This is a genomic window from Pseudomonas sp. 05L36 (assembly GCF_056398125.1).
In genome coordinates, this window is the sequence record NZ_JBFTOU010000009.1 from 57,672 (window position 1) to 115,342 (window position 57,671).

Annotated in this window: 39 protein-coding genes, 1 other RNA gene and 1 pseudogene (1 of these 41 only partly in view); 17 read left to right on the plus strand and 24 right to left on the minus strand. The window is 60.4% G+C overall.

Annotated elements, in window-relative coordinates; translation table 11 throughout:
• Both AC1DKH_RS12330 and dnaX read right to left on the minus strand, forming a co-directional pair.
• Positions 1–326 carry the 5' portion of a YbaB/EbfC family nucleoid-associated protein gene (locus AC1DKH_RS12330; protein WP_007971455.1) on the minus strand. Its footprint begins 13 nt before the window's first position, so only the first 326 of its 339 coding nucleotides appear in the window; the start codon lies at positions 324–326; its stop codon lies off the left edge, out of view.
• 67 nt (positions 327–393) lie between these two features.
• Positions 394–2,475, minus strand: coding sequence for a DNA polymerase III subunit gamma/tau (dnaX, locus tag AC1DKH_RS12335; RefSeq protein WP_477753687.1), 2,082 nt, complete (start codon positions 2,473–2,475; stop codon positions 394–396).
• Positions 2,476–2,598: 123 nt separating this feature from the next.
• On the opposite strand from dnaX, the gene AC1DKH_RS12340 reads away from it, so the two are divergent.
• Positions 2,599–3,396, plus strand: a complete 798-nt coding sequence (locus AC1DKH_RS12340; protein ID WP_477798295.1) for a substrate-binding periplasmic protein — start codon at positions 2,599–2,601, stop codon at positions 3,394–3,396.
• Between the two features lie 60 nt (positions 3,397–3,456).
• On the opposite strand, the gene ffs is transcribed toward AC1DKH_RS12340, so the two are convergent.
• The 6 genes from ffs to AC1DKH_RS12370 form a co-directional block, all read right to left on the minus strand.
• An RNA gene (ffs, locus tag AC1DKH_RS12345) (signal recognition particle sRNA small type) lies at positions 3,457–3,553 on the minus strand.
• 201 nt (positions 3,554–3,754) lie between these two features.
• Positions 3,755–4,918 (minus strand): zinc-binding metallopeptidase family protein, encoded by a 1,164-nt coding sequence (locus tag AC1DKH_RS12350; protein ID WP_477798296.1) that lies wholly within the window; start codon positions 4,916–4,918, stop codon positions 3,755–3,757.
• 158 nt (positions 4,919–5,076) lie between these two features.
• Positions 5,077–7,434 carry an NAD-dependent DNA ligase LigA gene (ligA, locus tag AC1DKH_RS12355; RefSeq protein WP_477798297.1) on the minus strand — a complete coding sequence of 786 codons (2,358 nt, stop codon included), beginning with the start codon at positions 7,432–7,434 and terminating at the stop codon, positions 5,077–5,079.
• Positions 7,435–7,601: 167 nt separating this feature from the next.
• Complete coding sequence (gene zipA, locus AC1DKH_RS12360) at positions 7,602–8,462, minus strand: cell division protein ZipA (protein WP_477760194.1); 861 nt, start codon at positions 8,460–8,462, stop codon at positions 7,602–7,604.
• A 258-nt stretch (positions 8,463–8,720) separates the two neighbouring features.
• Positions 8,721–12,209 (minus strand): chromosome segregation protein SMC, encoded by a 3,489-nt coding sequence (smc, locus tag AC1DKH_RS12365; RefSeq protein ID WP_477798298.1) that lies wholly within the window; start codon positions 12,207–12,209, stop codon positions 8,721–8,723.
• 2 nt (positions 12,210–12,211) lie between these two features.
• Positions 12,212–12,871: a GntR family transcriptional regulator gene (locus AC1DKH_RS12370; RefSeq protein ID WP_477762381.1), complete on the minus strand. Its 660-nt coding sequence runs from the start codon at positions 12,869–12,871 to the stop codon at positions 12,212–12,214.
• A 267-nt stretch (positions 12,872–13,138) separates the two neighbouring features.
• Here AC1DKH_RS12370 and xdhA point away from each other — a divergent pair, with 267 nt between their 5' ends.
• From xdhA to guaD, 4 genes are all read left to right on the plus strand, one after another.
• Positions 13,139–14,593 carry a xanthine dehydrogenase small subunit gene (gene xdhA, locus AC1DKH_RS12375; protein WP_477798299.1) on the plus strand — a complete coding sequence of 485 codons (1,455 nt, stop codon included), beginning with the start codon at positions 13,139–13,141 and terminating at the stop codon, positions 14,591–14,593.
• Complete coding sequence (xdhB, locus tag AC1DKH_RS12380) at positions 14,586–16,985, plus strand: xanthine dehydrogenase molybdopterin binding subunit (RefSeq protein WP_477798300.1); 2,400 nt, start codon at positions 14,586–14,588, stop codon at positions 16,983–16,985. The genes xdhA and xdhB overlap by 8 nt, the downstream gene beginning before the upstream one ends.
• Positions 16,986–17,120: 135 nt before the next feature.
• Entirely contained in the window at positions 17,121–17,963 is an 843-nt protein-coding gene (gene xdhC / locus AC1DKH_RS12385) for a xanthine dehydrogenase accessory protein XdhC (protein ID WP_477755851.1), read from the plus strand.
• An 8-nt stretch (positions 17,964–17,971) separates the two neighbouring features.
• Positions 17,972–19,276: a guanine deaminase gene (guaD, locus tag AC1DKH_RS12390; protein ID WP_477798301.1), complete on the plus strand. Its 1,305-nt coding sequence runs from the start codon at positions 17,972–17,974 to the stop codon at positions 19,274–19,276.
• A gap of 179 nt (positions 19,277–19,455) precedes the next feature.
• Here guaD and AC1DKH_RS12395 read toward each other — a convergent pair whose 3' ends face one another.
• Positions 19,456–20,220, minus strand: a complete 765-nt coding sequence (locus AC1DKH_RS12395) for a GntR family transcriptional regulator (protein WP_477752618.1) — start codon at positions 20,218–20,220, stop codon at positions 19,456–19,458.
• Between the two features lie 325 nt (positions 20,221–20,545).
• On the opposite strand from AC1DKH_RS12395, the gene AC1DKH_RS12400 reads away from it, so the two are divergent.
• Positions 20,546–21,739 (plus strand): benzoate/H(+) symporter BenE family transporter, encoded by a 1,194-nt coding sequence (locus AC1DKH_RS12400; protein ID WP_477798302.1) that lies wholly within the window; start codon positions 20,546–20,548, stop codon positions 21,737–21,739.
• Positions 21,740–21,898: 159 nt separating this feature from the next.
• On the opposite strand, the gene AC1DKH_RS12405 is transcribed toward AC1DKH_RS12400, so the two are convergent.
• Positions 21,899–22,243, minus strand: coding sequence for a YggL family protein (locus AC1DKH_RS12405; RefSeq protein WP_007971486.1), 345 nt, complete (start codon positions 22,241–22,243; stop codon positions 21,899–21,901).
• Between the two features lie 234 nt (positions 22,244–22,477).
• On the opposite strand from AC1DKH_RS12405, the gene dacB reads away from it, so the two are divergent.
• Positions 22,478–23,938 carry a D-alanyl-D-alanine carboxypeptidase/D-alanyl-D-alanine endopeptidase gene (gene dacB / locus AC1DKH_RS12410; RefSeq protein WP_477752616.1) on the plus strand — a complete coding sequence of 487 codons (1,461 nt, stop codon included), beginning with the start codon at positions 22,478–22,480 and terminating at the stop codon, positions 23,936–23,938.
• Between the two features lie 136 nt (positions 23,939–24,074).
• On the opposite strand, the gene AC1DKH_RS12415 is transcribed toward dacB, so the two are convergent.
• Complete coding sequence (locus AC1DKH_RS12415) at positions 24,075–26,474, minus strand: sensor domain-containing diguanylate cyclase (protein WP_477798303.1); 2,400 nt, start codon at positions 26,472–26,474, stop codon at positions 24,075–24,077.
• 228 nt (positions 26,475–26,702) lie between these two features.
• The gene (rlmKL, locus tag AC1DKH_RS12420; RefSeq protein ID WP_477798304.1) at positions 26,703–28,973 is read right to left on the minus strand and encodes a bifunctional 23S rRNA (guanine(2069)-N(7))-methyltransferase RlmK/23S rRNA (guanine(2445)-N(2))-methyltransferase RlmL; all 2,271 of its coding nucleotides are present in this window, start codon (positions 28,971–28,973) and stop codon (positions 26,703–26,705) included.
• 529 nt (positions 28,974–29,502) lie between these two features.
• Here rlmKL and rmf point away from each other — a divergent pair.
• Positions 29,503–29,718: a ribosome modulation factor gene (gene rmf, locus AC1DKH_RS12425; protein ID WP_150745412.1), complete on the plus strand. Its 216-nt coding sequence runs from the start codon at positions 29,503–29,505 to the stop codon at positions 29,716–29,718.
• 234 nt (positions 29,719–29,952) lie between these two features.
• Here rmf and AC1DKH_RS12430 read toward each other — a convergent pair whose 3' ends face one another.
• Positions 29,953–30,972, minus strand: a complete 1,020-nt coding sequence (locus AC1DKH_RS12430) for a quinone-dependent dihydroorotate dehydrogenase (protein WP_477752612.1) — start codon at positions 30,970–30,972, stop codon at positions 29,953–29,955.
• A 228-nt stretch (positions 30,973–31,200) separates the two neighbouring features.
• Between AC1DKH_RS12430 and AC1DKH_RS12435 the strand changes: the two genes are divergently transcribed.
• The 8 genes from AC1DKH_RS12435 (at position 31,201) to cobA (ending at position 42,911) form a co-directional block, all read left to right on the plus strand.
• On the plus strand, positions 31,201–32,412 hold the full coding sequence (locus AC1DKH_RS12435; protein WP_477752611.1) for a CmpA/NrtA family ABC transporter substrate-binding protein: 1,212 nt from the start codon (positions 31,201–31,203) through the stop codon (positions 32,410–32,412).
• A 15-nt stretch (positions 32,413–32,427) separates the two neighbouring features.
• Positions 32,428–33,003 carry an ANTAR domain-containing response regulator gene (locus AC1DKH_RS12440; protein WP_477798305.1) on the plus strand — a complete coding sequence of 192 codons (576 nt, stop codon included), beginning with the start codon at positions 32,428–32,430 and terminating at the stop codon, positions 33,001–33,003.
• Between the two features lie 333 nt (positions 33,004–33,336).
• Positions 33,337–34,548, plus strand: a complete 1,212-nt coding sequence (locus AC1DKH_RS12445; protein ID WP_477752610.1) for a nitrate/nitrite transporter — start codon at positions 33,337–33,339, stop codon at positions 34,546–34,548.
• Between the two features lie 7 nt (positions 34,549–34,555).
• Complete coding sequence (locus AC1DKH_RS12450) at positions 34,556–36,226, plus strand: bifunctional protein-serine/threonine kinase/phosphatase (RefSeq protein ID WP_477752609.1); 1,671 nt, start codon at positions 34,556–34,558, stop codon at positions 36,224–36,226.
• 404 nt (positions 36,227–36,630) lie between these two features.
• Positions 36,631–39,084, plus strand: coding sequence for a nitrite reductase large subunit NirB (gene nirB, locus AC1DKH_RS12455; protein WP_477752608.1), 2,454 nt, complete (start codon positions 36,631–36,633; stop codon positions 39,082–39,084).
• Positions 39,081–39,398 carry a nitrite reductase small subunit NirD gene (gene nirD / locus AC1DKH_RS12460; RefSeq protein WP_046042889.1) on the plus strand — a complete coding sequence of 106 codons (318 nt, stop codon included), beginning with the start codon at positions 39,081–39,083 and terminating at the stop codon, positions 39,396–39,398. The genes nirB and nirD overlap by 4 nt, the downstream gene beginning before the upstream one ends.
• Positions 39,398–42,115 (plus strand): nitrate reductase, encoded by a 2,718-nt coding sequence (locus tag AC1DKH_RS12465; RefSeq protein WP_477798306.1) that lies wholly within the window; start codon positions 39,398–39,400, stop codon positions 42,113–42,115. The genes nirD and AC1DKH_RS12465 overlap by 1 nt, the downstream gene beginning before the upstream one ends.
• 10 nt (positions 42,116–42,125) lie before the next feature.
• Positions 42,126–42,911, plus strand: coding sequence for a uroporphyrinogen-III C-methyltransferase (cobA, locus tag AC1DKH_RS12470; RefSeq protein WP_477762391.1), 786 nt, complete (start codon positions 42,126–42,128; stop codon positions 42,909–42,911).
• A gap of 75 nt (positions 42,912–42,986) precedes the next feature.
• Here cobA and AC1DKH_RS12475 read toward each other — a convergent pair whose 3' ends face one another.
• The 8 genes from AC1DKH_RS12475 to ppsA all read right to left on the minus strand — a co-directional run bounded on the left by AC1DKH_RS12475 (position 42,987) and on the right by ppsA (position 51,196).
• A complete protein-coding gene (locus AC1DKH_RS12475; protein WP_477752605.1) occupies positions 42,987–44,033 on the minus strand; it encodes an OmpA family protein in 1,047 nt (348 codons plus the stop codon).
• A gap of 107 nt (positions 44,034–44,140) precedes the next feature.
• Positions 44,141–44,731: an RNA polymerase sigma factor SigX gene (sigX, locus tag AC1DKH_RS12480; RefSeq protein ID WP_081501652.1), complete on the minus strand. Its 591-nt coding sequence runs from the start codon at positions 44,729–44,731 to the stop codon at positions 44,141–44,143.
• Positions 44,732–44,821: 90 nt separating this feature from the next.
• On the minus strand, positions 44,822–45,646 hold the full coding sequence (locus tag AC1DKH_RS12485; RefSeq protein WP_223544160.1) for a mechanosensitive ion channel family protein: 825 nt from the start codon (positions 45,644–45,646) through the stop codon (positions 44,822–44,824).
• Positions 45,647–45,648: 2 nt separating this feature from the next.
• Positions 45,649–45,897, minus strand: coding sequence for a hypothetical protein (locus tag AC1DKH_RS12490; RefSeq protein WP_007996720.1), 249 nt, complete (start codon positions 45,895–45,897; stop codon positions 45,649–45,651).
• 62 nt (positions 45,898–45,959) lie between these two features.
• The gene (locus tag AC1DKH_RS12495) at positions 45,960–46,955 is read right to left on the minus strand and encodes a zinc transporter ZntB (RefSeq protein WP_477798307.1); all 996 of its coding nucleotides are present in this window, start codon (positions 46,953–46,955) and stop codon (positions 45,960–45,962) included.
• Between the two features lie 27 nt (positions 46,956–46,982).
• Entirely contained in the window at positions 46,983–47,471 is a 489-nt protein-coding gene (gene rraA, locus AC1DKH_RS12500; RefSeq protein WP_477752622.1) for a ribonuclease E activity regulator RraA, read from the minus strand.
• 140 nt (positions 47,472–47,611) lie between these two features.
• Entirely contained in the window at positions 47,612–48,601 is a 990-nt protein-coding gene (locus AC1DKH_RS12505; protein ID WP_477798308.1) for an alpha/beta fold hydrolase, read from the minus strand.
• A 219-nt stretch (positions 48,602–48,820) separates the two neighbouring features.
• On the minus strand, positions 48,821–51,196 hold the full coding sequence (gene ppsA / locus AC1DKH_RS12510; protein ID WP_477798309.1) for a phosphoenolpyruvate synthase: 2,376 nt from the start codon (positions 51,194–51,196) through the stop codon (positions 48,821–48,823).
• A 174-nt stretch (positions 51,197–51,370) separates the two neighbouring features.
• Between ppsA and ppsR the strand changes: the two genes are divergently transcribed.
• A complete protein-coding gene (gene ppsR / locus AC1DKH_RS12515) occupies positions 51,371–52,189 on the plus strand; it encodes a posphoenolpyruvate synthetase regulatory kinase/phosphorylase PpsR (RefSeq protein ID WP_477752599.1) in 819 nt (272 codons plus the stop codon).
• Between the two features lie 41 nt (positions 52,190–52,230).
• Here ppsR and prpD read toward each other — a convergent pair.
• The 3 genes and pseudogenes from prpD to acnD all read right to left on the minus strand — a co-directional run.
• Positions 52,231–53,532 (minus strand): annotated as a pseudogene (prpD, locus tag AC1DKH_RS12520) (2-methylcitrate dehydratase); the annotation flags it as partial.
• A 116-nt stretch (positions 53,533–53,648) separates the two neighbouring features.
• Positions 53,649–54,839: a 2-methylaconitate cis-trans isomerase PrpF gene (gene prpF / locus AC1DKH_RS12525; protein WP_477798310.1), complete on the minus strand. Its 1,191-nt coding sequence runs from the start codon at positions 54,837–54,839 to the stop codon at positions 53,649–53,651.
• Between the two features lie 66 nt (positions 54,840–54,905).
• Complete coding sequence (gene acnD / locus AC1DKH_RS12530) at positions 54,906–57,500, minus strand: Fe/S-dependent 2-methylisocitrate dehydratase AcnD (protein WP_477798311.1); 2,595 nt, start codon at positions 57,498–57,500, stop codon at positions 54,906–54,908.
• Positions 57,501–57,671 lie beyond the last annotated feature (171 nt).

Below are 57,671 nucleotides of genomic sequence, written 5' to 3' on the forward strand. Positions count from 1 at the left end.
TTCATGCCCGGTGGCAGTTGCATGCCGGCAGTCATGCTGCCCATTTTGTCCTGGCTGTTGGCTTCGATCTTGCGCACGGCATCGTTGACCGCGGATGCGATGACCGCTTCCAGCATTTCCTTGTCGTCTTCGCTCATGCCTTCAACCAGGCTTGGATCGATGGTCACGCTCTTGACGTCATGACGACCGGTCATCACCACGGTGACCATATCGCCACCGGCCTTACCGGTGACTTCGGCGTTGGCCAGTTCTTCCTGCATCTTGGCCATTTTTTCCTGCATCTGCTGCGCCTGCTTCATCAGGCCGGCCATGCCACCTTTCATCATGGTAATCACCTCAAAAGTACTTGGATTAAAACAGCGCCCGGCCCATGCGGCCGGGCGCCTTCAGTTATTAGCCCTGAGTGACCAAGGCGTCGACAGGTTCAATAGTATCGTTACGGACGACCGCACCGAACTGCTGCATCATTTGCTGGATGAACGGATCACCGTGGATCGATTCCTCTGCCTCGCGCTGACGGTTGGCGCGGCGGCGCGAAGCCGCTTGTGCCGGGGTTTCCTGCTCGGGCTTGATCAGCTCGATGCTCAGGGTCAGCGTGCGCTGGTGATACTGGTTAAGCGCATCGTTCAAGCGCCGCTGCTGAGTGGCGTTGAACAAGGCACTGTGGGCCGGGTCCAGGTGCATCAGCCAATTGTCGCCATCCACCGCGATCAGCGTGCAGTTGGCGGCGATGCTGCCGGTCATGCCGGAGATCGGCAATTTCGGAAACAGCTGCAGCCATTGCAGGGCCAGACCGGTGGCCGGCATTGCCGCGGGCTCAGGCTCGGGCTCCGGAGCCGGGTCGGCGGCATGCTCGCTGGCCAGCTCGTCGAGGTAACTGTAGGCCGAATCCATGTCCGGCTCGATGTAATCCTCGTCCAGCGGCGGCTCGTCATCCAGGTCCATGCCTGGCGTCGCGGCATCGACGTCGGCCACCGAAGGTTCCGGGATCGGCGCGGCGGCCCACTCCGGGGCGTCCGGCACCACGCTGTCCGGCGCCGGCAACGGCATCGGCGGTAATTCGGGTTGTTCGCTGGCGGTTTCCAGCACCGGCTCCACCGCCGGCTGCTGAACGGGCACGGGCTCGACCGGGTCGTTCCACGGCAGGTCGACAACTTCTTCGACCACGACCGCTTCAACCATAGGCACAGGCGCAGGTTCTGGCACAACGACCGGCGCTACCGGTTCCGGTGCAGGCGCTGGAGCCGCCACTGACGCAGCCGCTATCGGTGCAACGGCCGCAGCAACTACCGGCGCAACTACCGGCGCGGCAGCCACTGAGTTTGCGGAATCAACTGTGGCCTGGCTGATCCCCACTGGCTTTAGCGGTTGCCTCGGGGCATCCGCGGTGTCTGCGGGCCGGAACGCCAGCATCCGCAGCAGCACCATTTCAAAACCGCCCCGGGGATCCGGCGCCAGCGGCAGGTCGCGGCGGCCGATCAGGCCCATCTGGTAGTAGAACTGCACGTCTTCAGCCGGCAACGCCTGGGCCAGCGCCAGCACGCGATCACGGTCGCCGTGACCGTTATCGACGCCTTCCGGCAAGGCCTGGGCGATGGCAACGCGGTGCAGCACATTGAGAATTTCCGAAAGCACGCCGTTCCAGTCCGGGCCTTGCTCGGCCAGGTGGCGGACAGCTTCGAGCAACGCCTTGGCATCACCTTCGATCAGCGCATGCAGGACGTCGTAGACCTGCCCGTGATCGAGGGTCCCGAGCATCGCCCGCACGTCGGCGGCCATGACCTTGCCCTCACCGAAGGCAATCGCCTGGTCGGTCAGGCTCATGGCATCACGCATCGACCCATCGGCGGCGCGGCCCAGCAGCCACAGCGCATCGTCTTCGAACGGCACGTTCTCGACACCCAGCACGTGGGTCAAGTGCTCGACCACGCGTTCCGGCGTCATGTTCTTCAGGGAGAACTGCAGGCACCGCGACAGAATCGTTGCAGGAAGTTTCTGCGGGTCGGTGGTGGCCAGGATGAACTTGACGTAGGGTGGTGGCTCCTCGAGGGTTTTGAGCAGCGCGTTAAAGGAATGACTGGAGAGCATGTGCACTTCGTCGATCAGGTAGACCTTGAAGCGCCCACGGCTCGGGGCGTACTGCACGTTGTCGAGCAACTCGCGGGTGTCTTCGACCTTGGTACGGCTCGCGGCGTCGATCTCGATCAGGTCGACAAAGCGGCCTTCATCGATCTCGCGGCACACCGAGCATTCGCCACAGGGGGTCGAAGTGATACCTGTTTCGCAGTTAAGGCATTTGGCAATGATCCGCGCGATGGTGGTCTTGCCGACCCCCCGGGTACCGGTAAACAGGTACGCGTGGTGCAGGCGCTGGCTGTCCAAGGCATTGATCAGAGCCTTGAGCACATGGGTCTGGCCGACCATTTCGCGGAACGAGCGCGGACGCCATTTACGTGCAAGAACCTGATAACTCATCGAAAACCGTCGCAGCGAAGGAAGCAGAAGCGGCTAATGCTAGCGGAGCAAGGCACAAATTGCATCCGGTGCGCTCGTGTATTGTGGCTAAGCTGCACATCGGGGACATTTAACGGAGTGTTTATGCGGCTGGCCTTGGGGGCATTGCTGTTGATCAGCCTGGACGGCATGGCCGCGCAAACGCCGCTACGCTTCGTGATATCCGACAGCTGGACCATGCCCATGGTGCAACTTGAACAGGACAAACCGACCCAGGGCATCCTGTATGACATGATGCTCAGCCTCGCGACCCAGGTCGGCGTACCGGCCGAATTCCATGTATTGCCCCGCGGGCGGGTGCAAAGCGCCATGGAGCAAGGCGAGATCGATGTCCGCTGTTATGCCGCGCAATCATGGCTGCCTCATCAGTCCGGCGACTACCTCTGGAGCATCCCGCTCTTCACCCAGCCCGACCTGTTGATCACACAGAATGCGCGCCCCACCGCTGTGAACCCGGCGGATTTACCAGATCAGTCCATCGGCACCGTGCTGGCCTACAGCTACCCGACCCTGCAACCGCTGTTCGACACCGATCAGCTGCATCGCGACGACGCACGCAATCAGGAACTGGTGCTGGAAAAACTCCTCGCCGGCCGCAACCGCTATGCCGTCAGCAATCAATGGAGCCTTGACTGGTTCAATCAGCGCCTGCTGCCGGACCAACAACTGCACAGCGTGGCAGTACTGCAGGAGCAGAATCTCGGCTGCTACGTGCGCAACGACCCGCAAGTGCCGGTGCAGCGCATTTTACGCACCCTGGTGCGGATGAAGATGTCCGGGGAGATCGATGCGATAGTTCGACTGTATATCGGTGGCGAGCCTGCAGCTGTCGATAAATCGGAAACGACAAAAAACCGCCCCGGACAAGATCCTGGCAGCTAGCAAAAGTCTTTTTTCAGATAAATAACGCGAGAGAACACTCGCGTGGCGTTAAGGTGGTAACCCTACCAGCCACACCCCGGCACACAATGTCACCGCTGCGGCTGCTCCCTTCCAGGCCTGACCGGGTTCACGGCTGATCGTTGCGGGGGGACCGATAGGGTCACCATAACGACGCTCACCTGTCGGCGAGCCGCGCCATTGTACCTATCTGAGACGAAGTTACAACCGTTCGGGGATATTAAAAAACATGAGCTGCTTCAAGGACATGCGCTGGCCTTAAAAGATCGCAGCCTGCGGCAGCTCCTACATGGATCGGCGTACACCTGTAGGAACTGCCGCAGGCTGCGATCTTTTGATCCTATTGCGCCAACACCTCATCCGCCCGGCCGCCCTCCTGCTGAATCACCAGATGAATAAAGTGCAGCTTGGCAATGACGGCGGGCGGCAGGACAAACGGGTAGAAATCCGGCTGCCCCATGCTGCGCGATAGCTCGTTGAGCATGCCGGCCAGTTCGATCCACGCATTGACGAACGACAGAAATGCCGCGCCATCGGGATGCTGCGGATCATAGAGGGTATCCAACGGAAACGGCTGATAGTCGAAGTCCATGTCCCGGGCGCTCATGCCCAAGCCCAGCGCGGTGTCCACCGCATCCATCATGTGCAGGTAATGCGCCCAGGTTTCGGCCCAGTCTTCCCACGGGTGCATGGTGGCGTAGGCGCTGACGTAGTGCTGCTGCCAGTCAAGCGGCGCGCTCTGCTGATAATGTCGCTCAAGGGCTTCGGCATAGCTGGCGCGCTCATCGCCGAACAATCCGCGAAAAGACTCAAGCCACTGGCTATTGGCGATCAATCGACCCCAGTAGTAATGCCCGACTTCATGACGAAAATGCCCGAGCAAGGTGCGATAGGGTTCGTGCATTTGCACCCGCACCTGCTCGCGGTGCGCGTCGTCGGCTTCCTTGATATCGAGGGTGACCAGGCCGTTGGCGTGTCCGGTGGTCGGCGGTTTGCCTTCGAGGTCCACGCCGATGAAATCGAAGGCGAGGCCCGTGTCTTCATCGACGGTTTTGGGAATCACCTGCAACCCCAGGCCGAGCAGTTGCGCGACCAGACGCCGCTTGGCGGTTTCCACCTTGCGCCAGCGCTCGTGGTTGTCGGCTATCGACAGATCAGGAATGGTGCGATTGAGGCTGCAGGCAATGCACAAGACGTCATGGTCATTGGCTGGCAGCAACCAATTGCAGGCTGCCGGGGAGTCGAGGTTGGCGCAGCGTCGAAACAGGCCCGCCTCGGGATCGACATCAAGCTGCCAGGTGTCCGTTTGTACACCCGGTTGCAGCGCAGACAGGCGACTCTGCTCCGGCTGATAACCCAACGCCGCCGAACAGGCCAGGCACTGGCTGTTGCGAAAGAACAGCGACTGCCCGCAACGACAGGACCAGACCTTGCTGTTGCGCGAATTTTCGGCCATGAACGGCGCGGCGATGCGCGAGCTGAGCTGCTCGAAGAAAGGGTACATGGTGATCTCTCCCTGGGGCTTGCAGAGACTAGATCACTCCCGAGAGATGATCGTTCCCATGCTTTTTGTTGGAAAAATCAAAAGATCGCAGCCTGCGGCAGCTCCTACAGAGAAATGCGCTCTCCTGTAGGAGCTGCCGCAGGCTGCGATCTTGGGCGTCAAACCTGAATACCGTGACCTTTCAAGAATGCCACAAACGCCTCTTCATCCAGCACCTTCAGCCCCAACTCATTAGCCTTGGCCAACTTCGACCCGGCGCCAGGACCTGCGACCACGCAATGGGTCTTGGCCGACACCGAGCCCGCTACCTTGGCGCCCAGGCTTTCAAGTTTGTCCTTGGCCACATCGCGACTCATCAGCTCAAGCGAACCGGTCAGCACCCAGGTCTGACCGGCCAGCGGCAAGCCTTCGACGACCTTCTTCTCGCTCTGCCAGTGCATGCCGAAATCGGCCAGTTGCTTCTCGGCCGCTTCGGCCAATTGGCGATTTTCTTCGACCGCAAAAAACTCGCGTACCGAATTGGCCTGCTTCTCCGGCAGAGCCTGGCGCATATCCAGCCAATCTGCACCGATCACCGCCTGCAGCGAGCCGAATTTGTCCGCCAGTTTCTGCGCCCCGCCCGGCCCTACCGACGGAATATGCAGCTTGTCGAGGAAACCGCCCAGCGTGGTGCTCGCCGAAAACCCGGCGCCCAACTCGCCCTGATCCTGAATCTGCAAACCGTGCTTGAGCAGTTCAGCGATCACCTGCTGGTTATGCGCGTCCTCGAAGAAGCTGTGGATCTCGTACGCGACTTCCAGCCCGACATCCGGCAAGTACGTCAGCACCTGCGGCAAGGCCTGTTGCACCCGCTCCAGCGAACCCAGGGAGCGGGCCAGAACCTTGGCCGTCTCTTCGCCGACATCGGGAATCCCGAGGGCGTAGATGAACCGCGCCAGGCCGGGTTTCTTGCTGTCTTCGATGGCGCCGAGCAGGTTCTTGCTCGACAGTTCGGCAAAGCCTTCCAGGTCTACGATCTGCTCAAAGGTCAGGGCGTACAGATCGGCCGGCGAGCTCACCAGGCCTTCGTCGACCAGTTGCTCGACGCTCTTCTCACCCAGGCCTTCGATGTCCATGGCGCGACGGGAAACGAAGTGAATGATGGCCTGCTTGAGTTGCGCGCCACAGGCCAGACGACCGACGCAGCGATACACCGCGCCTTCGCTGACCGTCTCGCGGCCCTTGCTGCGTTTGATCAGTTGCGTGCGCTCGACATGGGAACCGCACACCGGGCACTGCTCGGGAATCTGCACCGACCGGGCGTTTTCCGGACGGCGTTCCATGACCACTTGCACCACTTGCGGAATCACGTCACCGGCACGGCGGATGATCACTGTGTCGCCGATCATCAGGCCCAGGCGTGCCACTTCATCCATGTTATGCAGTGTGGCGTTGGCCACCGTGACACCGGCGACCTTGACCGGTTTCAGTCGCGCCACCGGCGTCACCGCCCCGGTGCGACCGACCTGGAATTCCACATCGAGCAGTTCGGTGAGTTCTTCCATCGCCGGGAATTTGTGGGCGATGGCCCAACGCGGCTCACGGGCGCGAAAGCCCAGTTCACGCTGGGAAGCAATGCTGTTGACCTTGAACACCACGCCGTCGATTTCATACGGCAGCGCGCTGCGACGCTCACCGATGTCGCGGTAGTAATCCAGGCACTCGGCGATGCCGTGCGCCAATTTCAGCTCATGACTGATCGGCATGCCCCAGGCCTTGAGTTGCTGCAGATTGCCGATGTGCGTATCGGCAATGTCCGCCGACACCTGGCCAATACCGTAGCAGCAGAATTCCAATGGGCGATTGGCGGTGATCTTCGAATCCAGCTGGCGCAAACTGCCCGCCGCTGCGTTGCGCGGGTTGGCGAAGGTCTTGCCGTCGACTTCCAGTTGCGTGGCGTTGAGCCGTTCGAAACCGGCCTTGGACATGAACACTTCGCCGCGCACTTCCAGGGTCGCCGGCCAACCGGTGCCGTGCAGCTTGAGCGGGATATTGCGCACGGTGCGCACGTTGACGCTGATGTCTTCGCCAGTGGTGCCATCGCCGCGGGTGGCGCCGCGCACCAGTACGCCGTCCTGATACAGCAGGCTGACGGCCAGGCCATCGAGCTTGGGTTCGCAACTGTACTCGACTGTCGCGCCGCCACCGAACAGGTCGCCCGCTGGCAAATCCAGGCCCTCGGTCACGCGGCGATCGAACTCGCGCATGTCGGTTTCTTCGAAGGCGTTGCCGAGGCTGAGCATCGGCACTTCATGACGCACCTGGGTAAACGCCGACAGCGCCGCGCTGCCCACTCGCTGGGTTGGCGAATCGCTGGTGATCAGTTCGGGATTGGCCGCTTCCAGCGCCTTGAGCTCGTTGAACAAGCGGTCGTATTCGGCGTCCGGAATGCTCGGCTCGTCGAGCACGTGGTAGCGATAATTGTGCTGATCCAGCTCAGCGCGCAGCTCTAAAATACGGTTCTTGGCGGCGGTCATGGGTGTTCTCTCATAAAGCAAAAGAGCAGCCGAGGCTGCTCCTATTTAATCTAATCAGGTTCAAGAGATCGCAGCCTCGTTTCACTCGACAGCTCCTACACAGCTCCTACGGCAAATCGCAATCCTGTAGGAGCTGTCGAGTGAAACGAGGCTGCGATCTGTTGCTTTTATCGTTTCTGGGTCAGGGCACGGCGCTCGAATTCGACGATGCGCTGACGGTAGTGTTCGATCGTCTGGGCGGTCAGTACGCTGCGCTGGTCGTCCTTCAGTTCGCCGTTGAGCTCCTGGGACAATTTGCGCGCCGCTGCCACCATCACATCGAAGGCTTGCTTCGGATGACGCGGGCCTGGCAGCCCCAGGAAGAAGCTCACCGCCGGGGTGCTGAAGTGGTCGATGTCGTCCAGGTCGAATACGCCCGGTTTGACCGCATTAGCCATGGAAAACAGCACCTCGCCGTTGCCCGCCATGCTTTCGTGACGATGGAAAATATCCATCTCGCCGAAACGCAGGCCACTCTCCAGAATGTTCTGCAACAGCGCCGGGCCCTTGAAGCCGGCAGCGTCGCGGCAGATCACGCTGATCACCAGCACTTCTTCAGCTTGCGGTTGTTCTTTGCCGTTGACCGAAGGCGAAGCCTTGGTGTCATCCGGGAAGTCGTCATCACGGCTGCTGAAGCCCGGGCCGCCGTCCAGATCCAGGCTGAGGTTCATGTCGCCCTGGGAAGGCTCGCTGTGGCCACGCTTGCCGCGCTTGGAGCCCGACTCGCGAGGCTCGCGGGCCGGCATGCTCACCGACGGCAGATCCTGCTCGTCCAGTTGCGGCTCTTTATGCGTGTCCAGCACGCGCGGCGGGCCCAGCAGCTCGGCGCTGGCGCTGCTGTCCTCGTCCGGCAGATTGGACAGACTTCGATCAAGACGGAACTTCAGTTTTCCCTTGCCGCCGCGCATACGGCGCCAGCCATCGAAAAGAATACCGGCAATGACAATAATGCCGATGACGATCAGCCACTCGCGCAGACCGATTTCCATGTAATCCCGTGCCTCTATGAAAAATGCTGAAAAATAAGGGGTTTACAACCTGCAAACCGCTTTAAAACGTGGCGCCAACTCTATGTTCTGACAGGCGTTTTGCCCACGTATACGAAAAATTGACATTAAACTAGCACGACCAAAGGCAACTTTACACCGTCTGCCACGTTGGCTAGCGCGAATATGTCGATTGGCCAGCAAGTCGAAGCCAGCAAAAGAGTCCTACAAACCGTAAACACCCTTTCCTGAAACCCCGACTCAGGCATCCACCATTGCCATCGCCTCCTCGACATCCACGGCCACCAGACGTGAACAACCGGGTTCGTGCATCGTCACACCCATCAGTTGTTCGGCCATTTCCATGGCGATCTTGTTGTGGGTGATGTAGATGAACTGCACTGTCTGTGACATCTCTTTTACCAACCGCGCGTAGCGTCCAACGTTAGCGTCATCCAGTGGCGCGTCAACCTCATCGAGCATGCAGAACGGCGCCGGGTTCAATTTGAAGATCGCAAAAACCAGGGCCAATGCGGTCAGGGCTTTTTCGCCGCCGGAGAGCAAATGGATGGTGCTGTTCTTCTTTCCTGGCGGCTGCGCCATGATTGTTACCCCTGTATCGAGTAGATCTTCGCCCGTCAGTTCCAAATACGCGCGGCCTCCACCGAAAACTTTTGGGAAAAGCGCCTGTAAACCGCCATTGATCTGATCAAAGGTATCCTTGAAACGGTTACGGGTTTCCTTGTCGATCTTGCGAATCACGTTCTCAAGGGTATCGAGCGCTTCCACCAGATCGTCGTTCTGGGCATCCAGATAACGTTTACGCTCCGATTGTTGCTGGTACTCATCGATGGCCGCCAGGTTGATCGCGCCCAGACGCTGGATCCTCGCAGCGATGCGCTCGAGTTCTTCCTCGGCATCCTTCTCGCTGGCCTCGGCAGTCAAAGTCGCGAGTACGCCGTGGAGATCGTAGCCGTCTTCCAGCAATTGGTCCTGCAAGGTCTTGCGGCGCACGCTCAGGGCTTGCCATTCCATGCGCTGGGTTTCGAGCTGACTGCGAATCAACTGGGATTGTTGTTCGGCCTGGCTGCGGCGTTTCTCGGCGTCGCGCAGTTCGCGGTCGGCGTCTTCGAGGGCGATCTGCGCGGTCTTGAGTTCTTCGTCGACGGTCATGCGTTTGTCGAGCAACTCCTCGAGTTTCAGGCGCAGTTCTTCCAGTGGCGCTTCGCCCTCCTCCAGATTGAGGCTCAGTTGCTCGCGTTTTTCGGTCAGCCGCTCGGACTGCATCTCCAGACGCTCCAGCGCCTGGCGCGTGGAATCGTGCTGGGCCTTGAGCGAGCCCAGACGCACCGCCAACTGATGGGCGTGATCCTTGTGCTGCCGGGCTTCCTGGCGCACCCGGTCCAGGCGTTCGCGCAGGCTGTCGCGCTGGGCCAGCAGCAACTCACGCTGCTCGGTGTCCAGCGCCATGCTGTCGAGGGCTTCCTGCAATTGCAGGCGCGCTTCACCGATGTTCTCGTGCTCCAGGGCCCGCTGCTCGTCCAGCTCGGTGAGCTCTTCGTCGAGGCGGGTACGCCGCAGGGTCAACTGTTCGGCCTTGGCCTTGCCGGCGGAAAGCTGAGCCTTCAATTCACCTTGCTGACGGGCTTCGTCCTGCAGCAAACGGCGCAAATGTTCGCGACCGTTTTCCTGCTGACGCTGCTGCGCCCTGAGATTTTGCAGTTGGGTTTCCAAGGTTTCGACCGCGGCTTCGCGCTCCTCACGCTCAAGACCCAATTGCTGGATTTCCTGACCGCGAGCGAGCACGCCGCTTTCGGCTTCACTGGCCCGACGCACCCGCAGAAAATGCCGACCGACCCAGTAACCGTCACGGCTGATCAGGCTCTGCCCGGCGGCCAGTTGACCGCGCAAGGCCAAGGCCTGTTCGAGGCTGTCGACCGGCTTGACCTGCCCCAGCCACGGCGACAGATCGATCTGCGCCTCGACCTTGTCCAGCAAGCTGCCCGGAACTCGCATGCCATCGCTGGCCGGGCTGAGCAAACGCAAATCGCCTTGGGCGAACCCGGACAGATCGAAATCGTTGAAATCGTCCACCAGCACCGCTTGCAGGTCGGCACCAAGCACGGTTTCCACCGCCAGCTCCCAACCGGCTTCAACTTTCAGGCCCTCGGCCAGGCGCGGGCGATCGGCCAGATGTTGGTCGCGAAGCCATTCGGCGGTGCCGGTGCCCGGATCGAGCGCGGCTTGCTGCAAGGCTTCGAGTGAAGCCAGTCGACCGTTGAGCCGCTGCAAATCGCCCTGGGCCTGCTGTTGCGCCGTCAGAGCCAGCTGCAGCTCCTGACGCAATTGTTCAAGCTTTTCGACCTGAGCTTCTTCGCTGGTCTGCAAATCCTCAAGGGTCGCTTCGGATTCGGCGAGCTGCTCGCTGAGTTCCATGATCGCCGCGTCTTCCGGGTCCGCCGAGAGCAAGGCGCGCTCTTCGCCAAGACGCTTCTGGCGATCGGCCAGGCGCTCCAGGCTGGTTTCCAGCTGCTGGATCCGCGACTGCTGCACTTCGGCCTGACGACGCGGCTCGGCGGCGGTGAGATTGAACGTATCCCACTGCTCCTGCCAGCCATGCATGGTGGTCTCGGATTCTTCCAGCGCGGCAGCGGCCTCTTCGGCGGCGGCACTGGTGACTTCCTGCTCCGGGGTGAGCATGTCCAGCTCTTCGCCGAGGGTCAGCAGCAGCGTGCGGTCGTGGCCCAAGTGCGATTCGGTTTCCAGGCGCGCGCGTTCGGCCTCTTTCAGGTCATCCTGCAACTGGCGCAAACGCTGCTGACCGTGCTGGATGCTCTGCTCGACCCGGGCAATGTCGCCGCCGACCGAGTAGAAGCGCCCCTGCACCAGGTTGAAGCGTTCCGACAGGTCATGGTGCCCGTCACGCAGGCGCTCGATGCTTGCGTCGGCATTGCGCTGTTCGGCCACCAGGGCTTCGAAAGAAACTTCCTGGGTGCCGATGATCGCTTCACGCTGGCCGACCTGATCGTTCAGCGCCTGCCAGCGCAGGGCCGATAATTGGGCCTTGAGCTGACGTTCCTCGCCCTTGTATTCCTGATACTTCTTCGCCGCCTCGGCCTGGCGGTGCAAGCGTTCGAGTTGACGCTCAAGCTCTTCGCGCAGGTCGGTCAGGCGCTCCAGGTTTTCGTGGGTGCGGCGAATGCGGTTTTCCGTCTCGCGCCGGCGCTCCTTGTACTTGGAGATGCCCGCGGCTTCTTCGATGAAGTTGCGCAGGTCTTCGGGCTTGGACTCGATCAGCTTGGAGATCATCCCCTGCTCGATGATCGAGTAGCTGCGCGGGCCAAGACCGGTGCCGAGGAAGATATCGGTGATGTCACGGCGCCGGCATTTGGTGCCGTTGAGGTAATAGGTGGTCTGGCTGTCGCGGGTCACTTTGCGACGAATGGAAATTTCCGCATAGGCGGCGTACTCACCGAGCAATGTGCCGTCGGAGTTATCGAACACCAGTTCGATGCTCGCCTGGCTCACCGGTTTGCGGCTGGTCGAGCCGTTGAAGATGACGTCGGTCATCGACTCGCCGCGCAGGTTCTTCGCCGAACTCTCGCCCATCACCCAGCGCACGGCGTCGATGATGTTCGATTTGCCGCAGCCATTGGGCCCGACCACCGCCGCCATGTTACTGGGGAAGTTCACCGTGGTCGGGTCGACGAAGGACTTGAACCCCGCCAGTTTGATGCACTTGAGCCGCACGCTCAGGCGTCCGTCAGGGCAGAAACCACCAGATCGCAACTGCGCTGGGCGTAAGCCGTCAGCACTTCGCGGATCTGCGGAAAGTCACGGGCCAGCACGGCAGCGAGCAAGCGTTCGAACAGCTCGAGGAATTCGCTCATCGACGCTTTGCGCTGGTCCAGCGCGAGGAAATACGCACGGCTCATGGCCGGCTGCAGATTCTCGACTGTCTCCTGCAAGTACGGGTTGTTGGCGAACGGATACGCGGCGCGCATCACATTGAAGCTGTCGTCGACGAAGGTGCGGATGTCCTGACGCTCGTAGCTGGCAGTCAGGCGCTGCTGGATCTGCACGAACGGCGCCATGTCGGCCTGGATTTTCCAGCCACTGGCCACCGAGTTACCGAGCAGGATGTAGAGCTCGCTCATCAATGTGCACAGGCTCTGCACCTTGTGCGGCGTGAGTTCGGTAACGTGGGCGCCACGTCGCGGCAGGATCGCGATCAGGTGCCGACGTTCGAGGATCAGCAAGGCCTCGCGAACCGAACCACGGCTGACGTTGAGGGCAAGCGTGACCTTCTGTTCCTGGATGCGCTCCCCGGGCTTCATTTCGCCGCGAATGATACGTTCGGCGAGGTGGTGAGCGATTTGCTCGGCGAGGCTGTCCGGCGCCTTGAACGTCATGGTTGTCCTTCAAACTCTTCGATCTGTACAAGCGGCGCAGTGTAGCGCAATTGCTGCATCAGGGCGGAGTGCCCGCCCGGTGGTTTTTGGCACGATTCAAGCCAAAAAGCAGGCTATCGAACCAACGACAATAATTAAGGAACAGGTGGTTAATCGACAAATTGCAGTTTCCTGACCCTTAAGTCAGAAAATCATTGACCGAAAAGTCAGACCTGCTAAATTCAGTTCCTATCGGTTAACAACAATAATGAGTCTGCGAGGCCTTCCGTGATCCAGTTTTTACTAAACCAGGAACTCCGTAGCGAGCACGCCCTGGACCCGAACCTGACCGTGCTCAATTATCTGCGCGACCATGTGGGCAAACCCGGCACCAAAGAAGGCTGCGCCAGCGGTGACTGCGGCGCCTGCACCGTAGTAGTCGGCGAATTGCAGACGGATGACGACGGCCGCGAACACATTCGCTATCGCAGCCTCAACTCGTGCCTGACGTTCGTTTCGTCCCTGCACGGCAAACAGCTCATCAGCGTTGAAGACCTCAAGCACAAAGGTGAACTGCACAGCGTGCAGAAAGCCATGGTCGAGTGCCACGGCTCGCAATGCGGCTTCTGCACCCCAGGCTTCGTGATGTCGCTGTTTGCCCTGCAAAAGAACAGCGATGCGCCGGATCATGCCAAGGCCCACGAAGCACTGGCCGGCAATCTGTGCCGCTGCACCGGCTACCGGCCGATCCTGGAAGCCGCCGAGCAGTCCTGCTGCGGCAAGCAGCCGGACCAGTTCGACATCCGTGAGGCCGACACCATCGCACGCCTGAAAGCCATTGCCCCGACCGATATCGGCGAACTCAACAGCGGCGACAAACGCTGCCTGGTGCCGCTGACCGTGGCCGACCTGGCCGACCTCTACGACGCTTATCCACAGGCCCGCCTGCTGGCCGGCGGTACCGACCTGGCGCTGGAAGTCACGCAGTTCCACCGCACCCTGCCGGTGATGATCTACGTTGGCAACGTCGCCGAGATGAAGCGCATCGAACGTTTTGACGATCGCCTGGAAATCGGCGCCGCCACCGCCCTTTCCGATTGCTACGAGGCCTTGAACGCCGAGTACCCGGACTTCGGTGAATTGCTGCACCGCTTCGCGTCGTTGCAGATTCGCAACCAGGGCACCCTGGGCGGCAACATCGGCAACGCTTCGCCGATTGGTGACTCGCCGCCCCTGCTGATCGCCCTCGGCGCGCAAATCGTGCTGTGCAAAGGCGAAACCCGCCGCACCCTGGCGCTGGAAGATTACTTCATCGATTACCGCGTCACTGCGCGTCAGGAAAGCGAGTTCATCGAGAAGATCATCGTGCCGCGTGCCAGCGCCGAAAAACTGTTCCGTGCCTACAAGATCTCCAAGCGTCTGGACGATGACATTTCGGCGGTGTGCGCCGCCTTCAACATTCGCCTGGAAAACGGCGTGGTGGCCGAAGCCCGCGTCGCCTTTGGCGGCATGGCGGCTATCCCGAAACGCGCCGCCGCCTGCGAAGCCGCGCTGCTCGGTGCGCCATTCAACAACGCTACAGTTGAACGCGCCTGCGCCGCCCTGGGCGAAGATTTCACGCCGCTCTCGGACTTCCGCGCCAGCAAGGAATATCGCCTGCTCAGCGCGCAGAACCTGCTGCGCAAATACTTCATCGAACTGCAAACACCGCACATCGAGACTCGGGTGACCGCTTATGTCTAATCATCACGCCGTAGAGAAGACCCAAGCCGAATTGGCTGAACTGTTCGCCAAGGACCTGACCACCGGTGTCGGCCGCAGCGTCAAGCACGACAGCGCCGCCAAGCATGTGGCCGGTGAAGCGCAGTACATCGACGATCGCCTGGAGTTTCCGAACCAGTTGCACGTTTATGCGCGCATGTCGGACCGCGCCCACGCCCGGATCATCAGTATCGACACCGCCCCCTGCTACGCCTTCGAAGGCGTGCGCATCGCCATCACCCACGAAGACGTGCCAGGCCTGAAGGACATCGGTCCGTTGCTGCCGGGCGATCCTCTGCTGGCCATCGACACCGTGCAATTCGTCGGTCAACCGGTGATCGCCGTGGCAGCGAAAGACCTGGAAACCGCGCGCAAGGCGGCCATGGCCGCGATCATCGAATACGAAGACCTGGAACCTGTGCTGGACGTGGTCGAAGCCCTGCGCAAACGCCACTTCGTACTCGACAGCCATACCCACAAACGCGGCGATTCAGCCACGGCGCTGGCCACCGCCGAGCACCGCATCCAGGGCACCTTGCACATCGGCGGCCAGGAACACTTCTACCTGGAAACCCAGATCTCTTCGGTGATGCCCACCGAAGACGGTGGCATGATCGTCTACTGCTCCACGCAAAACCCCACCGAAGTGCAGAAACTGGTGGCCGAAGTGCTGGACGTGTCGATGAACAAGATCGTCGTCGACATGCGCCGCATGGGTGGTGGTTTCGGCGGCAAGGAAACCCAGGCGGCGAGCCCGGCGTGCCTGTGCGCGGTGATTGCTCACCTCACCGGCCAGCCGACCAAGATGCGCCTGCCGCGGGTCGAAGACATGCTGATGACCGGCAAGCGTCACCCGTTCTATGTCGAGTACGACGTCGGCTTCGACAGCACCGGTCGCCTGCACGGCATCAACCTGGAACTGGCCGGCAACTGCGGTTGCTCGCCTGACCTGTCGGCGTCGATCGTCGACCGGGCGATGTTCCACTCGGACAACTCGTATTACCTGGGCGATGCGACCATCAACGGTCACCGTTGCAAGACCAACACCGCGTCGAACACCGCCTACCGTGGCTTCGGCGGCCCGCAAGGCATGGTCGCCATCGAAGAAGTGATGGACGCCATCGCCCGGCACCTGGCCCTTGATCCGTTGGCAGTGCGCAAGGCCAACTACTACGGCAAGACCGAGCGCAACGTCACCCATTACTACCAGACCGTCGAGCACAACATGCTCGAAGAGATGACCGCGGAACTGGAAGAAAGCAGCCAGTACGCCGAGCGTCGCGAGGCGATCCGTCGCTACAACGCCAACAGCCCGATCCTGAAAAAAGGCCTGGCGCTGACCCCGGTGAAATTCGGCATTTCCTTCACCGCCAGCTTCCTCAACCAGGCCGGTGCCCTGGTGCACGTCTACACCGACGGCAGCATCCACCTCAACCATGGCGGCACCGAAATGGGCCAGGGCCTGAACACCAAGGTCGCGCAGGTCGTGGCCGAAGTGTTCCAGGTGGAAATGGACCGCGTACAGATCACCGCGACCAACACCGACAAGGTGCCGAACACCTCGCCGACCGCCGCTTCCAGTGGTGCCGACCTGAACGGCAAGGCTGCACAGAACGCTGCCGAAACCATCAAGCAACGCCTGGTGGAATTCGCGGCTCGCCAGTACAAGGTCAGCGAAGAAGACGTGGAATTCCACAACGGCCACGTGCGGGTTCGCGATCATATCCTGACCTTCGAAGCGCTGATCCAGCAGGCGTACTTCGCCCAGGTGTCGCTGTCGAGCACCGGCTTCTACAAGACCCCGAAAATCTACTACGACCGCAGCCAGGCGCGCGGCCGTCCGTTCTACTACTTCGCCTTTGGCGCGGCGTGCTGCGAAGTGCTGGTCGATACCTTGACCGGCGAATACAAGATGCTGCGCACCGATATCCTCCACGACGTCGGCGCCTCGCTGAACCCGGCCATCGACATCGGTCAGGTCGAGGGCGGTTTCATCCAGGGCATGGGCTGGCTGACCATGGAAGAGCTGGTGTGGAACAACAAGGGCAAGCTGATGACCAACGGCCCGGCCAGCTACAAGATCCCGGCCGTGGCGGACATGCCGCTGGACCTGCGCGTCAAGCTGGTGGAAAACCGCAAGAACCCGGAAGACACAGTGTTCCATTCCAAGGCCGTGGGCGAGCCGCCGTTCATGCTCGGCATTGCCTCCTGGTGTGCGATCAAGGACGCCGTGGCGAGCCTGGGCGATTACAAGCATCAACCGAAAATCGACGCACCGGCGACTCCGGAGCGGGTGTTGTGGGGTTGTGAGCAGATGCGCCAGCTGAAGGCAGCGAAGGCTGTCGAAGCCCAGACCGAGTTGGCTTCGCTCTAAGACCGAGGTGCGGCTATCGCGAGCAAGCTCGCTCCCACAGGGTTATGTGCTGACTGTTGGACCTGTACAAATCCAATGTGGGAGCGAGCTTGCTCGCGATGGCGGACTAACAGACACACAGATGTCGAGGTGAACATGTACAACTGGATCGACGCCCTCGCCGACCTGCAAAACCGGGGTGAGCCCTGCGTGCTGGTGACCATCATCGAAGAGCTCGGCTCGACGCCGCGCAACGCTGGCTCGAAGATGGTCATCAGCGCGAACCAGAGCTTCGACACCATCGGTGGCGGGCACTTGGAATACAAGGCCATGAAGATCGCCCGCGAGATGCTCGCCAGTGGCAAGCAGGACACGCATCTGGAGCGCTTCAGCCTCGGTGCCAGTCTCGGCCAGTGCTGCGGTGGTGCAACCGTTTTGCTGTTCGAACCGATGGGGCAGGTTCAAGCGCAGATCGCCGTGTTCGGTGCCGGCCACGTCGGCCGCGCCCTGGTGCCGCTGCTGGCCAGCCTGCCTTGCCGGGTGCGCTGGATCGACTCGCGGGAGGAGGAATTCCCCGAGCATATCCCCCACGGTGTGCGCAAGATCGTCAGCGAAGAACCGGTGGATGAAATCGATGACCTGCCCGCCGGCAGCTACTGCATCGTGATGACCCACAACCATCAACTCGACCTCGAACTGACCGCTGCGATCCTCAAGCGCAACGACTTCGCCTACTTCGGCCTGATCGGTTCGAAGACCAAACGGGTGAAGTTCGAACATCGCCTGCGCGACCGCGGTTTCGACAACAGCGTCGTGCAACGCATGCGCTGCCCGATGGGCATCGGCGAAGTCAAAGGCAAGTTGCCTGTGGAAATCGCCATCTCCATCGCCGGTGAAATCATCGCCACCTATAACGCGAACTTCGGGCAGCACACCGCCAGCGCCGGATCGATTGCCAAACTGCTGCCTGCGTCACGCCGCAGCCAAGCCTCCAATTGAGAATCCCCATGCCACTGACTCGCAAAGCTTACCGCGCCGCCATCCTGCACAGCATCGCCGACCCCGCCATCGTTGGTATCGAAGCCTCCTACGAGTATTTCGAAGACGGCTTGCTGGTTGTGGATAACGGGCAGATCAGCGCCCTCGGCCACGCCAGCGAATTGCTGCCGACCCTGCCGGCTGACGTCGAAATCACCCACTATCAGGACGCACTGATCACTCCCGGCTTCATCGACACCCATATCCACCTGCCGCAAACCGGCATGGTCGGCGCCTACGGCGAGCAATTGCTGGACTGGCTCAACACCTACACCTTCCCGTGCGAAAGCCGGTTCGCCAACAAGGCCCATGCCGATGAAGTCGCGGACATTTTCATCAAGGAACTGCTGCGCAACGGCACCACCACTGCGCTGGTATTCGGAAGCGTGCACCCGCAATCGGTGAACTCGTTCTTCGAAGCCGCCGAGCAACTGGACCTGCGGATGATCGCCGGCAAGGTGATGATGGACCGCAACGCCCCGGACTACCTGACCGACACCGCCGAATCCAGCTACGTCGAAAGCAAGGCGCTGATCGAGCGCTGGCACGGCAAGGGTCGCCTGCACTATGCAGTGACGCCACGCTTCGCACCGACCAGCACCCCGGAACAGCTGACCCTGGCCGGCCAGTTGCTGACCGAGTACCCGGATCTGTACATGCAGACCCACATCAGCGAAAACCTCAAGGAAATCGAGTGGGTCAAGGCGCTGTTCCCGGAGCGCAAGGGTTACCTGGACGTCTACGACCACTACCGGTTGCTCGGCGAACGCTCGGTGTTCGCCCACGGCGTGCACCTGTGCGATGACGAATGCGCGCGACTGGCGGAGACCGGTTCGGCCATCTCGTTCTGCCCGACCTCGAACTTCTTCCTCGGCAGCGGCCTGTTCAACCTGCCGATGGCCGAGAAGCACAACCTCAATGTCGGCATCGGCACCGATGTCGGCGGCGGCACCAGTTTCTCGCTGCTGCAAACCCTCAACGAAGCCTACAAGGTCATGCAACTGCAAGGTGCACGCCTGAGTCCGTTCAAGTCGCTGTACCTGGCCACCCTCGGCGGCGCTCGTGCGCTGCGCCTGGAAGACAAGATCGGCAACCTGCAACCGGGCACCGACGCCGACTTCCTGGTGCTGGACTACAACGCCACACCGCTGCTGGGCTATCGCCTGAAGCAGGCCAATAACATCGCCGAGACGTTGTTTGTGTTGATGACTCTGGGGGATGACCGGACTGTTCAGCAGACCTATGCGGCGGGGAACCTGGTGCATCAGCGCTAAGTTCTTTCCGGGCATAAAAAATCCCCCGCAATCGTCAGATTCCGGGGGATTTTTTTGATCCTCTGTAGGAGCGAGCTTGCTCGCGAAGAACGCAAGAGCGCCGCAGTAATTCAGGCACCCCGTGTTATCGTTCACGACCATCGTCGGAACGCCGCCCGGAGCAAGCTCGCTCCTACAGATCAGATTTTCGCGGTCGACCGCCCAGGCTTCTTGGTCTGCAGCAAATGCGAGAACACCGCATGCAGATCATCCGAAGCACTTTCTTCGTCGAGGTTGAGCTTGCTGTCGATGTGATCCATGTGATGCATCATCAGGTTCACCGCCAGTTCAGCGTCGCGCTTTTCGATGGCGTCGATCAGCTGGGTGTGCTCGTCGTAGGAGCAGTGAGAACGGTTGCCGCTTTCGTACTGGGCGATGATCAGCGACGTCTGGGACACCAGGCTGCGCTGGAAACTGATCAGCGGCGCGTTTTTCGCCGCTTCTGCCAGTTTCAGGTGGAATTCGCCCGACAGGCGGATGCCGGCACCACGGTCGCCACGGGAAAAGCTGTCGCGTTCGTCATTGACCATCTGGCGCAATTCGGCAATCTGCTCGGCGGTGGCGTGTTGCACCGCCAGCTCAGTGATCGCGCGCTCGACCAGACGCCGGGCCATGAACACCTGGCGCGCCTCCTCGACACTCGGACTGGCGACCACAGCGCCGCGATTCGGACGCAGCAGCACCACGCCTTCATGGGCCAGGCGCGACAAAGCGCGGCGAATGATGGTGCGGCTGACCCCGAAAATTTCCCCCAGCGCTTCTTCGCTCAACTTGGTGCCGGGCGCCAGGCGCTGTTCGAGGATGGCCTCGAAGATATGCGCGTAGACAATATCGTCCTGGGTACCGCTACGGCCGGCTTTGCCTGCTCGCGGTTGTTTCTTTAGGGGTTGCAACTGTTCGTTCATGGGCACTCGAGTCGGAAGAACTGCGGCGAATTGACGGTGACTGTATTACGGCACGGTGGGTCGCTGGCAAGTATCGCGTAAATAACATAGCGATTGTACACAATGGACGGTGGCAACACGACTGTACGGCTGAAAGTCGCCTCGGCTGTATCGCAACGTCTGGTTACTTTTGAGTTTAGGCTTTAACGCAGAATCCGCAGCCTGAACACGATCCCTGTAGGCGCTGCCGAAGGCTGCGATCTTTTGATCTTGAAAAATCAAAAGATCGCAGCCTTCGGCAGCGCCTACAGGGAATATCTTCATTAGTAGAAGGAACACCACCGTCATGAACGACGCCACGCACGCGCAGCTCCGCCCTTTGGCCGACACCTCGCCCTCGGCCATCGTCGCTGGCTTCATCGCCATGATGACCGGTTACACCAGCTCCCTGGTGCTGATGTTCCAGGCCGGGCAAGCCGCGGGGCTAAGCAGCGGGCAGATTTCTTCGTGGATCTGGGCCATCTCGATCGGCATGGCGGTGTGCTCGATTGGCCTGTCCCTGCGCTATCGCACGCCGATCACCATTGCCTGGTCGACCCCCGGCGCCGCGCTGCTGATCACCAGCCTGGGCGGCGTGAGCTACGGCGAAGCCATCGGGGCCTACATCACCTGCGCGGTGCTGGTGACAATTTGCGGGCTGACCGGCAGCTTCGAACGGCTGATGAAAAAGATTCCCGCATCCCTGGCCGCCGCCCTGCTGGCGGGGATCCTGTTCAAGATCGGCAGCGAGATTTTCGTCGCAGCGCAACACCGCACCGCCCTGGTACTGGGGATGTTTGTCACTTATCTGGTGGTCAAGCGCCTGTCGCCACGCTATGCGGTGTTGGCCGCATTGCTGATCGGCACGGCATTGTCGGGCTTCATGGGGCTGCTGGACTTCAGCGGTTTCCACCTGGAAGTGGCCACGCCGGTCTGGACCACGCCGCACTTCTCCCTGGCCGCGACCATCAGCATCGGCATCCCGCTGTTTGTCGTCGCCATGACCTCACAAAACATGCCCGGCATCGCCGTATTGCGCGCCGATGGTTACACGGTGCCCGCTTCGCCGCTGATCACCACCACCGGCATCGCCAGTTTGCTGCTGGCACCGTTCGGTTCCCACGGGATCAATCTGGCGGCGATCAGCGCGGCGATCTGCACCGGACCGCACGCCCATGAGGATCGCCACAAACGCTACACCGCAGCAGTCTGGTGCGGGGTTTTCTACGGGATCGCCGGGGTGTTCGGCGCGACGCTCGCAGCATTGTTTGCCGCGCTGCCCAAGGAACTGGTGCTGTCGATTGCGGCGCTGGCGCTGTTCGGCTCGATCATCAACGGCTTGAGCATCGCCATGAGCGAAGTGAAGGAACGTGAAGCAGCGCTGATCACCTTCATGGTCACGGCATCGGGGCTGACGCTGTTTTCCATCGGTTCGGCGTTCTGGGGGATTGTCGCGGGGGTTTTGACGTTGGTTATTCTGAATTGGCGCAAGGCCCTGTAGGAGCGAGCTTGCTCCGGGCGGCGTTCCGACGATGAACCTGAGAGCACTGCGGGGTGTCAGGTTTCCAGCGTTATCGTTGACGACCTTCGCGAGCAAGCTCGTTCCTACAAAAAAAAGCAAAAAAAACGGCGACCCTTGGGTCGCCGTTTTTTTAGAACATCAAGCTACCGGATTGATCGGCTTTTCCGGGTACCAGACGTCCAGCAGCGGGCTGACTTCAACGCTGGTCAGCTCGGTGCGGCCTTTGAGCCAGGCTTCAACGGCTGCGCGCTGTTCAGCGCTGACCGAGCCACGCTTCTGCAGGCAAACCAGACCGTAGTCGTCGCCGCCAACATAACCCAGACCGTTGGCTTCCATGGCTTCTTTGAGGAACGCATCGAGGAAAGCATCAATGGCTTCATCAGCCAAATCTTCTTTGAAATCCAGGTTCAGTTCGAAACCCAGCTCTTGAAATTCATCGACGCACAGTTTTTTGCGCAGACGCTGGGAACGGTTAGTCGCCATTGGAACAATCCTCTTAAGTAATAACGGGCGGCACTTTAGCAGTTTAAGCCGCCGATTGCCTGACTCTCTGGGCCACCACGCCTACCGTCGGTAAAAAAATAGCCGATCCAAATGCCCACGCACGGCCCAAGTGGTGACACCTTGGGGCATAATGCCGACACTTTCATGACCATTGAGGGAATTTATCTCCATGCCCTCACCTTATTTCCCCTCGGCTGTAGGGTTTTATTTCAGATGATCAAATCTTTGCGTCCATTGCTGTTGGCCGGTTTTCTTCTCCCACTGGCCCTCTCCGTTTCCGCCGCTCCAATCAATACCGCGTTGTCGCCCAACGTTGAAAAAGCCCTGAAAGCCAGCAAGTTGCAGGACAACGCCCTGTCGCTGGTGATGATCCCGCTCACCGGTCCCGGCACCCCGACGGTGTTCAATGCCGACGTGTCGGTCAACCCGGCGTCGACCATGAAACTGGTCACCACCTACGCGGCCCTGGAAATGCTCGGCCCGAACCACCAGTGGAAAACCGAGTTCTACACCGACGGCACCTTGAGTGGCGGCATTCTCAACGGCAACCTCTACCTCAAGGGTGGAGGCGATCCGAAGTTGAACATGGAAAAACTCTGGCTGCTGATGCGCGACCTGCGTGCCAACGGCGTGACCCAGGTCACCGGCGACCTGGTGCTGGATAAAACCTTCTTCGTACAACCGCAACTGCCGGAGTTCAATGACGACGGTAACGACGAGAACAAGCCGTTCCTGGTCAAACCTGACTCGCTGCTGGTCAACCTCAAGGCGCTGCGCTTTGTCGCACGCAATGATTCGGGCAAGGTGCTGGTCTCGGTTGAACCGCCGATTGCAACCATCCGCATCGACAATCAGGTCAAGGCCCTCAATTCCAAGCAATGCACTGGTGGCGTGCGTTACAACCCGGTGGCACAGACCGATGGCAGCGTGACCGTGACGGTCGGTGGCCAACTGGGTGAAGGCTGCAGCTCGCAGACCTACCTGTCGCTGCTCGACCACGCGACCTACACCGCTGGCGCCGTCCGCGCAATCTGGAAGGAACTGGGTGGCAGTATCCAGGGCAAGGATGTGCTGGCGCCTACACCGAAAGACGCCAAGGTCCTGGCCCGGGCGTTCTCGCCGGACCTGGCGGAAATCATCCGCGACATCAACAAGTACAGTAACAACACCATGGCCCAGCAGTTGTTCCTGAGCCTCGGTCAACGCTTCCGTACCGATGCCGATGGTGACGACGCCAAGGCCGCCCAGCGTGTCGTGCGTCAGTGGCTGGCGAAAAAGGGCATCACCGCGCCGCACCTGGTGATGGAGAACGGCTCCGGCCTGTCCCGTGCCGAGCGCGTCAGCGCCCGGGAAATGGCCTCGATGCTCGAAGCTGCGTGGCACAGCCCGTATGCCGCCGAGTACATCAGTTCGATGCCGATTGCCGGCACCGACGGCACCATGCGCAAACGCCTGAAGACCACTGCCATGCGCGGTGAAGCCCACGTCAAGACCGGCACCCTGAACACTGTGCGGGCGATTGCCGGTTTCAGTCGCGACGTCAACGGCAACACCTGGGCGGTGGTGGCGATCCTCAACGACAAGGCCCCGTTCGGCGCCTCTTCGGTGCTCGATCAGGTGCTGCTGGACCTGTACCGCCAACCGAAAATGCCGCAGACGGCTTCGGTGTTGTAACCGGACCTAAAGAACACAGTAGATCCACTGTGGGAGCGAGCTTGCTCGCGATGGCGGAGTGTCAGTCACATTAATACTGACTGGACTGTCGCTATCGCGAGCAAGCTCGCTCCCACAGGGGAAGTGGACAGCCCGGTTAATTCATCTCCTCCTCAACCCGATCCCTTCCCGCCTGCTTCGCCGCATACACCCCCGAATCCGCGCGCAACAGCAAGGCATCGGCGCCCTCCCCGACCCGCCAACTGGCAATCCCGAAACTGGCGGTGACCGTACCGACACCTTCAATGGGTGAACCGCGCAACCCTTGCCACAATTGCAGGGCCAACACGTAGGCATGTTCGCCGCTGATATCCGGGCACAGCACCATGAACTCCTCACCGCCCAGGCGGCAGAACACATCGGTGCGACGCAGCCGGTGACCGATCCGCTCGCACACTGCCTGCAGCACCCGATCACCGATGGCATGGCCATGCAGGTCATTGATGCGCTTGAAATGGTCGATATCGAGCATGATCACCGACAGATCCCCACCGCCGCGCTCCACCCGGGTCATTTCGGTGGTCAAGCGCTCCTGGAAATAGCGCCGGTTGTGGATACCGGTCAGCGAATCGGTGACCGACAACGCGCGCAACTCTTCCTCCACCCGCTTCATATCGGAAATGTCCGAGACGTAGCCGTGCCACAGCACGCCGCCACCGGGCAGCTCCTCCGGCGTGGCCTCGCCACGCACCCAACGCAGACCCCGTTGCGGCAATTGCACGCGGTATTCCTCGCGCCACGGGCTGAGGGTGTCGGCCGAGGCGCGAATCGAGGCGCGGACCCGGGTGGTGTCCTGGGGGTGAATCCGGGTGAAAATCGCCTCGGCATTTTGCAGCAGCACGTCAGGTTCCAGCTCGTAGATCTCGCGAATGCCGTCGCTGGCGTAGATCACGCTGAATCGCCCGTCGAACTCCATCTTGAACTGGTAGATGCCACCGGGCACGTGGGCGCTGAGTTTCTTCAACAACAGGTCCCGCGCCGCGAGTGCCTCGTGGACCCGTTTGCGTTCGGTGATGTCGATGCACACCGCCAGGTGCCCGACCCACAGGCCTTGTTCGTCGAGCACTGGCGTGGCGAGCATATTGACCATCAAATGGCTGCCATCGCCGCGCACCAGCGTCCACTCTCGCGCCTCGTGGTTGCCCTCCACCTCGCCTTCGACCAGCATCGCGTGGCAGGTTGGAACCGGCTTGCCATAGCGTGCGCTCAACTCCGCCGAACGAGCGACCAGTTCCCGGGGCAGGTGCAGGTTCTCCAGGGTCATGTGCCCCACCACCTCGGCGCTGGTATAGCCGAGCATCTGCTCGGCACCGGCGTTGAAGGTGCTAATGACGCCACGCAGGTCGGTGGCGATGATCGCAACCTGGGTAGCGGCATCCAGCACGCCACGCAACTGACCATGGGTACGACGCAGCTCCTGTTCTCGATCCCGCAGCTCCCGGGTGCGTTGCTCGACCAGTTTCAGCGCCCGTTGCCGCTGACTGACCAGCACATACAGCAAGGCACTGAGCAACACGCTGAGCAAACCACCCAACACCACCAGACTGGTCACGGAGGAATGGTTGGCCTGCAAGAACGCGTCGCTGGGCTGGATATCGACTTGATAGTCATGGTCGGCCATGCGCAACAGGCGTGTGGCGGACAACTCGCTGACAGCCGGCGGGTTGGCCGACTCGAACAGCACCTCGTGCTGCTCGTCGGTCGACAAATCGAGGATGCGCACCGAGAGATAGTCACGGCTCGCTTCCGGCAGTCCGTCCGCCAGCAACTGGCGCATGCTGATCACTGCCATGACATAACCGTAGGGTTTCGTGGCTTTGTGTTCCTGACTGTTATGTTGCGTGACCGGCGCGACCAGCAGCACGCCTCGCGCATAAGCCGGCTCGATACTCACCAGTTGCATCGGTTGCGACACCGCCATGCCACCACGCTGATCGGCCCGATCGAGCGTGGCACGCCGCAACGGCTGGGCCAGCAAGTCGTAACCGAGGGGAGAACCGAGTCTGCTTTGCGTCTGGCTATACAGGACCGCTACGTACTCATCTCGCTCGCCGGCCAGTTGCAATTGGCCGTCAGCGTTGAGTTCTCTCAGAGTGAAGCTGCTCAAGCCTTCGTCACGCACTCGCCCCTCAAACGCCGACCGCTCGTCACGAGTGATCCGTTCGGCATAGGAATAAGCCTGGGTTCGCAGGAGCAAAGGTTGGGTGTAGCCGTCGAACTCCGCTCGGGACACCGAATCGGAATTGGCGAAAAACCGGCGCAGGCCGTCGAGGCGCTGCTCCTGATCTTCGAAACGCTCTTCGATACGGCTGTAACGTTCACTGGCCAGCAGTTGGAAACGTTGCCGCAATTGATGGTGAAACAGATTAAGTGTCGACCACGCCAGCAACCCGGTGAGCACCCCGCCGACCAGCAATACCAGCAGCGCGACCAACCAGGCCGACGCATCTTCGCTGATAAAACCCAGGATCTTGGGGCGCACGGCGTGCAACGACATAGAACACAACTCAAAACGCCAGGTGCGGGAAAGCCCTTTGGCCTTGAGTTGAGTTATAGCTATTAGCCACTAATTTGACCAGCACTGATGGGATCCTGTAGGAGCAGCCGGTCGACGCTCGAGTGCTCGCGATGGTAGCAAGAGTACCGCGTGACTCCAGAAGGCACGCGGTATCGTTATCGACCATCGCGAGCAGAGCTCGCTCCTACAGTGAATCAACACAGCTATTTAGCGAGCCATGATTTTCCAGGCGCGATGGATCTTGGCGTTGCGGGAAAAATCCGGATCGATGGTCTGGGCAGTGATTTCCTCGACCGCATAACGCTCGCCGAGATTGGCTTCCAGTTCGAACTTGCGGAAGTTGTTGGAGAAGTACAACACGCCGCCGGGCGCCAGTCGCGCCATGGCCAGGTCGATCAGTTGCACCTGGTCGCGCTGCACGTCGAAGACACCTTCCATGCGTTTGGAGTTGGAGAACGTCGGCGGATCGATGAAGATCAGGTCGTACTCGTCACGACTGGCTTCGAGCCACGCCATCACATCGCCCTGCTCCAGGCGGTTCTTGTCGGAAAAACCGTTCAGCGACAGGTTGCGCCGCGCCCAGTCCAGATAGGTTTTCGACAGGTCGACACTGGTGGTGCTGCGCGCGCCGCCCTTGGCCGCATGCACACTGGCCGTCGCGGTGTAGCAGAACAGATTGAGGAAGCGTTTGCCCGCCGCCTCTTTCTGGATACGCATGCGCATCGGCCGATGGTCGAGGAACAGACCGGTGTCGAGGTAGTCGGTGAGGTTCACCAGCAGCTTCACGCCGCCCTCATTGACCTCGACGAACTTGCCCTGCGCCGCCTGGCGCTCGTACTGCCTGGTGCCGCTCTGACGCTCGCGGCGTTTTACCACCACGCGGCTCTTGTCGATGTTCAACGCCTGCGGGATGGCTGCCAGGGCATCGAACATGCGCCCCGAGGCCTTTTCCGGATCGATGGATTTCGGCGCGGCGTACTCCTGGACGTGGACCCAATCCTGATACAGGTCGATGGCCATGGAGTATTCCGGCATGTCGGCATCGTACACGCGGTAGCAGTCGATGCCTTCACGCTTGACCCACTTGCCCAGGGTCTTGAGGTTCTTTTGCAGGCGGTTGGCGAACATCTGCCCGCCTTCGCTCAGGCGCGGCTGCTCGACCACCGGAGCCGGTGTCGGCGTCGGTTTGATCGGGTTGCCGTTTTTGTTGAACTTGCGTTCTTGCGGTTCGTTCGGCGCCTGATCGTAAGCAGCTTGCTCACGCTCGACCTGGCGCTGTTCCGGAGTACGACGCTCGCCGGTGACGAACTGATCCGGCAGCACCTTGATCAGCAGCAACTTGCACGGCAAGGCGCCGTTCCAGAACGAATACTGCTTGTGGCTGCGGATCCCCATGCGCTTGCCCAGGTCCGGCGCACCGGTGAACACCGCCGCCTCCCAGTTCAGGCAGGCCTGACGCAGGCGCTCGCCGAGGTTCTGGTAGAGGTAGAGCAGGCTCGCCTCGTCACCCAGACGCTCGCCGTATGGAGGGTTGCAGATCACCAGGCCTTTCTGGTTCTGGTCCGGGCGCGGCTCGAAAGTCGCGACCTCACCCTGGTAGATTTTGATCCACTCGCTCAGGCCGGCACGCTCGACGTTGTTACGACCCGGTTGGATCAGCCGTGGATCGGCTTCATAGCCGCGAATCCACAATGGTGTTTTGGCCAGGCCGGCCGCTGCACGTTCGGAAGCTTCTTCGTGCAGTTTTTTCCACAGCGCCGGGACGTGACCGAGCCAGGCGGTGAAGCCCCACTGCTCGCGACGCAGGTTCGGCGCGATGTCGGCGGCGATCATCGCCGCTTCCACCAGGAAGGTACCGACACCGCACATCGGGTCGGCCAGCGCGCCGCCTTCGGCCGCGATACGTGGCCAGCCGGAACGGATCAGGATGGCGGCCGCGAGGTTTTCCTTCAGCGGTGCCGCGCCTTGCTGCAGGCGATAGCCGCGCTGGTGCAGGCTGTGGCCGGACAGGTCAAGGGACAGAATGGCTTCGCCACGGTCCAGGCGCAGGTGAATGCGCAGGTCCGGGTTGAGCTTGTCGATGGACGGACGGTCGCCTTGCGGAGTACGCAGCTTGTCGACGATGGCGTCCTTGACCTTCAGCGCACCGAAGTGAGTGTTGTCGATGCCCGAGCCATGACCGCTGAATTCGACGGCCAGGGTGCCGTCATTGAGCATGTGGTCTTGCCACTCGATGTCCAGCACGCCGTGGTACAGGTCTTCGGCGTCCTTCATCGGAAAACGCTTGAGCACCAGCAGCACGCGGTTGGCCAGGCGCGACCACAGGCACAGGCGATAAGCGGTTTCCATGGTGGCCATGCCGCGCACGGCAGAGGTGTGCTCCCGCGCTTCCTCAAGGCCAAGCCCGACGGCTTCCTCGATGAGCAGGCCTTCAAGGCCTTTTGGGCAAGTGAGGAAGAGTTCGAAACGATCGGACATGGGAATTCCAGAACCTTTAGCTGAGTGACCGGGCAACGCATTGCCGGTCCGGTTTTCAATCAGGCGCTTTTCTCGAAGAGCGCCCGCGTGGCACGAAGGTGTGCCGTTCCACCCCTGCTGCCCGGGTTAAATGAGCTTAGATGCAAGGACAGATAAAAAAGTTGATGCAACAAAATGTCATAAGTCGACCCTTCGTCGAATAGTGCTTCCCGGCAACGGGAGCCATTCTCACTAAAGGATTAAGCCCATCATCCAGCGCAGGGCCGATCATACCGGGGTTTGGCCAATAAATACGCTACAAACGCTCTGTTACTTATGGCGTTAGCACATGAACAGTTACGTCCTTATGACAAAACGATCATTCCCTCGATGTGACGCATTGGTTAGAACTCAATACAGGTTGGCGCTGCAATGACGCCAACACCTTGGCTCGTCACGCCGGCAACGAGCCCCCAACGGCAGAGTTTTCTGCCAGACCTCAATTGAGGTCGACGCGATAAATACAGTCAACAAGTGAGGGCAACACCCTATGAGAAGACTTAAGCGTGATCCGTTGGAAAGAGCATTTTTGCGCGGATATCAATATGGCGTTGGTGGTAAATCCCGTGAGCTTTGCCCCTTTACTCTACCGTCGGTACGTCAAGCCTGGATCAACGGCTGGCGAGAAGGACGCGGCGACAACTGGGACGGTATGACCGGCACTGCGGGAATCCACAAACTCAACGAACTTCACGCCGTCGGCTAATTACAGGGCACAACACTCCGACACGACAATCTGATTTTGTACCGAGTTAACCATGCGCGTCCCATCCGGACGGCGGGCTCCGGCCCAAGGGCTCCTTTAAAGGAGCCCTTTTTTATGCCCGGTACAAACCCAATTCCCTGTAGGAGCTGCCGAAGGCTGCGATCTTTTGATTTTGATTTTGATTTTTTAAGATCAAAAGATCGCAGCCTTCGGCAGCTCCTACGGGGACCGGGTTTATCTCAGGGCCGCGATTGCGTCTACCGACTCACGAATCAGCGCAGGGCCTTTGTAGATGAAGCCCGAGTAGATCTGCACCAGGCTCGCGCCTGCGGTGATTTTTTCTGCGGCGTGCTTGCCTTCGGTAATGCCGCCGGCAGCGATGATCGGCAGCCGACCACCCAGTTCCGATGCCAGCACTGTCACGGTGTGGGTGCTCTTGTCGCGAACCGGTGCGCCGGACAAACCACCGCCTTCGTCACCATGCTCCAAGCCTTCGACGCCTACGCGGCTCAGGGTGGTGTTAGTCGCAATCACGGCATCCATTCCGGTTTCGATCAGCGCTTGCGCAACCTGTGCGGTTTCTTCGTCGCTCATGTCCGGCGCGATCTTGATCGCCAGCGGTACATGTTTGCCATGACGCAATGCCAGTTCCGCGCGGCGCTCGGCCAGATCGGCCAGCAACTGCTTGAGCGAGTCGCCGAATTGCAGGCTGCGCAGGCCCGGCGTGTTCGGCGAACTGACGTTGACCGTCACATAGCTGGCGTGGGCGTAAACCTTGTCCAGGCAGATCAGGTAGTCGTCCACGGCACGCTCGACCGGCGTATCGAAGTTCTTGCCAATGTTGATGCCCAGCACGCCCTTGTACTTGGCCGCTGCCACGCGAGCCAGCAAGTGATCGACGCCGAGGTTGTTGAAACCCATGCGATTGATGATCGCCTCGGCTTCCGGCAAACGGAACAGGCGTGGCTTCGGGTTGCCCGGCTGCGGACGCGGCGTGATGGTGCCGATTTCGACAAAACCGAAACCCAGTTGGGCGAAACCATCGATGGCCGCACCGTTCTTGTCCAGACCGGCGGCCAGTCCCACCGGATTCGGGAAGTCCAGGCCCATGACATTCACCGGCATCTTCGCCGGGGCCTTGCACAGCAAGCCGTTGAGCCCAAGACGCCCGCCCGCGCCGATCAGGTCCAGGGACAGATCGTGGGAGGTTTCCGGGGAGAGTTTGAACAACAGCTGACGGGCCAGGGTGTACATGGGCGGATTTGACTCGATTGGCGGCGAATTGAGGCGGCGATTATAGCCGGGCAACGGGGTGGCAAGCGAGGCGCGTAATCAAATCAACAGATAATGGCATATGCCTTGCACCACTCTGGGCACCAGCACCCATGCCAACGACCGAATGTGTGCAAAGACAATGGCGTCGTCCCCGGCCTGCTCACGCAAGAACTCGGGACGACGTTTTTTTTGCAAGGTGAACACGCGATGAACGAAACGTCAGCCGACCCTCTGGCCTGGGTCAATGGCAGCGATGCCCCGGAAAAAACCGAAATCAATCTCGGCTTCATGGCCCTGAGCGACTGCGCCTCGGTGGTGGTCGCCGCCACCCAGGGCTTCGCCCAACCCCACGGCTTGACCCTGAACCTCAAGCGTCAGTCGTCCTGGGCCAACCTGCGGGACAAACTGGTCAGCGGTGAACTCGATGCCGCCCACAGCCTCTACGGTCTGATTTATGCCGTACACCTGGGCATCGGTGGCGTGGCCGCGACCGACATGGCTGTGTTGATGGGCCTGAATCAGAACGGCCAGAGCATCAACCTGTCCCGCGGCTTGCAGGCGCTTGGAGTGACCAGTCCTGAAGCACTGGATCGGCACGTGCACCAAACTCGCTCAAAACTCACCTTCGCCCAGACGTTTCCAACCGGCACCCACGCCATGTGGTTGTATTACTGGCTCGCCAGCCAGGGCATTCACCCATTGCAGGATGTCGACAGCGTGGTGGTGCCGCCACCGCAAATGGTCGCGCACCTGCGAGCCGGGCGTATCGACGGGTTCTGCGTCGGCGAACCCTGGTCCGCCAGCGCCGTGCAACAGGACCTCGGCTTCACCCTGGCCACGACCCAGACCCTCTGGCCCGATCATCCGGAAAAAGTCCTCGGCTGCACCCGCGCGTTCGTCGAGCAATACCCCAATACTGCCCGGGCGTTGGTGATGGCGGTTCTGGAGGCCAGCCGTTTCATCGAAGAAAGCACCGAGAATCGCCGCAGTACCGCACAATTGCTCAGTGCCGATCAGTACCTTGACGCGCCACTGGACTGTATCGAACCGCGCCTGCTGGGCGAATACGCCGACGGCCTTGGCCATCGCTGGCAAGACCCGCACGCACTGCGCTTGCACGGGGATGGCGAGGTCAACCTGCCGTACCTGTCCGACGGCATGTGGTTCATGACCCAGTTCCGCCGCTGGGGCTTGTTGCGCGATGACCCGGACTATCTCGCTGTGGCCCGGCAGGTCCAGCAACTGGACCTCTACCGTGAGGCCGCCAGTGCCGTCGGCGTCGCCTCACCAGCTGAGGAAATGCGCAGCAGCCAGTTGATCGACGGCAAGATCTGGGACGGCTCGGACCCGGCCGGTTACGCCCGTAGTTTCAAACTGCACGCCATGAGCGACAGCTCCCATCGATCCGCCAGCCGCTGACAGGAGACCACGAACATGCTGCGTATCCTGCTGATCAACGACACCGCCAAGAAAGTCGGACGCCTGAAGGCCGCCTTGACCGAAGCCGGATTTGAAGTGATCGATGAATCCGGCCTGACCATCGACCTGCCCGAACGCGTCGAAACGGTGCGTCCGGATGTGATTCTGATCGATACCGAGTCACCGGGTCGCGATGTCATAGAACAAGTGGTGCTGGTGACTCGCGACCAGCCACGACCGATAGTGATGTTCACCGACGAACACGACCCCGGTGTGATGCGACAGGCGATCAAGTCCGGAGTCAGTGCCTACATCGTCGAAGGCATTCACGCACAACGCCTGCAGCCGATTCTCGATGTGGCCATGGCACGCTTCGAAAGCGATCAGGCCTTGCGTGCCCAGTTGCAAGCCCGCGACCAGCAACTGGCCGAGCGCAAGCGCATCGAACTGGCCAAGGGGCTGCTGATGAAAATGAAGGACTGCAACGAGGAAGAGGCCTACACGCTGATGCGCCGCCAGGCGATGAGCCGACAGCAGAAGCTGATTCAAGTGGCGGAGCAGATTATTGCCATGAGCGAATTATTGGGTTGAACAACAAAAGATCGCAGCCTTCGGCAGCTCCTACAGGGGAATGTATGCACCCCGCAGGAGCTGCCGAAGGCTCGGGCCGCGTTCGGACGATCTTTTTTGCTTTACGCACATTTCCGATATGGCACAGATCTGGCTAGGTAATCACCACAGGTAACCAACGGCGGTTGCCCCACCTACGACAAAGACGTCGCGCACCTCATTTGCCCCTGGCGAATCGGGTGGCGGCGTTTTTTCGTTTTGGCCCCACAGCACGGGGCCGGTGGTGCGGCCGTATCGGCGCCCCACCTGCAAGCTCATGACTCCTTTCGAGACTCTTCACAGCTGAGGTGCGCAATGAATTCAAGCTTCTGGAAATCCGGCCATACACCCACATTGTTCGCAGCCTTCCTCTATTTCGACCTGAGTTTCATGGTCTGGTACCTGCTCGGTCCTTTGGCGGTACAGATCGCTGCCGACCTGCACCTGACGACGCAGCAACGGGGACTGGTGGTTGCCACGCCGATTCTGGCCGGGGCTGTATTGCGCTTTGCGATGGGCCTGCTGGCTGATCGCCTGTCGCCAAAAACCGCCGGGATAATCGGCCAGGTGATCGTCATCTGCGCCCTGTTCGTCGCCTGGAAAGTCGGCATTCACAGTTACGAGCAAGCGCTGTTGCTGGGCCTGTTCCTCGGCATGGCCGGTGCGTCCTTCGCCGTCGCCCTGCCGCTGGCCTCGCAATGGTATCCGCCCCAGCACCAAGGCAAAGCCATGGGCATCGCCGGTGCCGGCAACTCGGGCACTGTGCTCGCCGCACTGATTGCCCCGGTACTGGCCGCCATGTTTGGCTGGAGCAACGTGTTCGGCTTCGCCCTGATCCCGCTGATCCTGACCTTGATCGTCTTCGCCTGGCTGGCCAAAAATGCACCCGAGCGCCCGAAAGCCAAGTCTGTGTCTGACTATTTCAAGGCCCTGGGTGACCGCGACAGCTGGTGGTTCATGTTTTTCTACAGCGTGACCTTCGGTGGTTTTATCGGTCTGGCCAGTGCCCTGCCCGGCTACTTCAACGACCAATACGGCCTGAGCCCGGTGACCGCCGGCTACTACACTGCTGCATGTGTGTTCGGTGGCAGCCTGATGCGTCCTCTGGGCGGCGCGCTGGCGGATCGCTTTGGCGGGATTCGTACCTTGCTGGCGATGTACACCGTGGCGGCGATCTGCATTGCGACAGTGGGTTTCAATCTGCCGAGTTCCTACGCCGCACTGGCGCTTTTCGTCTGCACCATGCTAGGTCTGGGCGCAGGCAATGGCGCGGTATTCCAGTTGGTGCCCCAGCGTTTTCGCCGGGAAATCGGCGTGATGACCGGCCTGATCGGCATGGCCGGCGGCATCGGTGGCTTCGCACTGGCCGCCGGCATGGGCGCGATCAAACAAAGCACCGGCAGCTATCAACTGGCCTTGTGGTTGTTCGCAAGCCTCGGTGTACTTGCCTGGTTCGGTCTGCACGGTGTGAAACGTCGCTGGAGAACCACTTGGGGTTCGGCCGCCGTCACCGCAGCACGGGTGTGAGGACTGAATGAGCCTGCAACTGAGCTTCGCCGAACACAGCGCCATCGGCCCCCGCGAGGAGAACCAGGACGCTCTGCGCCTGGTCACTCCGGCCCCGGCGCTGGCGGCGAGCAAGGGTTACCTGTTCGCCATCGCCGACGGCGTCAGCCAATGCGCCGATGGCGGTCTCGCGGCCCGTTCGACCTTGCAGGCCCTGGCGCTGGACTACTACGCCACCCCGGAAACCTGGGGCGTCGCCCAGGCATTGGACCGTCTGTTACTGGCGCAAAATCGCTGGTTGCAGGCGAACGGTGGCGGGCAACCGCTGCTGACCACTGTCAGTGCCTTGGTGATGCGTGGCCGGCGTTTCACCCTGGCGCATGTCGGCGATTGCCGGGTTTATCGCTGGCACGCCGACACGCTGCAACGGGTGAGTGAGGATCACGTCTGGGACCAGCCGGGCATGCAGCATGTGCTCAAACGGGCCTTGGGACTGGATCAACACCTGGTGCTGGACTTTCTCGATGGCGAACTACGGCTGAATGAGAGTTTCGTGCTGCTCAGCGACGGCATCTGGGCCGTGCTGGGCGACACCGCCATTGCGGGCATTTTGCGCGATCAACCTGACCTGAACAGTGCCGCGCAGACCCTGGTCAGCGCTGCGCATCTGGCCGGCAGCCAGGACAACGCCAGCGCCCTGCTGGTGCGGGTCGATGCCCTCGGTGAAACCAGCATTGGCGATGCACTGATTCATCTGCAGCAATGGCCACTCCCGCCCGCGCTGAAGCCAGGCCAGCCTTTCGAAGGCTGGCAGGTCGAAGGGATCCTCGGCCAGAGCCAGCAATCGCTGCTCTACCGGGTGCGCGACGCACAACAACAGCCCTGGCTGCTGAAAACCTTGCCCAGTGCGCTACGTGACGATCACCAGGCCGGGCAGGCGTTGTTGTCGGAGGAATGGTTTCTCAAGCGTGTGGCCGGGCGGCATTTTCCTGAAGTCCATGCCGCCAGTCAGCGTCAGCATTTGTACTACGTGATGCGGGAATATTCCGGGTCGACCTTGGCTGAGCTGCATGAGCATGTCGCAACGCTGCCATTGGCTCAATGGCTGGACCTGGCCGAACGCCTGCTGCGAGCTATCGGCATCTTGCATCGACGGCAAATTCTGCATCGCGATATCAAACCGGAGAACCTGCTGCTAGGGGACGACGGCGAGTTGCGCCTGCTGGATTTCGGCCTCGCCTATTGTCCCGGGCTGTCCGAAGATCAAGCTTGCGCCCTGCCCGGAACGCCCAGCTATATCGCGCCGGAAGCCTTTCGAGGTGACCCTCCTACACCACAACAGGATTTGTATGCAGTCGGCGTGACCTTGTATTACCTGCTGACCGGGCATTATCCCTACGGCGAAATCGAAGCGTTCCAACGCCCTCGGTTTGGTGTGCCTGTCAGCGCCAGTCGTTACCGGCCCGACCTGCCGGAATGGATCGCGCAAAGCCTGGAGCGCGCAGTGGCGGCGGCTCCAGATCAGCGCTTTGAAACAGCGGAAGAATGGTTGTTGCTACTGGAACAGGGAGAACGACGCAGTTTGAGCGTGCGCCCCAGACCGTTGCTGGAGCGCGAACCGCTGAAAGTCTGGCGGACGTTGGCGCTGGTGTCGTTGCTGGTGAATCTGGTGCTACTGTTTTTGCTGTTTCATGGTTGAGCTGTTTATTGACCCCAAAAGATCAAAAGATCGCAGCCTGCACCAGCTCTTACGGGTGGCCCACGATCCCCTGTAGGAGCTGGCGCAGCCTGCGATCTTTTGATCTTTCTGCTTCAAAACCGGGCATAGCGCATTGAACCGGTGCACGCAAACACCCTCCTTCCACGGTGAGAGCCCATAAATTCGGCATTTGGGCAACTTGGCACAACCGCTGCATTACCTTTTCCAACATACATAAAGCCCAGCCTTCAACGTAGAAAGCTGCGCTGCCCGAGAGAACGGGACAAGGACAAAGGCGTCCTCGCTAGTTAACTGGCGAGACGCCTTTTTTTGTTTGCGCAAAATTTTGTCGAGCAAGGCCTGAATGCCCTGATGAGGCAGGCCCGAGCTCCCCGGAGAACCTGATGAAAAAACTAAAACTGGTGATGATCGGCAACGGCATGGCCGGGGTTCGCACCCTGGAAGAACTGCTCAAGCTGAGTAATGAGCTGTACGACATCACGGTCTTCGGCGCCGAACCCCATACCAACTACAACCGCATCCTGCTGTCGCCCGTACTGGCCGGCGAACAGACCTTCGAAGAGATCGTGCTCAACGACCTGGACTGGTACCTGGAAAACAACATCAAGCTGCTGCTCAACCGCAAGGTGGTGGAGATCGACCGGGTCAAGCGCCGGGTCATTGCCGAAGACGGCAGCGAAGCCGAATACGATCGCCTGCTCATCGCCACCGGCTCAACGCCTTTCATCCTGCCCATTCCCGGCAACACCCTTGAGGGCGTGATCGGCTACCGCGACATCGCCGACACCCAGGCCATGATCGACACCGCGAAAACCCACCGCCACGCCGTAGTGATCGGTGGCGGCCTGCTCGGTCTGGAGGCTGCCAACGGCCTGATGCTGCGGGGCATGCACGTGACCGTGGTGCATATCGGTGAGTGGTTGCTGGAGCGGCAGCTGGACAAGACCAGCGGCCAACTGCTGCAAACCGCCCTGGAGTCTCGCGGCCTGCATTTCCGTCTGTGCGAGCAGACCCAGGCCCTGCACGACGCAGGCAATGGCCGGGTCGGTTCGGTGCAATTCAAGAACGGCGACATCATCCCCGCTGACCTGGTAGTGATGGCCGCCGGCATTCGCCCCAATACCGAACTGGCGGAGAAATCCGGCATTCCGTGCAGCCGCGGGATTCTGGTCAACGACACCCTGCAAACCTACGACCCACGGATCTATGCCATCGGCGAGTGTGCCAGCCACCGCGGCATCGCCTATGGTTTGGTGGCGCCGCTGTTCGAACAGGCCAAAGTCTGCGCCAACCACCTGGCCCAACTGGGTTTTGCCACCTACAAGGGTTCGGTGACCTCGACCAAATTGAAGGTTACCGGTATCGACCTGTTCTCCGCCGGCGACTTCATGGGCGGTGAAGGCACCGAGACCATCACCCTCTCGGACCCGATTGGCGGCGTCTACAAGAAACTGGTGATCAAGGATGACGTGCTGGTCGGCGCCTGTCTGTACGGCGATACGGCGGATGGCGGATGGTATTTCCGGCAGATCCGCGAGAATCACGCCATCGACGAGATCCGCGATCACTTGATGTTCGGTGAAAATGCACTGGGCGACGTAGGACATCAGGGCCAGGACAAAGCCATGAGCATGGCCGACACGGCCGAAGTCTGCGGCTGCAACGGTGTGTGCAAAGGCACCATCGTCAAGGCCATTCAGGAACATGGGCTATTCAGTGTCGACGACGTCAAGAAACACACCAAGGCTGCCAGCTCCTGCGGCTCCTGCGCCGGCCTCGTCGAACAGATCCTGATCAACACCGTGGGCGGCGCCGCGGACGTCAAACCAAAAAGCGAAAAGGCCATCTGCGGCTGCAGCGACCTCAATCACGGGCAAATCCGCCAGGCCATCCGCGAGCAGCACCTGCTGACCATCGCCGGCACCATGAGCTACCTGAACTGGCGCACACCCAACGGCTGCGCCACCTGCCGGCCGGCGCTCAACTACTACCTGATTTCCACCTGGCCAGGGGAAGCCAGGGACGACCCGCAATCGCGCCTGATCAACGAAAGGGCTCACGCCAACATTCAGAAAGACGGCACTTACTCTGTAGTCCCGAGGATGTGGGGCGGTGTGACCAATCCTTCGGAACTGCGGCGCATTGCCGATGTTGCCGACAAGTACAACGTGCCGATGGTCAAAGTCACCGGTGGTCAGCGCATCGACTTGCTAGGCATCCGCAAGCAAGACCTGCCGGGGGTATGGAAAGACCTGGACATGCCGTCCGGCCACGCCTACGGCAAATCCATCCGCACGGTGAAAACCTGCGTCGGCAGCGAGTTCTGCCGCTTTGGCACCCAGAACTCAACACAGTTGGGTATCGAACTGGAACATGACCTGTTCAACATGTGGTCACCGCACAAGGTGAAACTGGCTGTCTCCGGTTGCCCGCGCAACTGCTCGGAAGCCGGCATCAAGGATGTGGGAATTATCGGCGTGGACTCCGGCTGGGAGATGTACATCGGTGGCAACGGCGGGATCAAGACCGAAGTCGCGGAATTCTTCGTCAAACTGAAAACAGCTGAAGAAGTCCGCGAATACAACGGTGCGTTCCTGCAGCTCTATCGCGAAGAAGCCTTCTACCTCGAACGCACCGTGCACTACCTGCAACGGGTCGGCATGGAACACATCAAGAAAGCCGTGCTGGAAGATCCGGAGCGTCGCAAAGCGCTCAACGATCGCCTGCAATTCTCCCTGTCGTTCGAACAGGACCCGTGGAAGGAGCGCCTGGAACAGCCCCTGCTGAAAAAAGAATTCGACGTCATCCCCGTGAAAAACCTGGAGGTGCTGGCATGAACTGGCTGGATATCTGCGCACTGGAAGAGATCAATGCCCTGGGCTCGCGGATCATCGCCGGGCCAAAGGGAGACATCGCAATTTTTCGTACCAGCGACGACGAAGTGTTCGCCCTCGACGACCGCTGCCCGCACAAGGGCGGCCCGTTGTCCCAAGGTCTGGTCTACGGCAAGCGGGTGGCCTGCCCGTTGCACAACTGGCAAATCGACCTGGAAAGCGGCGAAGCCCTGGCCCCGGACATCGGCTGTGCCCATCACCATCTCGCCCGGGTGGAAAATGGCCGGGTGATGCTGGCCCTGCGGGATGCAGGCTGATGGACCGCCAGATCACTGCGTCCACCTGCTGTTACTGCGGAGTCGGTTGCGGGGTGCTGATCGAACATGACGGTTCACACATCCTCGGCGTCAGCGGCGATCCGGCGCACCCGGCCAATTTCGGCAAACTGTGCAGCAAGGGCTCGACCCTGCACCTGACCGGCGACGAGACCGCGCGGGCGCTGTACCCCGAACTGCGCCTCGGCAAAGGCCTGGCCCGCCACCGCACCGACTGGGATACCGCCCTCGATCACGCCGCCAGCGTTTTTGCCGCGACCATTGCCGAACATGGCCCGGACAGCGTGGCGTTTTACATTTCCGGGCAACTGTTGACCGAGGACTACTACGCCTTCAACAAGCTGGCACGTGCCCTGGTGGGTACCAACAACATCGACAGCAATTCGCGGCTGTGCATGTCCTCGGCGGTGGTCGGCTACAAGCGCAGCCTGGGTGCCGACGCGCCGCCCTGCAGCTACGAAGACCTGGAATTGAGCGATTGCGTAATGATCGTGGGCAGCAACATGGCCTACGCCCATCCGGTGCTGTTCCGTCGGCTGGAAGAGGCCAAAGTCCGCCGGCCGCAGATGAAGGTCATCGTCATTGACCCACGTCGTACAGACACCTGCGATCTGGCTGATCTGCACCTGCCGATCTTGCCGGGCACCGATGTCGCTTTATTCCATGGGATTTTGCATTTGCTGCTGTGGGAAGACTGGATCGATCGTGACTTCATCAAGGACCATACCGAAGGCTTGCCCGAGCTGAAGAAACTGGTGCGCGATTACACACCGCAGATGGTGTCGCAGCTGTGCGGAATCAGCGTTGAGCAACTGCAGCAATGCACTGAATGGGTCGGTACTTCACCGTCTTTCCTGTCGTTGTGGTGCATGGGGTTGAACCAGTCCACCGCTGGCAGCGCGAAAAACAGTGCACTGATCAATCTGCACCTGGCCACCGGGCAAATTGGTCGCCCGGGTGCAGGACCTTTCTCGTTGACCGGTCAGCCGAATGCCATGGGTGGGCGGGAAACCGGTAGCCTGTCTAACCTGCTGCCGGGTCATCGTGACGCAGCCAACCCTGAGCACCGTGCCGATGTGGCCGCTTACTGGGGCGTTGATCAACTGCCTGAAAACCCGGGGCTGACTGCCATCGAGTTGTTTGAGCAGGTGGGCAACGGAAAGATCAAAGCCTTGTGGATCGCCTGCACCAACCCCGCGCAATCTCTACCCGATCAGACTGCCGTGCGCGCGGCACTGCAAGCCTGCCCATTCGTGGTCTTGCAGGAGGCCTTTCGCACCACTGAAACCGCCAGGTTTGCCGACCTGTTGTTGCCCGCCGCCAGTTGGGGCGAAAAGGACGGCACGGTGACCAACTCCGAACGGCGTATTTCCCACGTCCGCCGCGCGATCGCCGCACCAGGTGAAGCGCGTCCGGACTGGGCGATCACGGTGGATTTCGCACAGCGCCTGGAGAAACATCTGCGTCCGGAAGCGACCAGCCTGTTTGCCTTTGAAACCCCGGCACAGGTCTTCGACGAATACAAACAGCTGACGCGTGGCCGGGATCTGGATTTGTCCGGGATCAGCCACGGGTTGATCGACAAAATCGGCCCGCAACAATGGCCCTTTCCTACGGGGTCCAGCGCAGGCACCGCCCGCCTCTATCTCGACGGCATTTTCCCGACTTCCAGCGGACGCGCGCAGTTCGTGGCCGATCCCTATCGCGCCGCCAAGGAACAACGTGAGGCGCGTTTCCCGCTAACGCTGATCACCGGTCGTCTGCGCGATCAATGGCACGGCATGAGCCGCACCGGCACCGCCGCGCAGTTGTTCGGTCATGTCAGTGAAGCCGTATTGAGCCTGCACCCGGATGAGCTGCGCCGGCATCGCCTGCAAACCGGCGATTTGATCAGCCTGAAAAGCCGCCGCGGCGCGGTGATCTTGCCGGTCGCCAGTGACGATAGCGTGCGTCCGGGCCAAGCCTTCTTGCCGATGCATTTTGGTGACCGTTTCCTCAAGGGGGGCGTGAACAGCCTCACCCTGCCCGCCTTCGACCCGTTGTCGAAACAACCGGAACTCAAACACAGCGGCGTGCGCCTGGAACCGGTGCATTTACCTTGGCACCTTTTTGCGCTGATAGAGGGCGATGTCCAACAACACTTTGAGACTCTGCGCCCCCTCTGCGAGGCGTTTTCCTACGTCAGCCTCAGTTTGACCGGTCGTGAGCGCCCTGCGCTGCTTATACGCGCTGCCAGCGCCACGGCGCCAGATCCGCAACTGCTGCGCGATATCGATCAATGCCTGGGGCTAAACGATGGACCGGTCCTGGCCTACGACGATCCACGACGCTCCATCGGTAAGCGGGTGCGGATCGAGAACGGCCGGATCACAGCGATCCGCTTGGCGGGTGAAACCCTCGCCCGGCACTGGCTGCAAAACCTCTGGCTCGAAGGTCGCTCCGATGAACAACTACGGCGCTGGCTGCTCGCGCCACTGAGTGCCCCACCGGGCCAGGTTGACGCCGAAGCGATCGGCAACAAAACCCTGTGCAACTGCAAAAACGTCAGCCAAAACGCGGTCTGCGCTGGCATCCGCCGCGGCCTGGACTTGCCGGGTTTGAAACAAGAATTGGGTTGCGGCACGCAATGCGGCTCCTGCGTCCCGGAAATCAAGCGTTTGCTGGCCGCCACCGCGCAGCCGCAAGCCGCCATCTCGTGAGGAAAACACTATGAGCGCAAAAGTCTGGCTGGTGGGTGCAGGTCCCGGTGATCCTGAATTACTGACCCTCAAAGCTGTTCGGGCGTTGAGAGAAGCGGATGTAGTGCTGATCGACGATCTGGTCAACGACGTGGTGCTGGAGCACTGTCCCGGCGCGCGGATAATTCCGGTGGGCAAGCGCGGCGGCTGTCGTTCAACGCCGCAAGCCTTTATCCATCGCCTGATGTTGCGTTATGCCCGTCAGGGCAAATGCGTGGTGCGCCTCAAGGGTGGCGACCCGTGCATCTTCGGGCGTGGCGGTGAAGAAGCGCAGTGGTTGCGTGAGCGTGGTGTCGAGGTTGAACTGGTCAATGGCATCACCGCCGGCCTGGCGGGCGCGACGCAATGCGATATTCCATTGACCCTGCGCGGCGTGGCACGAGGGGTGACTCTGGTGACCGCCCACACTCAGGATGACAGCAGCCTGAACTGGCAAGCGCTGGCCCAAGGCGGCACGACACTGGTGATCTACATGGGGGTGGCGAAGCTCAGCGAGATCCGTGAGCAACTGCTGGCCGGGGCAATGGCGGCAGATACGCCGGTGGCAATGATTGAAAATGCATCGTTGCCGCATCAACGGGAATGTCGAAGCAGCCTGATGGCAATGGAGGAGGATGCCTGTGCTTTCGAGTTGAAAAGCCCGGCAATCCTGGTGATTGGCGCAGTCGCAGCCAACGCCATCTCCTCCTGTGGGAGCGAGCCTGCTCGCGAAGAGGTTCTGTCCGTCGACATCAATGTTGGATATCAACGCGCCTGACGCGTCCCTCCTCACTAAATCGCAGACAAAGAAAAGCCCGGCCTAAGCCGGGCTTTTCTCAGAGCTGCGAGCTAATTACTTAGCGTGAGCTTCAACCTGCGCTTCTACGCGACGGTTAACAGCGCGACCAGCTTCAGTTTTGTTGTCAGCAACCGGGCGGGATTCGCCGTAGCCAACGGACTGAATGCGGGACGACTCAACACCGTACTGGTTGGTCAGAACTTGCTTAACGGCGTTTGCACGACGCTCGGACAGTTTCTGGTTGTAAGCGTCAGGACCGACGTTGTCGGTGTGACCTTCAACAGTAGTGGTGGTGGACGGGTACTGCTTCATGAAGTCAGCCAGGTTCTTGATGTCGCCGTAGCTGTTTGGCTTGACTGCCGACTTGTTGAAGTCGAACTTCACGTCCAGCTCTACACGAACGACTTCAGCAACAGCTGGGCAACCATCAGCGTCAACAGTAACGTTGGCTGGGGTGTCCGGGCACTTGTCAACGTTGTCGCAAACGCCATCGTTGTCGCTGTCGGAGCAGACTTCTGGAGCTGGAACCGGAGCAGCAGCAGGCTTGTTGCCGCCACCGAAGTTCACGCCCAGACCTACGGACGGGATGTAGTCCCAACGGCCGTTGTCCAGCTTGTAGTCAGCTTCTACGCCAGCACGAGCGTAAACGTTTTCAACGAAGTAGTACTTAACGCCAGCGCCAGCAGTCAGGAAAGTCGACTGGTCACGACCGGTGTGGCCGTCAGCGGCTACGTTGGTCATGCTGCCGTGCTTGACACCACCTTGAACGTAAGGACGCAGAGCGTCGCCAGCGTTGTTGAAGTGGTATTGAGCGTTCAGACCAAACTGGTCGCCTTCGATTTTCTGGTTGCCGGTGTTGTTGTTCGAACGGGTGTAGTCATCGTTGTTGTAGGTGAAGTTCAACGATACGTCGTCGGTCAAGAAGTAACCGATGGAGGCGCCAGGAGTGTAGCCGTCTTCAACGTTGTTAACGCTGTCGTTGTACTTCTTCCCGTAGTTGAGCTCGCCTTCAACTGCGCCTTGGCCTTGTGCCAGTGCGCCGAACGAAGTAGCGGCAATAAGAGTACCAATGGCCAAGCCCAAGGTGTTTTTCAGTTTCATCCGTTAAATCCCCATCTGGTGATTGTGAAGCAGTCCCGCAAACCGGGGGACAACTCGGCGGCAAGTCTAACAGAACTTGCCTACACGTAAGAGATATTTGCGCTGAACTAAGTTTCAGCAATGCCTGCAAATTTCTCACGCAATTTATCTAGAGCGCGCTTGTACCGCATTTTTGTTGCACTCAAACCCATGTGCATGATGTCTGCGATCTCCTGAAACTCCAGCTCTGCGACAAATCGTAGCACCAGAATTTCGCGGTCAATCGGGTTCACATACACCAACCAGCGATCGAGTCCACCCTTTTCCTCAGGTTTCGGCGCCTTTTCTTCGGACGCTTCCTCAAGGGGGTCAAGACTCAATGCGTCCATCAAGCGACGCTTTCGCCGTTCCTTTCGATATTGTGTGATGCACTCGTTGTACGTGATGCTATATAGCCACGTCTTGAACTTCGATTTACCTTCGAAGTTCTTCAGGCCATACAGCACCTTCAACATGACCTCCTGACAGACATCGTCTGCGTCGCGATCGTTCCCGAGATATCGTGCACACACGTTAAATAATGTTCGTTGGTAACGCCGCATCAGCTCTTCATAGGCGCGTGTTACGTGAAACAGTTCGGTATGCGAGCGCGCGACCAACTCCTCATCAGAGAGCTCGCGGGGGTCGTAGCGCATGGATAACGATTGGGTTTTATTCAAAACAAGTCGGGCCGACAGTCAGGTCAATGTCCGCCGCAGCCAGCATCAGCAGGCATTTTGCGGCGGCATACATTAGCAGGGTTTGCCGGGTTAGTGGCTACTCACATGCTGCTCAAGGAGGATCCGATTGGAAAGAGAGACTAGCTCACCCTCATCGGTCAGCAATGTGGTTTTAACCGTGCCGATCTCTTCGATCTGGCCTTCGACCTCGCCAACACGTACTTGTTGCCCAACCTGGTACAGCTCGCGCACGTAGATTCCCGCAAGAATCTGGCCGGCAATTTCCCGGCTTCCCAACCCCATGGCCAGCGCTACCGCCAGACCAACGGTTATCAACACAATCACGATCACATGGTTCAGCAGGTCAGTCTTGACCTCCAGCTGGCTGATCGCAACCGAAATACTGATGATGATCACCAGGCCCTGGGCAATTCGACCAAGCCCTGAAGCATAGTCCAGGCCCACGCCTTCTGCCGCTCCACGCACCAGCCCGTTGGCCAGTTGCGCCAGCAAAACACCTACCAGCAACACCAGCGCCGCGCCGAAAACCTTCGGCAGATACAACGCTAGCATATCCAGCGTAGCTGAAACCCGCTCAAGTCCAAGTGATTCTGCGGCGGAAACCAGAAAAATAAGCAGAATGAACCAATAGACGATCTTGCCGATCAGGGTCGAGATAGGAACTTGCAGTCCAGCGCGGGACAGCAGCTTGGTCAGGCCAGTGCCGCCCATCAAGCGGTCAAGGCCCAGTTTGGCGAGCAACTTGGAGAGCAGGGTGTCCAGCAGTTTGGCCACGACAAAACCCAACAGCAGCACAACCAGTGCGCCGAACAGGTTCGGAATGAAGTTCGCAACCTTGGTCCACAACGCAGTCATTGCAGTGACGAGGCTCTGAGTCCAGAGATCAAGTTCCATATTCAATCAGCCTTATCAGCAGTGCGAGCAGCAGGTTTACGAAGACGGGATACCGGCGCGACATGGGCCGATCCGTTATTCAGGGCGATCATCAGTGCGGGCAACCAGCGCCCCAGCAGACTGAACAAATCACCGGCGCCAACCTGGCGGTTGGCGGTTTTCAGCACACGCCCCAGGCACGCATCGTCGTCCCGCGTGGACGGTGAGGCCTTGAGCATGTCGCGTAAAGACTGTTCAAACGGATCGTGCATACGCACCTCTCGTGATGTCTGTGGGAGACGCGGTCAGTTTTGCTCGGGTCACATGGTTTCCCTCAGACCCAGCACAAACGTCGGAATAACCACCACTGCCCCAGCGCCACCGCGACCATCATCAGGCAGGCGATCAGAAAGCCATAAGGGCTGGCAGAGAATGGAATGCCACCGACGTTGATCCCCAAAAGCCCGGTCAGAAAACTCATTGGCAAAAAGATCCCGGTGATGACGCCAAAGCGATACATCGTGCGATTCATGCGCACGCTCAACCGACGGTCTTCAGCTTCCAGGACCAGCCCCACCCGCTCCCGGGTCAATTCCAGCTCTTCGAGGTAGCGGGTCAGGCTGTTGTTCAATTCGTTCCAGTAATCACCATCGTCCTCGACGAACCAGGGCAACTTGATCCGCGTCAATTGCCCGAAAATATCCCGCTGCGGAGCGAGAAAACGCTTCAACGCGGCGGCCCGGCGACGGATCTGCAATACAGCACCGTGCTCCGGCGCATACCGTTCGTCGGAATCTAGCTTTTCTTCTTCCTCATCGACCACCTCCGAGAGGTCACTGACCAGATCCTGCACCTTGTTGGTGAGGTACTGCGCCATGTACAGGATGAGTTCGGAGGCTGTTTTCGGCCCTTTGCCGTCGGCCAGTTGCACCAACAGTTCTTCAGTGGCGCGCAACGGACGCAAACGCAGGGAAATGACGCGCTGTGCAGAGCCGAAGATCCGCACCGACACCATGTCTTCAGGCTCGGCACCGGGGTTCAGATTGACCCCGCGCAAAAATAGCAGCAGTTCGCTGTCTGAAAGCTGTAAAAGTCGCGGACGGGTGTTTTCTTCGAGTAACAGGTCACAGCTGAATTCGCTTAGACCGCTGGAATTGCGCAACCAGGTCCGGGTTTGCGGATGACTGCGATCCCAATGCAGCCACAGGCTTTCATGGGCCTGCAGCTGCAAGTCATCGAGTTCAGTCCGGGCAATCGAACGCGCGCCGCCTCTACCGTCCAGCACCAGGGCATGCACCAGCCCCCATTGCGCGTTTTCTTCCTCGAACATCCGCACTCCTTTGGTTGGCTCGACGTTTTATTCAGGCATCTTCAGCGGGCTTGGCGAGACGATCACGCCATTGTTGTCCGCATAAATGTATTCGCCTGGACGGAACGTCACACCGGCAAACGTCACCACAACGTTGAGATCGCCGAGCCCGCGCCTGTCGGATTTCCTCGGGTGGCTGGCGAGGGCCTGAACGCCCAGATCGGTCTGCGCAACGATATCGACGTCGCGGATGCAACCGTAGATTACCAGCCCTTCCCAACCGTTTTTCGCGGCTTTCTCGGCCAGCATGTCCCCCAGCAACGCATGACGCAGGGAACCGCCACCGTCTACCACCAGCACTTTGCCATTCCCCTTGAGCTCGACCTGCTCCTTGACCCGCGAGTTGTCTTCGAAGCACTTGATGGTCACGATTTCGCCACCGAAGGAATCACGGCCGCCGAAATTGCTGAACATCGGTTCCAGCACCTGCACCAGTTCCGGATAGGCGTCGCACAGGTCAGGCGTGAGGTAATGGATCATCGAGAAACTCCTGTAAAGAGGAAGACAGCACGAACATCAGTGATGACTCAGCCACGGAAAGTGACCGGAACAGCTCAATGCGTCATATCTTAGCCGCAAGCCGATCAGAGCGAAATGCCCTTGTTAGAGCGTCAGGCTCAAACCGTCGCGGCCAAATCCCGTTGATCTCCCAACAACGGTGCCTGCTGATCCGCCAGCCAGCGGGTCACCAACGGCCAGACTTCGGCCTGGGCGGGTTTGCTGACGAGCATTTCAACATGGCCGAAATTGTCGGCGAAACCTTGGTCTCGACCCAGGTTGATAAATTGCTTGTGCTCCGAACCGAATTGCTCGAACAGTTTGCGGCACGCCCACGCAGGATCCTGATGATCACCCGCTGCGCTCACGGCGAGCACCGGCAACTTGACCTCGGCCAAACCCGCCCACCAGTTTTTCTCGGCATCGCCAAAACGCCCGAACAGGCCAAACCAACGCATGCTTTCCAGGGCCAGGCCGATCGGCTCGTCCTCCGGGCCGCGCTTGAGCCTTGAACCGGACAACTGGGCGAAACGCTTGAGAATGAAGCGGCCGCCCCACTCCACCGGTGGAATCTTCAAGGGCCAGTAAGTGCGGCTGACCTGGGTGCCAAAAAACGCCGCCGAGGCCACGACCGACTCACCGATGTACTCGCCACCCAGCGCCGCCGCCAGGGTAATACCGCCCAGTGAGTGACCGATCCAGTGCGGGGCCTGCCCGCTCTGCTCGCGCACGAACGCGCCGATGGCCGGCAGATCATAGCGAGCGTAGTCGGCGACTCGGTTCTTGCGGTAGTCGTGGTTACGTTGGGACAGGCCGTGACCGCGCATTTCCGGAATCCACACGTCGAACCCCAATCGAGCCAGATAAGCGCCCAACCCCAGGCCCTTGGGAGAAAACCAGAACCGGCGATTGGAAAAGCTGCCGTGCAGCAGGATCACCGGCACGCCACGGGAGGACGACTCATCGGCCATGCCAAGACGCGTCACAGCCAGTTCGACGGTGAAGTCGGGGCTGTTACCGGGTTTCAAACGATAGACATCTTCGCTCAAATCGCCGCGCCGTTCGGCGCTGATCAGAGCGACAGGAAATAGGTTGCTGCTGCTTTGCATAATCTCTTGCACAAAAAAGGGCGGCATCCAGATGGAGCCCGCCCTGCTTGAATCTCAAAAAGACCGCTCCCTGACGCTACGTCGTCCCCTGTAGGAGCGAGCTTGCTCGCGAAAAACTTCAGGACACCGCGTTTATCCAGATTAAACGCGTTATCGTTTGCGTCCATCGCGAGCAAGCTCGCTCCTACAAAGGTATGTGAGCGGGCCGTTCACACGCTATCAGGCCGAAGCTTGACCTTCCGCCAGGAAGAACCAGGTTTCCAGTACGGAGTCCGGGTTCAACGAAACGCTTTCAATGCCCTGTTCCATCAGCCACTTGGCCAGGTCCGGGTGGTCCGAAGGGCCCTGACCGCAGATGCCGATGTACTTGCCGGCCTTGTTGCACGCGGCAATGGCGTTGGCCAGCAACTTCTTGACTGCCGGATTACGCTCATCGAACAGATGCGCAATGATCCCGGAGTCACGGTCCAGGCCCAGGGTCAACTGGGTCAGGTCGTTGGAGCCGATGGAGAAACCGTCGAAGAACTCGAGGAATTCTTCCGCCAGGATGGCGTTGGACGGCAGTTCGCACATCATGATCACGCGCAGGCCGTTCTGGCCACGGGCCAGGCCGTTTTCCGCCAGCAGATCGACCACCTGGCTCGCTTCGCCCAAGGTACGGACGAATGGCACCATGATTTCGACGTTGGTCAGGCCCATCTCGTTGCGCACACGCTTCAGAGCGCGGCACTCGAGCTCGAAGCAGTCGCGGAACGATTCGCTGATGTAACGCGAAGCGCCGCGAAAGCCCAGCATCGGGTTCTCCTCTTCCGGCTCGTAGAGTTTGCCGCCGATCAGGTTGGCGTATTCGTTGGACTTGAAGTCCGACAGGCGCACGATGACTTTCTTCGGCCAGAACGCAGCTGCCAGGGTGCTGATGCCTTCGACCAGTTTTTCGACGTAGAAGCCGACCGGGTCGTTGTAGCCGGCAATGCGCTTGTCGACGCTTTCCTTGATGTCCAGCGGCAGGCCGTCGTAGTTCAGCAGTGCTTTAGGGTGCACGCCGATCATGCGGTTGATGATGAACTCCAGGCGGGCCAGACCCACACCAGCGTTCGGCAGCTGCGCGAAGTCGAAGGCGCGGTCCGGGTTGCCGACGTTCATCATGATCTTGAACGGCAGCTCCGGCATGGCGTCCACGGAGTTCTTCTTGATGTCGAAGCCCAGTTCGCCTTCGAAGATGAAACCGGTGTCGCCTTCAGCGCAGGAAACGGTCACGCCCTGGCCGTCTTTCAACAGCTGGGTGGCGTTGCCGCAACCCACTACAGCCGGGATACCCAGCTCACGGGCGATGATCGCCGCGTGGCAAGTACGGCCGCCACGGTTGGTGACGATGGCGCTGGCGCGTTTCATGACCGGCTCCCAGTCCGGGTCGGTCATGTCGGAAACCAGTACGTCGCCTGGCTGGACCTTGTCCATCTCGGACACGTCCTTGATGATGCGGACCTTGCCGGCGCCGATGCGCTGGCCGATGGCGCGGCCTTCCACCAGCACGGTGCCGGTCTCTTTCAACAGGTAACGTTCCATGACGTTGGCCTGGGTGCGGCTCTTCACGGTTTCCGGACGGGCCTGCACGATGTACAGCTTGCCGTCGTCACCGTCCTTGGCCCACTCGATGTCCATCGGGCACTTGTAGTGCTTCTCGATGATCATCGCCTGCTTGGCCAACTCGCTGACTTCGGCGTCGGTCAGGCAGAAGCGGGCGCGATCGGCCTTGTCCACGTCGACGGTCTTCACCGAACGACCGGCCTTGGCCTCGTCGCCGTAGATCATCTTGATGGCCTTGCTGCCCAGGTTGCGGCGCAGGATGGCCGGACGACCAGCCGCCAGCGTGCCCTTGTGGACGTAGAACTCATCCGGGTTCACCGCGCCTTGTACGACGGTTTCACCCAGGCCGTAGGCGCCGGTGATGAACACCACGTCACGGAAGCCCGATTCGGTATCGAGGGTGAACATCACGCCGGCGGTGCCGGTTTCGGAACGGACCATGCGCTGCACGCCAGCGGACAGGGCAACCAGCTTGTGGTCGAAGCCCTGGTGCACGCGATAGGAAATGGCGCGGTCGTTGAACAGCGAAGCGAACACCTCTTTGGCGGCGCGGATGACGTTTTCCACACCACGGATGTTCAGGAAGGTTTCCTGCTGGCCGGCGAAGGAAGCGTCCGGCAAGTCTTCGGCGGTGGCGGAAGAACGCACGGCCACGGCCATGTCAGGGTTGCCGGCGGACAGCGTAGCGAACGCGGTACGAATTTCGGCATTCAGTTTTTCAGGGAATTCGGCTTCCATGATCCACTGGCGGATCTGGGCACCGGTTTTGGCCAGGGCATTCACGTCATCGACGTCCAGGGCATCGAGGGCGTCGTGAATCTGCTGGTTCAGGCCGCTCAGCTCCAGAAAATCACGATAAGCCTGAGCGGTCGTGGCGAAGCCACCGGGCACCGATACACCGGCGCCTGCCAGATTGCTGATCATCTCGCCGAGGGATGCGTTCTTGCCCCCCACATGCTCTACATCATGGACGCCGAGCTTATCGAGGGAAACTACGTACTCTACCAAGGTGATCTCTCCACTAACTGTGTTGGAAAAGCTCAGAAACCGGCTGCTTGAATGAGCATTTACCGGCTATATGGCCTGGACCTGGAAAATAAGTGAGAATGCGGGCCATTGGCGGCCGGCAAATCGCGCCTATCATATCCAAGATTCGTCACTAGCTTAAGGCCCAAGGTGCAAATGAAACGATCTGCTTTCTTTATCTCCGATGGTACCGGCATTACCGCCGAAGCCCTCGGCCAAAGCCTTCTGGCGCAGTTCGAAAACATTACCTTCAGCAAAGTCACGCGTCCGTACATCGACAACGTGGACAAAGCGCGGGCCATGGTACAACAAATCAACAAAGCCGCCGAAACAGACGGCTTCCGTCCGATTATCTTCGACACCATCGTCAATCAGGACATTCGTGAGATTCTCGCAACCTCGAATGGTTTCATGATCGACATTTTCTCGACGTTCCTGGCACCGCTTGAACAGGAGCTGACCGAGCATTCTTCCTACACCGTGGGCAAATCCCATTCCATCGGCTCGAACACCAATTATATGGAACGCATCGAGGCGGTGAACTTCGCCCTCGACAACGACGACGGCGCCCGCACGCACTATTACGACAAGGCCGACCTGATACTAGTGGGTGTGTCGCGATGTGGTAAGACGCCGACGTGCCTGTACATGGCCATGCAATTCGGTATCCGCGCAGCCAACTACCCGCTGACCGAAGACGACATGGAACGCCTGCAACTGCCAAACGCCCTGCGCGCCCACCAGCACAAGCTGTTCGGCCTGACCATCGACCCAGACCGCCTCACCGCGATCCGCAACGAGCGCAAGCCCAACAGCCGCTATTCGAGCTACGCCCAGTGCGAGTTCGAAGTGCGCGAGGTCGAGAACCTGTTCCGCCGCGCAAACATCCCGCACATCAACTCCACGCATTTTTCGGTGGAAGAAATCTCCGCGAAGATTCTTGTCGAGAAAGGCGTCGAGCGGCGGTTCAAGTAACTCTCGACACGCCCCCTGTAGGAGCTGCCGCAGGCTGCGATTTCCACCACCACATTCTCAGTGTTCGAACCATCCTTGAAGAACACCTGCACCGCATTGGCAATCGAGCGTTTATCCGCCTCCAGGTATTCACGGGTGTAACGCGGCTCTTCGACGATGACCATTTTCTCGCGAAGCACATCGATGATTGGATGCGCCTTGTGGAAATCGTCCTCGTAGTGCTCCGCCACCAGATTGCCGAAGGCCAGCGGCACGGCGGTCATGTACTGGATGCAGTGATCGCGGTCGGCGGCGTTTGCCAATGGACCGACTTTGGAAATGATGCGAATCGCCGATTCATGGGTGGTGATGACGATCCTGTCGATTTCGTGCAGGCGATTACGCACTTGCGGATGCAAGGTCACCGCCGCTTCGCAGGCCGTTTGCGCATGGAACTCGGCGGGAAAACTGATCTTGAACAGCACGTGTTCCATCACATAACTGCCGTACGGCCGCGAGAAACTGAACCCGCGCCTGTCTTCTGGCTTGAGTGCCAGATCGCTATTGGTGTGGCTGAACAGTACGTCGTAAAAACCCCACTGCTTGGCACTCAATACGCCGGGGATGCCCATCTCGCCGCGCATCGCAATGTCCGCCAGGCGCACGCCACGACTGGACGCATCGCCCGCCGCCCAGGACTTGCGCGAGCCGGCATTCGGCGCATGCCGGTACGTGCGCAAGGCCTGACCGTCGGCAAAGGCGTGGGACAACGCCGACAACAACTGTTCGCGATTGGCGCCCATCAGCTTGGCCGCAACCGCGGTCGAGGCGACTTTCACCAGAATCACGTGATCGAGGCCGACGCGGTTGAACGAATTCTCAAGGGCGATCACGCCTTGAATCTCGTGGGCCATGATCATCGATTCAAGCACCGTGCGAACGGTCAGCGGCGCCTCGCCATTGGCCAGGCGCTTTTGCGACAGGTGGTCGGCCACCGCGAGAATACCGCCGAGGTTATCCGACGGATGTCCCCACTCGGCGGCGAGCCAGGTGTCGTTGTAGTCGAGCCAGCGCACGATGCAGCCGATGTCCCACGCCGCCTTCACCGGATCGAGCCGGTAACTGGTGCCCGGCACGCGGGCGCCGAACGGCACGACGGTGCCTTCGACCACAGGCCCCAGGTGCTTGGTGCACTCCGGGAAACGCAGGGCCAGCAAGCCGCACCCCAAGGTATCGATCAGGCAGTTACGCGCGGTATCCAGCGCCTCTTCAGACTCGATCTTGAAGTTGAGAATGTAATCGGCAATGTCCTGCAGGACCTTGTCGTAGTCCGGACGGTTGTTCAGGTCGACGTTGGCACTCATGTTCGATTCACCTGTAGGAGCTGGCTTGCCAGCGAAAGCGGTGTCACGGATAACAAAGATGTTGAATTTGACGGCCTCTTCGCTGGCAAGCCAGCTCCTACAGGAATTAATGTGGGTTAGAAAGAATCACCCGGCACCCGCACAAACCCTTCCATCAACACCCGCGCACTGCGGCTCATGATTGCCTTGTTCACGGTCCATTCGCCATTGACCTGACTGGCCTCGGCGCCGACACGCAGGGTGCCGGACGGATGGCCGAAGCGCACCGCATTGCGTTCGATACCGCCTGCAGCGAGGTTCACCAAAGTGCCGGAAATCGCTGCGGCCGTACCGATCGCCACTGCCGCCGTGCCCATCATCGCGTGGTGCAACTTGCCCATGGACAATGCACGCACCAGCAGGTCGACATCCCCCGCCGCTATCGCCTTGCCGCTTGATGCCACGTAGTCCGCAGGCTTGGCCACGAAGGCCACCTTCGGCGTGTGCTGCCGCTTGGCCGCTTCGTCGATGTTCGAAATCAGACCCATGCGTAGCGCGCCGTAGGCACGGATGGTTTCGAACATCAGCAAGGCTTTCGGATCGCCATTGATCGCGCCCTGCAACTCGGTGCCTTTGTAGCCGATGTCTTCGGCATTGACGAAAATCGTCGGGATGCCGGCGTTGATCATGGTCGCCTTGAAGGTACCGACGCCGGGCACTTCCAGGTCATCCACCAGGTTGCCGGTAGGGAACATCGAACCGCCGCCGCCCTCTTCATCCGCTGCCGGATCGAGAAACTCGATCTGCACTTCGGCCGCCGGGAAGGTCACGCCGTCGAGTTCGAAATCACCGGTTTCCTGCACTTCACCATTGGTGATCGGCACGTGGGCGATGATGGTCTTGCCAATGTTGGCCTGCCACACGCGAACCACCGCCACGCCGTTGTGCGGGATGCGGCTGGCGTCCACCAGACCATTGCTGACGGCGAACGAACCGACCGCCGCCGACAGGTTGCCGCAGTTGCCGCTCCAGTCCACGAACGGCTTGTCGATCGACACCTGACCGAACAGGTAGTCGACATCGTGATCGGCCTTGATGCTTTTCGACAGGATCACGGTTTTGCTGGTGCTGGAAGTCGCGCCGCCCATACCGTCGATTTGCTTGTCGTACGGGTCGGGGCTGCCGATTACGCGCAGCAGCAAAGCGTCGCGGGCCGGGCCTGGGACCTGTGCCGCTTCAGGCAAATTCTTCAGGCTGAAAAACACGCCTTTGCTGGTGCCGCCGCGCATGTAAGTCGCTGGAATTTTGATCTGCGGTGCATGAGCCATGGTGCTCGTTACTCCTAATCTGAAAGCAGACACGGGACTTGAAGTCCCGTGTCGGTACAGCCTGTTTTAGACGGCGACCGCCGATTCTTCGAGGAAGTCCTGGGCGAAGCGTTGCAACACACCGCCAGCCTCGTAGATCGACACTTCTTCGGCGGTATCGAGGCGGCAGGTCACCGGCACATCGACGCGTTCGCCGTTCTTGCGATGGATCACCAGCGTCAGCTCGGCACGTGGCGTGCGCTCGCCAATCACGTCGTAGGTTTCGCTGCCGTCGATGGCCAGGGTATGACGGTTGGTGCCCGCTTTGAATTCCAGCGGCAACACGCCCATGCCCACCAGGTTGGTGCGGTGAATGCGTTCGAAACCTTCGGCGGCAATCGCTTCCACACCCGCCAGGCGCACGCCCTTGGCCGCCCAGTCGCGGGACGAACCCTGGCCGTAGTCTTGACCTGCGATGATGATCAGCGGCTGCTTGCGATCCATGTAGGTTTCGATGGCTTCCCACATGCGCATCACTTTGCCTTCCGGCTCGACACGGGCCAGCGAACCCTGCTTGACCTTGCCGTTTTCCTGAACCATTTCGTTGAACAGTTTCGGGTTGGCGAAGGTTGCGCGCTGCGCAGTCAGGTGGTCACCACGGTGAGTCGCGTAAGAGTTGAAGTCCTCTTCCGGCAGGCCCATTTTCGCCAGGTATTCGCCGGCGGCGCTGTCGAGCATGATGGCGTTGGACGGCGAAAGGTGATCGGTGGTGATGTTGTCCGGCAGCACCGCCAGCGGACGCATGCCCTTGAGCGGACGTGCCCCGGCCAATGCACCTTCCCAGTACGGCGGACGGCGAATGTAGGTGCTCATCTCGCGCCAGTCGTACAGCGGCGCGACTTTCGGACCGGTGTCTTCGTGGATGGCGAACATCGGGATGTAGACCTGACGGAACTGCTCCGGCTTGACCGAGGCCTTCACCACCGAGTCGATTTCTTCGTCGCTCGGCCAGATGTCTTTCAGGCGGATTTCCTTGCCATCCACCACGCCCAGCACATCTTTTTCGATGTCGAAACGGATGGTACCGGCGATGGCGTAAGCAACGACCAATGGCGGCGACGCGAGGAACGCCTGCTTGGCGTACGGGTGAATCCGGCCGTCAAAGTTGCGGTTACCGGACAACACGGCAGTGGCGTACAGGTCGCGGTCGATGATCTCTTGCTGGATCACCGGATCCAGCGCGCCGGACATGCCGTTGCAGGTGGTGCAGGCGAAGGCCACGACGCCGAATCCGAGCTGCTCCAGCTCATCGGTCAAACCGGCTTCGTCGAGGTACAGCGCGACGGTTTTCGAACCCGGTGCCAAGGACGATTTGACCCACGGCTTGCGGGTCAGGCCGAGCTTGTTGGCGTTGCGCGCCAGCAGGCCGGCGGCGATCACGTTGCGCGGGTTGCTGGTGTTGGTGCAACTGGTGATGGCGGCAATGATCACCGCGCCATCCGGCATCTGGCCAGGTACGTCTTCCCACTGACCGGCGATGCCTTTGGCTGCCAGATCCGAAACCGCGACACGGGCGTGCGGGTTGCTCGGGCCAGCCATGTTGCGCACGACCGAAGACAGGTCGAACGTCAGGCCGCGCTCGTACTGCGCGCCTTTGAGGCTGTCAGCCCACAGGCCGGTCTGCTTGGCGTAGTTCTCGACCAACTGCACCTGCTCGTCTTCACGGCCGGTGAGCTTGAGGTAGTCGATAGTCTGCTGGTCGATGTAGAACATCGCCGCGGTGGCGCCGTATTCCGGGGCCATGTTGGAGATGGTCGCGCGGTCGCCGAGGGTCAGCTTTGACGCGCCTTCGCCGAAGAACTCCAGCCACGCACCGACCACTTTTTGCTGGCGCAGGAACTCGGTCAACGCCAGCACCATGTCGGTGGCGGTGATGCCCGGTTGCAGCTTGCCGGTCAGTTCGACGCCGACGCTTTCCGGCAGGCGCATCCAGGAGGCGCGGCCGAGCATCACGCTCTCTGCTTCCAGGCCGCCAACGCCGATGGCGATCACACCCAGTGCATCGACGTGCGGGGTGTGGCTGTCGGTGCCGACACAGGTGTCGGGGAAGGCCACACCGTCGCGCACCTGGATCACCGGGGACATTTTCTCCAGGTTGATCTGGTGCATGATGCCGTTGCCCGGCGGGATCACGTCGACGTTCTTGAACGCCTTTTTGGTCCAGTTGATGAAGTGGAAACGGTCTTCGTTGCGACGGTCTTCGATGGCGCGGTTCTTCTCGAACGCCTCTGGATCGAAACCACCGCGCTCGACGGCCAGGGAGTGGTCGACGATCAGTTGCGTCGGCACCACCGGGTTGACTTGCGCAGGGTCGCCGCCTTGCAGGGCGATGGCGTCACGCAGGCCGGCAAGGTCGACCAAAGCGGTCTGGCCGAGAATGTCGTGGCACACCACGCGGGCCGGGAACCACGGGAAGTCGAGATCGCGCTTGCGTTCGATGAATTGCTTCAGGGATTCGGTGAGCGTGGCCGGGTCGCAGCGACGCACAAGGTTTTCCGCCAGCACACGGGAGGTGTACGGCAGGGTGTCGTAGGCGCCAGGCTGGATCGCCTCGACCGCTGCGCGGACATCGAAGTAATCCAGTTTGCTGCCGGGCAGCGGTTTACGGAATTCAGTGTTCATCGTCAGGACTCGGTCACGGTGGTTTCAAAGGGTGGGCGCCTGGCGCAGCTCCCGAAGTGAACACGATCTACTGTGGGAGCGAGCCTGCTCGCGATAGCGGTATATCAGTCGACATAGATGTTGAATGTCAGTCCGTCATCGCGAGCAGGCTCGCTCCCACAGGGTTTCCGG

Excerpts from the sequence above, each read along its gene's own strand:
- dnaX (WP_477753687.1), bottom strand. The coding sequence starts at position 2,475 with ATGAGTTATCAGGTTCTTGCACGTAAATGGCGTCCGCGCTCGTTCCGC.
- AC1DKH_RS12340 (WP_477798295.1), top strand. The coding sequence starts at position 2,599 with ATGCGGCTGGCCTTGGGGGCATTGCTGTTGATCAGCCTGGACGGCATG.
- AC1DKH_RS12350 (WP_477798296.1), bottom strand. The coding sequence starts at position 4,918 with ATGTACCCTTTCTTCGAGCAGCTCAGCTCGCGCATCGCCGCGCCGTTC.
- ligA (WP_477798297.1), bottom strand. The coding sequence starts at position 7,434 with ATGACCGCCGCCAAGAACCGTATTTTAGAGCTGCGCGCTGAGCTGGAT.
- zipA (WP_477760194.1), bottom strand. The coding sequence starts at position 8,462 with ATGGAAATCGGTCTGCGCGAGTGGCTGATCGTCATCGGCATTATTGTC.
- AC1DKH_RS12370 (WP_477762381.1), bottom strand. The coding sequence starts at position 12,871 with ATGACGTTCAAGGCGCCGGACAGCCTCGCCGAGCAAATCGCTCACCAC.
- xdhB (WP_477798300.1), top strand. The coding sequence starts at position 14,586 with ATGTCTAATCATCACGCCGTAGAGAAGACCCAAGCCGAATTGGCTGAA.
- xdhC (WP_477755851.1), top strand. The coding sequence starts at position 17,121 with ATGTACAACTGGATCGACGCCCTCGCCGACCTGCAAAACCGGGGTGAG.
- guaD (WP_477798301.1), top strand. The coding sequence starts at position 17,972 with ATGCCACTGACTCGCAAAGCTTACCGCGCCGCCATCCTGCACAGCATC.
- AC1DKH_RS12395 (WP_477752618.1), bottom strand. The coding sequence starts at position 20,220 with ATGAACGAACAGTTGCAACCCCTAAAGAAACAACCGCGAGCAGGCAAA.
- AC1DKH_RS12400 (WP_477798302.1), top strand. The coding sequence starts at position 20,546 with ATGAACGACGCCACGCACGCGCAGCTCCGCCCTTTGGCCGACACCTCG.
- AC1DKH_RS12405 (WP_007971486.1), bottom strand. The coding sequence starts at position 22,243 with ATGGCGACTAACCGTTCCCAGCGTCTGCGCAAAAAACTGTGCGTCGAT.
- dacB (WP_477752616.1), top strand. The coding sequence starts at position 22,478 with ATGATCAAATCTTTGCGTCCATTGCTGTTGGCCGGTTTTCTTCTCCCA.
- AC1DKH_RS12415 (WP_477798303.1), bottom strand. The coding sequence starts at position 26,474 with ATGTCGTTGCACGCCGTGCGCCCCAAGATCCTGGGTTTTATCAGCGAA.
- rlmKL (WP_477798304.1), bottom strand. The coding sequence starts at position 28,973 with ATGTCCGATCGTTTCGAACTCTTCCTCACTTGCCCAAAAGGCCTTGAA.
- rmf (WP_150745412.1), top strand. The coding sequence starts at position 29,503 with ATGAGAAGACTTAAGCGTGATCCGTTGGAAAGAGCATTTTTGCGCGGA.
- AC1DKH_RS12430 (WP_477752612.1), bottom strand. The coding sequence starts at position 30,972 with ATGTACACCCTGGCCCGTCAGCTGTTGTTCAAACTCTCCCCGGAAACC.
- AC1DKH_RS12435 (WP_477752611.1), top strand. The coding sequence starts at position 31,201 with ATGAACGAAACGTCAGCCGACCCTCTGGCCTGGGTCAATGGCAGCGAT.
- AC1DKH_RS12440 (WP_477798305.1), top strand. The coding sequence starts at position 32,428 with ATGCTGCGTATCCTGCTGATCAACGACACCGCCAAGAAAGTCGGACGC.
- AC1DKH_RS12445 (WP_477752610.1), top strand. The coding sequence starts at position 33,337 with ATGAATTCAAGCTTCTGGAAATCCGGCCATACACCCACATTGTTCGCA.
- AC1DKH_RS12450 (WP_477752609.1), top strand. The coding sequence starts at position 34,556 with ATGAGCCTGCAACTGAGCTTCGCCGAACACAGCGCCATCGGCCCCCGC.
- nirB (WP_477752608.1), top strand. The coding sequence starts at position 36,631 with ATGAAAAAACTAAAACTGGTGATGATCGGCAACGGCATGGCCGGGGTT.
- nirD (WP_046042889.1), top strand. The coding sequence starts at position 39,081 with ATGAACTGGCTGGATATCTGCGCACTGGAAGAGATCAATGCCCTGGGC.
- AC1DKH_RS12465 (WP_477798306.1), top strand. The coding sequence starts at position 39,398 with ATGGACCGCCAGATCACTGCGTCCACCTGCTGTTACTGCGGAGTCGGT.
- cobA (WP_477762391.1), top strand. The coding sequence starts at position 42,126 with ATGAGCGCAAAAGTCTGGCTGGTGGGTGCAGGTCCCGGTGATCCTGAA.
- AC1DKH_RS12475 (WP_477752605.1), bottom strand. The coding sequence starts at position 44,033 with ATGAAACTGAAAAACACCTTGGGCTTGGCCATTGGTACTCTTATTGCC.
- AC1DKH_RS12485 (WP_223544160.1), bottom strand. The coding sequence starts at position 45,646 with ATGGAACTTGATCTCTGGACTCAGAGCCTCGTCACTGCAATGACTGCG.
- AC1DKH_RS12490 (WP_007996720.1), bottom strand. The coding sequence starts at position 45,897 with ATGCACGATCCGTTTGAACAGTCTTTACGCGACATGCTCAAGGCCTCA.
- AC1DKH_RS12495 (WP_477798307.1), bottom strand. The coding sequence starts at position 46,955 with ATGTTCGAGGAAGAAAACGCGCAATGGGGGCTGGTGCATGCCCTGGTG.
- AC1DKH_RS12505 (WP_477798308.1), bottom strand. The coding sequence starts at position 48,601 with ATGCAAAGCAGCAGCAACCTATTTCCTGTCGCTCTGATCAGCGCCGAA.
- ppsR (WP_477752599.1), top strand. The coding sequence starts at position 51,371 with ATGAAACGATCTGCTTTCTTTATCTCCGATGGTACCGGCATTACCGCC.
- prpF (WP_477798310.1), bottom strand. The coding sequence starts at position 54,839 with ATGGCTCATGCACCGCAGATCAAAATTCCAGCGACTTACATGCGCGGC.
- acnD (WP_477798311.1), bottom strand. The coding sequence starts at position 57,500 with ATGAACACTGAATTCCGTAAACCGCTGCCCGGCAGCAAACTGGATTAC.